The sequence below is a fragment of the Variovorax brevis genome, from assembly GCF_030317105.1.
Lineage (GTDB): Bacteria > Pseudomonadota > Gammaproteobacteria > Burkholderiales > Burkholderiaceae_C > Variovorax > Variovorax brevis.
In genome coordinates this window covers 565,565-621,998 of sequence record NZ_JASZYG010000002.1, presented here as the reverse complement: position 1 = coordinate 621,998, position 56,434 = coordinate 565,565, and the positions used below count along the sequence as shown (strand labels likewise).

Below are 56,434 nucleotides of genomic sequence, written 5' to 3'. Positions count from 1 at the left end.
TCGGGCGCCATGTTTGCAACGACCGCGCGCTCACCCGCGCTCAGCGTGGAAACGCCCGGGCCGAAAAATTCGACGAACTCGCCCGACACGCCGATGGCACGCAGGCGCTGCGTCACCGTCAAGGCCAGGTCGGTTGCCAGCGAGCCGGGCTTCAATGTCCCCTTGAGCCGCACGCCGATGACGTCCGGCACGCGCAGCATGGTCGGCATGCCGAACATCACGGTCTGCGCCTCCAGTCCGCCCACGCCCCAACCGAGCACGCCGATGCCGTTGATCATCGGCGTGTGGCTGTCGGTGCCGATCATCATGTCGGGCACCGCCCACAACATGCCATCGCGCTCCTGCGTGGTGACGATGGTCGCCAGCTGCTCCAGGTTGATGGTGTGCATGATGCCGGTCCCGGGCGGATTCACGTTCACGCCGCGCAGCGACTTCGATGCCCAGCGCAGGAAGCGATAGCGTTCCTGGTTGCGGCGGATTTCGTGTTCAAGGTTCAGCGCAGGCGCGTCGGGACGCGCAAAAACCTCGACCGCCAGCGAATGGTCCACCGACACCTCCACCGGCAGACCGGGGTTGAGCACGGACGGATCGACACCGGCTTCTTCGAGCGCATTGCGCATCGCGGCGATGTCCACGAGCGCGGGCGTGCTGGTGGTGTCGTGCATCAGCACGCGGCCGGGCTGGAAGGCGATCTCGGCATCGCTCGACCCTGTTTGAAGCCACTGGAAGATGGCCGCGACCGCTGCGCTGCGCTCGGCGCCTCGCATGTTGCGGACCACGTTCTCCAGCAGCAGGCGCAGCACGACCGGAAGGCGCTGGAGTTCGCTGCCGAACAGCGCCGGCATGTCGACCAGCGCGGCAGTGGTCCCGCCGATGTCGATGAGCCCGACCGGAAAGTCTTGTGTGTTGTTCATGATCAAAAGTGTTGGGCTCAAGCCGCGACCGGCCGGGCGAGGTCCGGCTGCTCATACTGGACGCGCATGAACAGGGTCATGAAAAAGGCGATCACCAGCAAGGCGCTGAGGAAGGCGAGCGCGCCGGTGGCGCTGCTCGACGTGCCCTTGACGACGCCGATCATGTAGGGGCCCACGAAGCCGCCCAGATTGCCGATCGAGTTGATCACCGCAATGGACACCGCGGCCGTCGAGCGCGACAGGAACAGTGTCGGCAATGCCCAGAACGGTGACTTGAAGGCGTAGAGCCCCGACAGCGCGATGCTGATCAGCCCCACCGCGACCACCATGTTGTGCGTGAAGCCGGCCGCCATCAGGGCCACCGCCGCGACGCCCAGCGGAATCGCCGAATGCAGCTTGCGTTCATCGCGCCGGTCCGAACTGCGGGACCACAACACCATCACGGCCGTTGCAAGGATGTAGGGCAACATGGCGATGAGGCCGATCTGCGTGTGCGTGAGCGAGCCCGACAATCCCTTGATGATCTGCGGCATCCAGTAGCCGACCCCCAGGCTGCCGCACTGGTACACGAAGTAGATGAACGACAGGTAGAGCACCTTCTTGTTCTTGATGGCCTCGAACACGCCCAGGTGCTTGACGTTCTTGCGTGCCTTGCGATCGCGTTCGAGCTCGGCGATGAGCCAGTCCTTCTCGCCCTGCGTCAGGAAGCGCGCGTCCTGTGGCTTGTCGGTGAGTCTGAAGAAGCACACCACGCCGAAGATGACGGCCGGGATGCCTTCGAGGAACAACATCCAGCGCCAGCCGCTCCAGTCGAGCCAGTGGATGTTGTCCATGATCCAGGTGCTCATCGGCGCGCCGATGATGTAGGACACCGGAATGGCCGCGGTGAACAGCGCCACCGTCGTGGCCAGTTCCTTCGAGCGAAACCAGTAGGTGAGGTAGACGATGATGCCGGGAAAGAAGCCCGCTTCCGCCACGCCCAACAGGAAGCGCAGGATGTAGAGCTGCGTGGCGTTCTGCACGAAGGCCGACAGCGTCGCCAACACGCCCCAGGAGACGAGGATGCGTGCAATCCACACACGCGCCCCGTACTTGTTCAGCATCACGTTGCTCGGCACCTCGAAGAGAAAGTAGCCGATGAAGAAGATGCCCGAGATGAAGCCGAAAGCCTCGCTGGTCAACGAGAGTTCGGCGTTCATCTGCAGGGCCGCATAGCCGATGTTGGCGCGGTCCAGGTACGAGATGATGTAGAGCAGGAAAACGAAAGGAATGATCCGCCACGTGATCTTGCGGACGATGGCCTTCTCGCCCTTCGCGTCGATGGGTTGCATGCTTGTCTCCGTGAGCCGGTCAGTGCCGGCAGGTTTTGGTAATGGGTTGCGCCCGAGGCTCGGCGCGCGTTGGCTTCTTGCAGGCGTCAGGTAGAGAACACCATGCACACCGGGCTGCCGCATTGCACCGACTGGCCTGTGGCATTCAGGCGGCCGGTGGAGGCATCGACGGAAAGGATCACGATCGAATGGCTTTCCTCGTTCAGCGCATACATCACGCGGCCGTCGGGTGACAGCGTGAAGAAGCGCGGCGTGCGGCCACCGGTGAGGTCGGCCCCGGCAAATTCGGGCAGCCCGCTCGCGGGATCGATGTGGAACACCGCGATGCTGTCATGGCCCCGGTTCGACGCGTAGAGCGTGCGGCCTGTCGGGTCGATCGCGATGCCTGCGGCACGGCTGTTGCCTGTGAACGTTGCGGGCAGCGCCGAGAGAATCTGCAGGGGCTCCAGCTTTCCCGTGCCCGCATCGAAGCGATAGGTCGTGACCGTCGAATCCAGTTCGTTGATGACGTAGGCAAAGGGCTTTTGCGGGTGGAATGCAAGGTGGCGCGGACCCGATCCCTCGCGCGTTGCCACGTCTGCCGCAGGCGCTGGCAACAGCACGCCGCCTTCGAAGCGGAAGCTGAACACCCGGTCCAGGCCCTTGTCCGGCACGACCACGAAGCGGCCCGAGGGATCGAAGGGGTTGAAGTGCGGCTTCGCCTGCTTCTGCTCGATGCGGTGCGGCCCGATGGTTCCGCTCAGGGGCACCAGTTGTGTCAGCGGTGCAAGGCTTCCGTCGTCGGCGACCGGAAGCACGGCAAGGCTTGAACCGATGTGGTTCGTCACCACCAGGAAGCGGCCCGTCGGGTCGAGCGCCAGATGGACGGGGTTCTTGCCCTGCGTGCCCTGCGTGTTCAGGAAGCGGAGTTGGCCGCTCGCCTTGTCGACCTTGAACGCGCTCACTTCCGCTTCGTCGCCATGCACGGTGTAGAGAAACTCACCGTTGCGGCTCAAGGCCAGGAAGGAAGGGTTGACCAGGTCCTTGACGAGTTGCACCAGCTCCAGTGCGCCGGAAGATTCGTCGATCTTGAAAACACTGATGCCATCGCCACGCGCATTGCGTTCACGTGTGGTGCGACTTCCGACATAGGCATGCATGGCTTGTGACCTTGAAAGTGTTGACGATGGGGTCCTCGCGCCGTCTTGTTTGACGCCTGGAGGACTTGTCTTTCCCGTGGATCCAATGCTATGGAACCCAACGCACTTTGAAAATTGAATGATTGCCAAGCGAGCGTTCTCCGATCGAGAACGCTGGGCGTCCTCCTCCGCGCATGAAGCTCCAACTGTGGGGGTGTGCCGAGGGCACTGGGTATCCCCCTCCGCGAATGTCCCCCGCCTTCGGCTCCTCCTTGATTTCGCTGCGGGGGACACCCAGTGCCCTCGGCACGGGACACGCCGCGTTGTGCAAGCGGATCAACCATTGCGCGTCCGGATCAGGTCGGAGGTGTGCTCCCCGCAGCGAAATCAAGGAGGGGCGGGCAGCCGCAGGCTGGCGGCGGGGGACATTCGCGGAGGGGAGTACACCGTCGGCGTGATCCCGCTCCGGACATGAGTCGTTTCAATTCGCTGGAACAGGCTCGCGCAGGTGCTCGATCATGGCGCGCGTCGTGAACGGCATGCTGTCCAGGTCCCGCACGACGATGACGATCTGGCGGTGCGCCCACCCGTCTTTCAGGCGGACAACGCTCAAGCGGCCCAGCTCTTCATGCGCCGCGAGGACGGGCTCAGGCAGCAAGGCGATTCCCAGGCCCGCTTCGACCAGCATGCACATGCATTCGAAGCTGCTGACCTGGATGCGCGGCTCGATGGTCTTGCCGGAGCTTTGTGCCGCCTGCGTCATGATCGACCACAGAGAACTCTCGGCATGCGGCCCGACGAAATCGAAGTCGAGCGCTTCGGCAAAGTGCATCGTCTTTCGCCGCGCGAGCGCATGTCCGCGAGGCACGCCCAAGGCAAGCTTGTCGCTGTGATAGGGCACCGATGCCAGCCCTTTCAAGGGCGTGTGATCGCCCAGGATGCCGATGTCGGCCGCCCCCTCGACCACCGCGCGAACGATGGCGGCGCCGGTGCGCTCTTCCACCTGCAGGCGGATCATCGGATAGCGCACCAGGAAGGACTGCAGCTCGCGCGGCAAGAACTCCACGAGCGCCGACGTGCTCGCATGCAGGCGGATCACGCCCTTGAGTCCGCCCGCGTATTCGCTCAGTTCCCCGCGCATGCGGTGCATCAACTGAAGCACCTGCCGCGCGTAGTGGAGCATCGACTGCCCTGCCGGCGTGAGGCTGACGCCGCGCGCATGGCGCTGCAGCAGCGACGCCCCGGCCAGTTCTTCAAGTTCGGTGATGCGCTTGCTGATGGCCGAGACCGCCAGGTGCTGCTGCTCGGCGGCACGCGTCAGGTTGGCCGCCTCCGCAACGGCGACGAAGATCTCCAGGCTCGTCAGGTCATAGCGCATGGTGTCCCCACCCGGTTCAGTTGGCCAGGCTGACAGTGTCCTTCCTCTGGCTCAAAAAATCCCGCGCCTCCGCATGCGACTCGATGATGCGCGCCGAGACATTGCGCGCTTCCAGGCGCGGGCCGAGCTTCGCGCGCATGAATGCGCTGGTGCTGTAGCGCCGGCCCGTGCTGTAGTACTTCGCCCGCAGCGCGGCCACCATCTCCTCGTAGGCCTCGCTCACCATGTCGTCGAGCTTGAAGCCGTCGTAGTTGACGATCACGTTCACCTTGCGGTCGAACTGGCTGCACAGCGCCTCGAACACCCGGCGCACGCTCTCGATGTCCTCCATGCTGCGGATCACCATGCCCTCGAAGTTGACGAAGAGCGTGTTGCGCCCGGCGTCGTAGGTGAGGCGGTCGGAAAGCTGGAGGTCTTGCAGCACCGCAGCCAGCCCCATCGAGCGGGTGCGGTAGATGCGTGCGTCCATGGTGGCCACGGTGCCGATCACCGGACGGAACGCCATGTGCGCGAGGATGTCGCGCTCCACGTCAATGCCCGGCGCCACCTCGATCAGTTGCAGGCCTTCCGGTTGCAGCCTGAACACGCAACGCTCCGTCACGTAGAGCACCGACTGGCCCTTGGCCGCCCCCTGCGCGCCGCTGAAGGTGATCTGCTCGACCGCATCGACAAACTTGCGCACCTTGCCTTCGGCATGGATGCGCACCTTGCCATCTTCCACCGACACCTCCAGCCCGCCCGCGGTGAACGTGCCCGCGAAGATCAGGCGGCGCGCGTTCTGGCTGATGTTGATGAAACCACCCGCGCCCGCCAGCCGCGGCCCGAAGCGGCTCACGTTGACGTTGCCGACGCGGTCGATCTCCGCCATGCCCAGGCATGCGAGGTCGAGCCCGCCGCCGTCATAGAAATCGAACTGCTGGTTCTGGTGCAGCAGCGCCTGCACGTTGACCGCCGCGCCGAAGTCCAGTCCACCCTGCGGCATGCCGCCGATCACGCCGGGCTCGGCCGTGAGCGTCAGGTCGTCCAGCACGCGCTCTTCGGCGGCAACGGCGGCCACCACCTCCGGCACGCCGATGCCCAGATTGATGACGCCGCCCAGCGGCAATTCGAAGGCGCAACGCCGCGCAATGAGCTTTCGCTCGTCCAGTGGCGGCGGTTCGATCTTGTCCGTCGGCACGCGGATCTCGCCGGAGAAGGCGGCGTTGTAGTCGGTGCCGTAGGTCTGCAGGTGCGATGACGCAGGCGCCAGCACGACGCAATCGACCAGCACGCCGGGCACCACCACGCTGCGCGCATCCAGCGAGCCCGTGGCGGCGATGCGTTCCACCTGCGCGATGACCAGGCCGTTGGCGTTGCGCGCAGCCATCGCGGCCGCCTGCGCGTCCAGCACCAGCGCCTCGCGTTCCATCGTGACGTTGCCGGACGCATCGGCGGTGGTGCCGCGGATGAGCGCTACGTTCACGGGGAAGGTCTTGTAGAACAGCCACTCCTCGCCGTCGATGTCCATCACGCGAACCAGGTCCTCAGTGGTGCGCGCGTTGATCTTGCCGCCGCCGTTGCGCGGGTCGACGAAGGTGCCCATGCCGACCTTGCTCAGGCTGCCCGCGCGGTGCGCCGCCACGTCGCGGTACAAGTGCGAGACGACGCCCAGCGGCAGGTTGTAGGCCTCGATGAGGTTGTCCGTGGCCAGCTTTGCGAGCTTGGGCACGAGCGACCAGTGGCCGCCAATGGCTCGCTTGACCAGACCCGCATGCGCCAGCCGGTTGAGCCCGCGCTCCTTGGCGTCGCCCGGTGCCGCTGCAAAGATCAGCGTGAGGTCGCGGGGGCCCTGCGTTTCGACAAAGCGCTTCTCCAGCGCCTCGATCAGCGCTTCAGGTGTGCCGATGCCCACGAAGCCCGAGCAGCTGACCGCATCGCCGTCGCGTATCAACGCAATCGCGGCATCAGCCGAGACGATCTTGTCTTTTTTCATCGTGCGCTCGCTGCAGTGGGATAGGCGGACCGGACGCGTGCGCCTGCGACACGGGCGTCTACCTCGAGGGGAAAGAGAAAGCTCTTGATGAGCGCGATCTGCGCATCGTCCATCAGGGCCGGCGCGTGGCCGCATCCGGGAACCTCGGCCAGCGTGACCTTGCCCGCCTTGGCGGCCGCACCGCGCCTGAGCATGTCGCGGGTCGTCGCCTCGGTCAGCAGGTCGGAGTTCTCGCCGCGCAGGATGAGCACGGGCATGTCGATCTTGTCCCAGAGCTGCCACAGCACCACGTCGAGGTAGATCGGAATGGCAAAGCGCATGCCGATGGCCGGATCGAAATGAAATCTGAAACCGCCAGAAGGGTCCGGCGTGGCGCTGTGCTGCGCAAGATGTCGCCACTGCGCGTCGGTCAGTTCGCCAAAAGGCGCGTGAATCTCGCGCAGATGGGTTTCCAGCTCATCGATGGATTGAAAGCGCCACTGCTTGCCCAGGTAGCCGCCGATGCGCCGCAGCGCCGACGCGGAGATGCGCGCGCCGAAGTCGTTGAGCACCAAGCGCCTGACGGGCGTGCCGCGCTCGGCCGCCATCAGCATCCCGATATGGCCACCCAGCGACGTGCCGACCCAATCCACTTCTTCGACGTCCAGCCGGGCGATCAGCGTGGACAGGGCCCGCATATACGCGCGGTCGGTGTAGTGCGCCGGCGACGCGAGCCATTCGCTGCGGCCGCGGCCCGGCAGGTCGGGCGCCACGACGCGGGCTCCTTCGGCTGCCAGCGAAGCCGCCAGCACATCGAAGTCCCGCCCCGTGCGCGACACGCCGTGCACGCAAACGATGGTGCGCTCCGCGCGTTCAGGCCCCCACTCCGCATACCCAAGGCTCCGAAAGCCGCCGCGCCCCACCACCGGGACTTCCTTGAGCCGGGGTTGCATCCCATTGCCTCGACGTGCCACGGGCTACCGATCGCGCTTCTTCAGCCAATCGAAGATGCCCTTGCCCAGCACCCCTTGCGACTTGCCGCTGACGAACACGCCCACATGGCCGCCGTCCAGGCCGATCTCCGAATAGTCCTTGCTACCGACGGCACCGCGTAGCGCCTGCGTTGTCTTCGGCGGGATGATGTGATCGTCCTTGGCGAACACGTTGAGGACCGGCATGCGGATGTCCGCCAGATCAACCTTGCGCCCGCCCAGTTCGAACTCGCCGTGGATGAGCTCGTTGTTCTTGTAGAGGTTCACGAGCAACTGTTTCGCCGCCTCGCCCGGATGGTGCGGCCGGTCGGCCAGCCACTTTTCCATGCGCAGGAAGTTGAGCAACTTCTTCTCGTCGTCGAAGGTGTCGAGCAGGCCCACGTTGTATTTTGAGAGGGTCGCGCCGGGCGTCATCTGCGCGAAAACGTAGCTCATCAATTCACCGGGCAGGTTGCCGTTGGCCTCGATCAGGCGATCAACGTCTTCCGCGCTCATGCCGCGGGTCCACAGGTTCATCAGTCCGTGGTTGAGTCGGCCCTCAGCCTGGTCTTGATGGAAGTCGACAGGCGTGATCGTGAGGATCAGATTCTTGATGCGCTCGGGGTACAAGGCCGCGTAGCACAGCGAGAAGATGCCGCCTTCGCAGATGCCCAGCAGGTTGATCGCCGGGATCTCGTGCTCGCGGCAGATGAACTCGATGCAGTCGTTCAGGTAGACGTCGACGTAGTCTTCAAAAGTGAGCCATCGGTCGCTGCGGGTGGGGCTGCCCCAGTCGACGGCGTAGACATCGACGCCCAAGGACAGCAGGTTGCGCAGCATCGAGCGGTCTTCCTGCAGGTCCGTCATCGTGTAGCGGCCGACCTGGCCGTAGGCGACGAGCACGGGAACGCCCAGCGTGTGCTTGGCGGTGGGCTTGTAGCGGTAGAGCGTGGTCTTGTCTTCGCGAAAGACCACTTCCTTGTCAGCCGTGGCGATCTCGACGTGTTCGTCCTTGATCTTGCCGAGCAGCATCTGGCCGCGCGCCATCTTCAGTGTGAAGTCGCTGAACTCGGCGAGCGCTGCGGCAGCGGGGGATTTCTTGAGGGCTGTCATGACGTGGCCCTTCAGGCTTTGGCTGTGCGGCGCGTCTTCTTGACGGCGGCAGTGCGGCGTTTCGGCGCAGGTTTGCCCACGGTGCGCGGTGTCGGAGACTTCGCGGCAAGCGTTGGCGCCTTCGCAGAAAGCGTTGCGCGCTTCGTGGCGGGCGCTTGAGGCTTCGCTGCGAGCGTCGACGTCGCCGAAGCGGCCAACTGGCGTCGTTGCAGTCGCTGCTCGCGTCGAAGCTGGGTGACCACGCGCTGCATCTCATCCATTTCGGTGCGCGTCGGGATGTGGCTCGCAGCGCACCAGGCTTCGGCGAGGTGACGCTCCTGCAGGCGGTAGTCCGACGCAGCGCGCAGCATGCGGCTCTGCGCTTGCACGAACTCGTCCGAGCGGTGCGCTTCGATCAGCGTTTCGTTGGCGATGGCCAGCCAACGATCGGTCAGGCCGCGCCAGGTTGACGGGACCTCACCCTTCCCCGCGAAAGATGCGGTGAATCGCTCGAATGCCTTGTTCCACGCCTTCTGCACGATGGCCTGGTAGACCCGCACCTGCTTGTCGCGCTCGGTCGCGCGCTGCTGTAGTTGCAGCAGTTCCCGGTCCATGTTCCACAAGGTGGCGTACTTCGGCCCTTCCAGCACGTCGCGCAGGCCGGAATCGAAGGCGTCCGAGCCGGGGCCGCTCCAGCGCGCCGGCGAAAAGAGCGAAAGCAAGGCTTCGGGCGTCAAGGCATCGGGGCGCGTGCCCTCCTTGGCCAGCGCGGCCCATTTCTGGATGGATTCCTTCCACGTGGCATGCAGCGCCGCGAACTGTTCCTCGACGGGCGACTTTCCGTCCTCGTTTGAGAGCGCATCCTGCGTCGCAGGAAACATCGCCTTCATGAAGGGCGGCACGCTGGCCGCCCAGGGGTTCATCCACGACGTCGTGGCATCGGTCGGCTCGCTCATTGGAACTCCACCACTTGCCGGATCGCCTTACCCTCGTGCAGCAGGTCGAAGCCGTGGTTGATGTCGTCGAGCTTCAGGCGCCCTGTGAGCAGCTTGTCTACCGGCAGGCGGCCCTGCTGGTAGAGCGAGATGTAGCGCGGAATGTCGCGCGACGGCACGCAGGTCCCGATGTAGCTGCCCTTGAGGGTGCGCTCCTCGGCTACCAGGTTCACTGCAGGCAAGGGGAACAGCGCGGCGGCCGGTGGAAGGCCCGCCGTCACGGTCATGCCGCCACGACGCGTGATCTTGTAGGCCAGTTCCAGTGCGCGCACCGAACCGGCGAACTCGAAGGCGAACTCGACGCCACCTGAACTCAGCGCGCGGATCTGCTCCAGCGCATCGCTTTGCCCGGCGTTGACGGTGTGCGTCGCACCGAGCATGCGCGCCTGCTCCAGCTTGTCGTCCGCCAGGTCGATGGCGATGATCTGCCGCGCACCGGCCGCATGCGCGCCAATGAGTGCGGCCAGGCCCACGCCTCCCAGACCAATGACCGCCACCGAAGCACCGACCTGCACCTTGGCCGTGTTGACCACTGCGCCCACGCCGGTGAGCACCGCGCAGCCGAACAACGCCGCTTCATGAAGAGGCACGCTGGGATCGATCTTGACAAGCGAGTGCCGCGACACCGTGGCGTACTCCGCGAACACCGAGCAGCCGAGTTGATGGTTCAGCGGCTCGTTGCCACGGCTCAGTCGCCGCGCCCCTGACAGCAAAGTGCCCGCGCCGTTGGCCGCTGCCCCCGGTTCGCACAACGCAGGCCGCCCTTCCGCGCAAGGCGCGCAGTGGCCGCAACTTGGCACGAACACGACGACGACGTGGTCGCCGACGGAAAGGTCCGTCACGCCCTCGCCCACTTCCTCGACGATGCCGGCGGCTTCATGCCCCAGCGCCATCGGCATCGGACGCGGACGGTCGCCATTGATCACCGACAGGTCGGAGTGGCACAGCCCGGCAGCCACGACCTTGATCATCACTTCACCGGGGCCCGGCGACGCCAGGTCCACGGTCATGATCGTGAGCGGCTTCGAATCGGCATAGGGGGGCGCCACGCCCATCTTTTCAAGTACGGCGGCTCTGATTTTCTTCATGTGAACGCACTCCGGTGATCAAAGGGGAGACTTCATTTCCTTGAGCTTGGCGGTGAGCTTCATGTTCTCCGCATAGTCCACAGGACAATCGATGATCACGACGGTGTCGTCCGCAATCGCCTGCTTCAGCGTCGGCACCAGGTCTTCCGCGCGTTCGACACGGTAGCCCTTGGCGCCAAAGCTCTCGGCGTACTTCACGAAGTCGGGGTTCTTGAACGCGATGTGGCTGGGCCGGCCGAAGTGGCGCAACTGATGCCAGGTGATGAGCCCGTATTCCGAGTCGTTCCAGATCAGGATGACGAAGGGCGTCTTCATGCGCAGCGCCGTTTCGATTTCCTGCGAATTCATCATGAAGCCGGCGTCGCCCGTCACCGCGACGACCTTGCGCTCCGGGTAGGCAAGCTTGGCGGCAATGGCGCCGGGCACCGCAATGCCCATGGCTGCAAAGCCGTTGGAGATGATGCAGGTGTTGGGACGCTCGGCCCGGTACATGCGGGACATCCACATCTTGTGCGCGCCCACGTCGGAGATGGCGATGTCGTCCGGGCCCAGCACCTCGCGCAGGTCCCACACGATCTTTTGCGGCTTGATCGGAAAGGCAGTGTCTTCCGAATATTCGGCGCGGTCGGCCACCACGGCCTTGCGGATCGCCTTGAACGGCGAGGCGGTCTGCGGCTTGGCCTTTGACGCAAGCGCGCCCAATGAATTCGTCAGGTCGCCGAGCACGCCCACGGAAACGATGTAGTGCTCGTCCACTTCCGCCGGCAAGGCATCGATGTGGATGATGATCTTGTCGCCGTTCGGATTCCACATGTCGGGGTGGTACTCGACCATGTCGTAGCCCACGCAGATGATGACGTCTGCATTCTCGAAGGCGAACCATTGCAGGTCGCGCGCCTTCATGCCGATGGTGCCGAGCGAGAGTTCGTTGGTGAAGGGCACGACGCCCTTTGCCATGAAGGTGTTGGCCACGGGAATGCGCAGCACTTCGGCGAAAGTCGTCAGCGCATCGGCCGCACCTTGGCGTATCACGCCATTGCCGGCCAGGATCACCGGTGCCTTGGCGGCGTTGATGAGCTTGGCGGCTTCCTCGATCTTGTGCGCGGGCGCTTCTGAGGTGTAGGCCGTCTGCACCTTGATCGGCTGCTTGTCGACCTTCATCTCGGCGACGTTTTCGGGAAAGTCGATGAAGGTCGCGCCGGGCTTTTCGGTCTGCGCCACCTTGAACGCCTTGCGCACGATCTCCGGCACGATGCCCGGCTCCAGGATCTGCGTCGAATACTTGGTGATGGGCTGGAACATGCTCACCAAGTCAAGAATCTGGTGGCTTTCCTTGTGCAGCCGCGTCGTCGCGCCCTGCCCTGCAATGGCCACGATGGGCGCGCGGTCCATGTTGGCATCCGCCACCCCGGTGATGAGGTTGGTGGCGCCGGGGCCGAGGGTGGACATGCAAACGCCGGCGCGCCCGGTGAGGCGTCCGTACACATCGGCCATGAAGGCGGCGCCTTGCTCATGGTGAGTGGTCACGAATTGGATGGGGCTGTCCAGCAGCGCGTCCATCACATCGATGTTCTCTTCGCCTGGTATGCCGAAGATGTATTCGACGTTCTCGTTCTCCAGGCATTTGACAAACAACTCGGCAGCTTTCATGGTACGTCCTTGGTTCGGTCTCGAAATGGGGGTGCTTCACCAGGCTGCCGGAGACGGGGACAGTCTCGCAATTGGCGCAGTATGGGTGAGAATGTTCTGGTCGGACCAGATGCTCCCGCATGGCTGCATGGAAGAATCAATGGCGACAGTTGGGAGATTCGGCATTTGTCTCTTGGGGTGCTCGAGCACGTTGACTCATCGAGCTCACGGGCCCGCTGGAGTCAATGCTAGGGACGCAGCGCCTCCTTGAAAATTGAAGGATTGCCAAACCAGCGTTCTTGAAGCGAGAACGCTGGCCCGCCAGTTTGTGGCACCAAGCCGCGTCCCGGCGTAAGACGTCAGCGCTTTTGGTTGAGCGCCGACTTCGGAAGTTGCACTTCCGAAAGGGACCCCAGCATCCCCTCTCAGTCAGGCTTGATCTTCGCCCGCGCAATCACCGGCTTCCAGCGCTGCTTTTCAGCGTCGATGAACTTCTGGAACTCGGCCGCCGTGCTGCCCACCGGAATCGCCGCCTCGGACTCGAAGAGCGCCAGCGCCGCCGGCTCCTTGACGGCACGCGCCGCGGCCGCCGAGAGCTTGTCGGCATGCGCCTGCGGCAGCGAAGCCGGCGCCAGCAGCCCATACCACTGCGTCATCTCGAAGCCGGGGTAGCCCTGCTCGGCCACGGTCGGCACGTCAGGCAGTTGCGCGAGCCGCTGGCTCGTGCCAGTGGCAATGCAACGCAGCTTGCCGGCCTTGATGAACGCCATCACCGCCGGTGCGCCGACTGCGGCCGCATCCACGCGACCGCCCATCAGGTCGGTGAGTTGCGGTCCGGTGCCGCGGTAGGCCACGTGAAGGATGTCGGTGTCGCTCACCATCTTGAGGTATTCAAATGCGAGGTGTCCTGCGCTGCCGTTGCCCGCGGAGCCGTAGTTCATCGCGCCCGGCTTGGACTTGGCCAGTGCAATGAACTCCTTGAGGTTTTTGGCCGGCAGGTCCGGGCGCACAACGTACAGGCTCGGCACCTTCGAAAGCAGCGAGATCGGCCTGAACGCCTTGTCCGGGTCATAAGGCAGCTTGGCAAAGATGAAGGGGTTGACCGCAATCGTGCCGATGTGCCCGAGCACGAGCGTGTGCTGGTCTTCGGCGCGAGACACTTCGACCATCGCCACGTTGCCTGCACCACCTGGCTTGTTGTCGACGTAGACGCTCTGGCCGAGCAGCTTGGTCAGCTCGGCTGCCGTGGCACGCGCCACGATCTCGGAGCTGCCGCCCGGTGCAAAAGGCACGACGAGGCGGACGGATCGGCTCGGCCAGGTGCCCTGGGCCCTTGCGATGAGCGGCAGCATGGATGCGGCAGGGAGTGCGGCGCCCAGGCACAGGGCGCTGCGGCGGGTCAGGCGAAAAGTGTTCATTGTGTTTCTCCTTGGTTGATCTCAGGCAATACGGGTCGGCACAACGACGGACGGCAGTGCAATGGCCAAGGCCGCTGCATCACGCGCCTGGCTGCGCCCCATCCAGACGACGATCACCGCGCCCATGGCTGTCAGCACGGCCAGCGGCAACAGTGCCAATGGGTAGCTTCCGGTCGCGTCCTTGATGGCCCCGAGCATCCATGTTGCGCCCGAAGTGCCGATGTGCGCCAGCGTGTTGATGGCCGCGATACCCGCTGCTGCTGAACTGGCCGAGAGCCACTCGGTCGACAGCGCCCAGAACGGCCCCTTGATCGAATACGTGCCGACGAGGATGAAGGTCAGCAGCAGCATCGTGGCGGCGAGCGATCCTGCGGTGAGCTGGGTCGCAAGAAGGCAGGTGGAGGTCAGCGCCAGCGGCAAGGCCGTGCTCCAGATGCGCTCGCCCGACTTGTCGGCGCGTCGGCCCCAAAGCACCATGACGACGGATGCGACGGCAAAGGGAATCCCGTTCATGAGGCCTGTCTCCATCGTGGTGAGGCCAAGCGACTTCAGGATCTGCGGCTGCCACAGCGAGAGCGCATTGCTCGTGGCCGAGCTGCCGGCATAGACGATGGCCAGCGCCAGCACATACTTGTTCTTCAGGATCTGCATGACCGACATGTGCGCGACCGGCTTGGCCTGTTGCGCTTCGGACGCCAGTCTTTCGTTGAGCCAGTCGCGTTGCTCGGGCTTGAGCCACTTCGCGTTGTCCGGGCGATTGGGCAGGATAAAGAACACCATCACGCCGAGCACCACCGCGGGAATCGCTTCGAGGATGAACAACCATTGCCAGCCGCGCAGGCCGAGCCAGCCATCGGTCCCCAGCAGCGCGGCCGAGATCGGCGAGCCCAGCAGGCTGGAGATGGGGATCGCCACCATGAAGGTCGCGACGATGCGGCCGCGGTATTCCCTGGGAAACCAGTAGGTCAGGTACAGGATGACGCCGGGGAAGAAGCCCGCCTCGGCCGCGCCAAGCAGGAAGCGCCCGAGGTAGTAGCTGTAGGGCCCGACGGCAAACGCCGCCAGCGCACCGACCACGCCCCACGTCACCATGATCCGCGCGATCCACAGGCGCGCACCGAGCTTTTGCAGCGCGAGGTTGCTGGGGATCTCGAAGAGGATGTACGCGATGAAGAAGAGGCTTCCGCCCAGCCCGAACATGGCTTGCGACAGGCCCAGGTCATGGTTCATCTGCAAGGCGGCGAAGCCGGCGTTCACGCGGTCCACGTAGGCGATGAAGTAGCACAGCATCAGGAAGGGCAAGGTGCGCCAGGCGACCTGCTTCATGGTGGCTTTTTCGAGCGCCGACTTTTCGGCCGGCTGCGGCGAGGTGATGGAAGGGGTGTTCATCGAGGTCTCCAGAAAATCAGGAATCGGTCACATCACGAAGGAACACGACGCCTCGGGCGTGCGCGTGTCCATGTTCCGGCCACGGTTCAGGTGGTCGTCGATCTCGGCGGCGGCGCCGATCATTCGGCCGTACAGGAAGACGGTGAAGGCCGCGGTTTCCAGGTCGCGCTCGGTCAGCGCGCCGGACTGGTAGTCTTTCCACAGCAGCGACAGCAAGAGCGCCGCGATGACCGCATCCACGTTCACGCAAAAGACATAGGGCGTGGCACCGCTGGCATAGAGCGCCTGCACCAGTTCGACGTAGTACGCGTGGAAGATGTTGTAGTCGCCGCGCTGTGCCATGTAGTTCGCGATGAAGCGCTCGCGCGGATCGTGGTTGACCGGCTTGCCCTTGAACACCGGGTGGTGCACGCCCGGCAAGGCGCGCATCTCGTTGCCCAGTTCCTTCGCGGAGCGCTTGTCGGCCTTGTAGGCCTTGGCAAATGCAGCCGCCATCGCCTTCAGGTCGATGCCGTGCGAGGCGTCGGTCGGATCGACCAGACCGCTCGACTTGAACTGCTCGAGCAGGAAGGCCATGCCTTCGAAGCCGTTGCCGCCATGGCTGTAGCCCGTGTGCGTGAGGAAGCCGGCCATCGCCTTGTTGATCTGAACGCGGCCCGGCGTCTGCGGGCCATCGGCCGCCACGGCTCCCTTGGCGCCTTGCGCTGAAATGGAACCCGGGCCGTTGGAGATCAGCAGGCCGATCAACATCTGCAGTGGCCGCGATTCGTCTTCGGTGGGCTTCTTGCCGGTGATGGCGAGGTAGCACAAGTCGGCCATGGTCCAGTGGCCGAAGCGCTCTTCGCGGGAGATGCCGCACAGCGACCCTGACTGGTGCTTCGCGCCCGGAATCGATGCGCCGACCATCACGCCGTACAGGCGCAAGTACCACGGCAGGCTTTCGGCCGTGAGGCGACTGATGCGCTTGCGCACCAAGGGGCCCCAGGCGATGGTCGTGGCGATGGCAGCCAGCAGGGCATCGCGCGAGGGCCGTCCGTCCAGCGCCTCCACGAAGCGCAGGAAGACGGACTTCGCACCCCGCCGGCGTACGGCTTGCAGCATCGCATCAGGACGCGGGTCGTCCATCTCTTCGGCCGTGGCCAGGAAGAGTTCGCGCACTGAAGGCTCGACCTTCAGGCGCCGGAAGTCAAAGCCTTCGTCTTGCGCGTCCTTCAGGCCCGAGCCTGCGAAGAGGTCGATCAGCGCGCGGCTGCATGCGAGTGCGCGTTCCACGCGCCGTGGCCCGACGATGGCCACCGCCGCGGCCATCACGGTGTTGGGCGAGTTGCCGGCATCGCGCGCCGCGTCGGCTGCCACCAGGATCGGATCGCCCACCAGATTGACTTCGGCGGCAACAGCGATGTCGAGCAGCGCCCGATCGTTCGGACCCGCAACCTCGTGCACCAGCGGCAACGCAAAGTTGGCCTGCAGCGGTTCCAGTGCGAGCTCCAGCACCGACTTGCCATGCACCGAGGTCACTTGCGTTTTCGCATCCATCACCGACGCGCCCGAGCGGTCCTTCATGTTCTGGCGCGCGATCACCGCGCCCACTTGCGCGCCCAGTTCGGCAATCTGCACGGCGTAGGGTTCAGGCGCCGCGACGGGCGCCAGCGCCAGCGATGCCGGCAGGTCGAGCCCTTGGTCGTTGGCCATCCACGGCTTGAGCACCAGGCTGCCGCGCGGCGCGAAGTCGGGCTGTGCGCCGTTGAGCTTCATCACGGCGGTCAGCGCGGCGGGGATGTGCGCGATGTTGGTCACCACCGCGCCCTTGCGCGAGACGATCGGGTTGTCCGGCGTGTAGAGGCCATCGACGCCGAAGGCATCCATGAACCAGCGTTCCTTGTCTTCCGCGCGGTCGCCCGATCCGGCCATGGCACCGGCGTGGCCCACGGCACGGCTGAGCTTGGACTTCCAGCGCCCGACCACACACGCAACCACCGGCTTGCCGAAATCGAGCTCGTGCTCGTAGTAGCCACCCGGCTCCGCATAGAGCACCGCGGCACGCGAGCGTCCGTCATTGCGAAAGCCCTGCGCGAAATCGCGTGCGGCGTAGTGGATGTAGACATCCTTGCCCGAGGAGACCAGCGTGGTCGTGCCCCAGCCTTCGGTGGAGAGGTATTGCGCGATCGTGCTGGTAAAGCCGCCTGAGTTCGAGAAGATGGCCACGGTGCCTTGCAGCAAGGTTTCGTCCGGATGATCGCCGCCGAGCGCACCGCCGATGCGCGTGCGGCTCCACGAGTCGGCCACGCCAAGGCAATTGCCGCCGATGATGTCCACGCCGCGCTGCTGCGCCATGGCGCGGATCTCGCGCGCATCGTGCACGGAAATCTTCTCGGTGATGATGACGATCTTCTTCAGCTCCGGGTTCACGCGGATGAGTTCGGCCACGCCGTCGCGCACGCCCGAAGGCGGCAGGTAGACCACGCCGGTGTTGAAGTTGTGGCCTGCGTCCAGCCCTTCGCGTACGTTGTTGAACACGGGGATGTCGCCGATGGCCGTCTTCAACGACTGGCCGCTGCGCCCCGGCGAGGTGCCGAAGACGACGTTGCCGCCCGAGAACGCATGGCTGGTGGGCGTCACCTGTCGCGACTCGCCGCCAAGGATGTTGAGCACGCAGACACGGTCGCCGCGCGTGGCGAGGTCGGCGAGCGACTGGACGCCGAGGTAGTACGGCGATGCGGTGCTGGTTTGGGTTTGCATGGTGTCCGTTCCCCTGGCTCAGTGGGTGGTGGCGTTGGCGACGCCGAGGTGTTTGGCGATCTGCGCGCGCCCGCCGGCGCGCATCCATTCGTCGACCTTCTTCGCGTAGTTCACGACCTCGGAGATCGCGCTGTCGAAGCCGAAGAAGCGGTAAGGCAAGCCCAGCGCATCGCAGGTCTCGGCCAATGCCCCGAAGCCACGCACCAGGTTGGGCCCGCCGCGTCCGACCACGACGTACAGCGGTGTCGCGCCGTGCTGCGAGAAGTGCTCGCGCAACGCGTCGCCCATGGCGCGCAGCGTCTCGTGGATGTCGGTGTTGTTCGACTTGCCGCCGATGATGAACAGCACGTTCGACTGCTTGAGGAAGTGGCGATAGCAGATGCGCGCCACCTCCTTCATCTTTTCGTAGGGCGGATTGCCACCGAAGTCCGAGGAGATGCTGGCCGCTTCGCCGAGCACTTCGGTCACCAGGCTGTTGGCACCGCCGCCGAAGGTGGGCGCGAGGATGGTGCCCTTCTCGTTGATGACGAACACATCCGACTGGCCCTGGTGCGTGCGCAGCTCGTTCACTTCCTGCTCGAAGGCGGAGACGTCGGCTGCGAAGAGATGGTCGGGCAGGTTCAGGCGTGCCACGCGCGGGTCGTCGCGGTCGAAGCCGCACTTGAAGTCGCAGGCCACCGGCGTGAGGCGGCCGTTCTTGTCGGCACGCATGCGAATCGGGTTGAGCTCCAGCGTGGTCATGCCGTAGTGGTGCATCAGCTCCCACAGCTTGGGCAGGTGCTGCACCAGCGGCGAGATGACTTCGCGCGGCGCGCCGATGTCTGTCAACGCGTTGGCGATGACAAAGGCCTTCAGACCCGTGAGCGCATCGAATGGCACGGTGCGGATCTCGTCCTTGCCGAGTTCCTCGATGTCGACGCCGCCCTTGTGCGTGATCGTGATCGTCGGTGCGCGAAAGCGCGTGTCGTCGGTGATGGAGAAATAGATCTCGTGCTCGGCCGGCACGCCGCCTTCGAAGGTCACGCCGTTGGCCTTGGCCACCGCGTTGCCGTGCTTGTGTTCCGCGAAGTACAGGCGCTCCTTCTCGGCCAGCGCCGTCTTCAGGTCGCCGGCCTTGCCGATCAGGCCCGACTTGCCCTTCTTGCCCACACCACCGCGAAACAGCGGCTTGATGAAGACCTGTCCGTGGCGCTTGATGAGGTCCTTGATCTCCCCTTCGGACGCATCGGGGCCGAGCACTTCGGAGGTGGGGAACTCCACGTGTTCGAGCAGTTTGGCGCCGTGCAGCATGCCGGTGAGTTGCATTGAAAAGCTCCTTTGAAGTTGAAAAAGACAAGGCTCCGCCCGGGCAGGTGCATCGCTGCACCTGCCAGTGGCAATCAGGGGTGGTGTGGGTGGGGGCCGCCCTTATCGGGGGGCGACCTTGAGGCCGAATTCCTCGGCCACCTTGCGGTAGCCGCTGACGCTGCGCTTCACGTAGGCATCGAGTTCGGCGCCGGTCATCGCGAAGGCGTACAGGCCGCGTTCGTTGCGCAATCGCTCGTAGTCCTTGCTGGCCAGCATGCGGGCGAACAGGTCGGACCACGCCTTGTAGTCCGCATCGCTCACCTTGGGCCCGACGTAGAAGCCGCGCACGATCGGCCACACGAGGTCGAAGCCCGCTTCGCGCGCCGTCGGCACTTGCGAGAGCCGGCCCGGCAGGCGCTGCTCCGACATCACGGCCAGCATGCGCAGCGGTGCCCCGGCAGCGATGCGCGCCGCCGTTTCGGAGGCATCGCCCGTGTAGACCTGCACATGACTGCCCTGCAAGGCGGTGAGCGCCTCGCCACCGCCTTCGAAGGCGACCAGCCGCATGTTGCGGTGATGCACGCCGGCCGCGCGTGCCGTCATCGCCGCCTTGATCCAGTCCTGACTGCCCACGGTGCCGCCGGCGCCGAACACGATCTTCGACGGGTCGGCCTTGATGGCGGCCATCAGGTCCTGCATCGACTTGAAGGGCGAAGCGGCGGGCACGACCACCACGCCGTAGTCGGCCGCGACGCCCGCGACCCAGCGCACGTCGGCTTCGTCGTGCGGGCCGAACTTGCCTTGCGCGATGTTCAGCAGCGAGCCGCTGGAGAAGGCCACCACCGTGCCCGCTTCGTCGGGCCGCTGCGTCGCGAAGGCGTTGTAGGCCAGCGCACCGATGCCGCCTGGCATGTAGGTGATGCGCATCGGCGCGGGAATGTACTTGCCTTCCAGCAAGCCTTCCTGCGCCAGCTTGCAGGTCAGGTCGAAGCCGCCGCCGGGCTTCGCACCGGCCACGCATTGGGTCTTGTCGAGTTCGAGTGCGTGGCCCGTCAGGTGGACGGCGCACAGCGCGAACAGCAGCGGCAGGTGTTGAAGGGCGTATCGCATCTTGGCGTTGTCTCTTGGTGTGGGCTCACTGTATCGAGACGTGGCTGTCAGGCCGCTTTCAGGAAAAGCGCCAAATTCTCAGGGAAAACCCGAATCAACCTGCCATGGGCAGTTGGATGGAAACGACCAGGCCGCGACCGCCCTTCCCTGCTGCGAGTTCCAGCCTTCCCCCGTGCCGCTGCGCAATCGAGCGAACGATTGCCAGCCCGAGGCCGGAGCCTGGCAGCGTCATGTTGCTGGCCCGGAAGAAGCGCTCGCCGGCGCGCGGCAGTTCATCGGCCGGGATGCCGGGGCCGGAGTCGATGACATCGACGATGGCGAGTGCTTCGCCGCGACGTACGCAAACGGTGACCTCCCCACCCCTCGGTGTGTAACGGATCGCGTTGTGCAAGAGGTTCGACAGCGCCTCGCGCAGCAGCGCTGCATGCGCCGGCAAGCCGAGTTGATCGCAGTCGGTGTCCATGCCGAGGTCGATGCCGGCCTCGCGGGCAGCGGGCCACCACTCGCGCGTGACCTGCCGCGCCAACGCCACCAGGTCGACCGGCTCCAGCGCCAGATCGACGGCATCCGTGCGCGCCAGCGACAGCATCTGGTTGGTCTGCCGCACGGCTTCGTCCAGCTGCGCCTTGACGGCTGACAGGGCGTCGCGCGTGCGCTGTGGATCGGGCTCGCGCAGCGCGTAGCCGACTTGCGTGGCCAGCGTGGCCAGCGGAGTGCGCAACTGATGCGAGGCATCGTCGATGAATCGGCGGCGTGCCTCGGTGAGCGCGCGGTTGCGCACGACGTGATGGTTGATCGCATCGACCAGCGGCCGCACGTCCGCCGGAATGCGCTCCGTGTCCAGCGGCGCGAGGTCTTGCGGGGCGCGCGACCGGACTTCGTCGTGCAGCCGCCGCAGCGGCTTCAAGGCCCAGCCGATGGCGGCCGCCAGCAGCACGCTGGCCAGGAGGATCAGCAACAGGTCGCGCTGCACCGATTGCCACACCAGGCTGCGCGTGAAAGTCTTGCGCGAGCCCAGCGTCTCGGCCACCTGGATGACCACGCGCTGCGCCTCCTTTTTGCCACCGATGGGGTCGTTGAGCATGCGCGCATAGGTGCCCACGCGCACTGGTTCGCCGAAGTAGCTCGCATCCGCGAACTGGGGCTGGCCCGTCAGCACGGGGCCCGTGGGCGCAGGCAGGTCCGCATTGCCGATCTCGACCAGCGCGTCGTCGGTGGCAACGCGGTAGTAAACCTGCCCGCTCGCCGTGAGCTCGAAGAACTCGAGCATCCGGTAAGGCAACTCGACCGACAGTCCGCCGCTTTCGGTGGAGATGTTGGCGTCGATGGCCTTGATGGCGCCGAGCAGCGAGCGGTCGTAGGCCGCATTGGCCGCATCGAGCGAGGTGCGCCACGTGAGCCAGAGTTCGGCCACCACCAGCAGCAGCATGCCGGGCAACAGCACCAGCAGCAGCGTGCGCCGCAGGCTGGCCCGGTGCAGGGCATCGAGCATCATGTGCCGGACTCGAGCACATAGCCCAGCCCACGTAGTGTGGTGATGCGCACAGTGCTTGCTTCCAGGCGCTTGCGCAGGCGGTACACCAGCACCTCGATGGCCTCGGGGCTCACGTCCTGCTCGTCGGAGAACACGCGCTCCAGGATCTCCTGCTTGGACATCGGCTGGCCGCTGTGCTGGATGAGCGTGCGCAGCACGGCATGCTCGCGCGGCGTCAACACCAGCGCTTCATGCCCCAGCACGAACTGCTTGGCGCCCGCGTCGTAGCTCAGGGGGCCGCAGGCGAAGCGTGGATGCTCGCTGCCGCGCGAGCGCCGGATCAGCGCGATGAGCCGGGCTTCCAGCTCTGCCAGTTCGAATGGCTTGGCCAGGAAGTCGTCGGCCCCTTCGGTCAGGCTGCTCACGCGTTCCATCAACGAATCGCGTGCGGTGAGGATCAGGATGGGCATGCGCTGGTCGGCGGCGCGAAGGTCCGCGAGCACCTCGTGTCCGCCCAGCCCCGGCAAGCCCAAGTCGAGGATCAAGGCGTCGTAGCGCGTTTCCTTGACCGCGCGGCGCACCATGCGGCCATCGGCGACCCAGTCGACGCGGAAGTCGCTTTGTTCCAGCGCGCGGGTCAGCCAGGTGGCGAGCCCGGTTTCGTCTTCGGCCAAGAGGATTCGCATGGCAATGCATCAGGATCGGAACGAGCGAGCATTGTGCAATGCGGTTCTGGAGCGCGTCTGCCCGAAGGTCCACGCAGTGAGCGCGCTCAAGTCCTTGCGGCTTCGCCGTGGATCCATTCCAGAAAAGCCTCGACGGAGGGCCGTTTGGCGTGCCGGGGTGGATACACGGCGAAGTGCGCCTTGATCCTGACGGCCTGATCGAGGCCGAACACCGGCTTGAGCTTGCGTTCGGCAATGTGCCTTGCCGCAATCGTCGTGCTTTCCAGCGCAACGCCGAGTCCCTGCGTGGCGGCATCGAGCGACATCTGGGCCCGATCGAAGCGCACGGCGAACCAGTCCGGCGCCCGCTTGTCGCTGAATTGCGAGAACCAGTCCGACCACTGCACGACGCTGACGTTGCTCTGGATCAACTTGACGTCGGAAAGCTGCTCGACGCGCTTCAAGCCATGCTGCCGGATGAACGCGGGACTGGCGAGCGGCACGATGCGTTCCTCGAACAGCGGCTCCACCACCAGGTCGGGCCAGTTCGGTATGCCGTAGCGGATGTCGACGTCGGACTGGCCGAGTGCGAAATCGCTGGGGGTGTGCGCCGCCGACAGGTTGAGCGAGATGTCCGGATAAGCCTGGGCGAAACCGCGCAGCCGCGACATCAACCAGAGGCTGGCAATGCTGGGCGCGGAGTGCACGTACAGGCTGTTGCTCACGCCCTGGCGCAAGTCCTCTGTCGCCGACGCAATGGCCAGCAGCGCACCGCCCACTTTCGACAGGTACATGTCGCCTGCTGCGCTGAGCCGCACGCCGTGCGCGCTGCGCTCGAACAGCCTCACGCCCAGATGCGATTCCAGCCGCGACACCTGATGGCTGATTGCCGAGGCGGTGAGGTGGAGCTCGGACGCCGCAAGCGCAAAGCTTCGTCGGCGCGCGACGGCTTCGAAGGCTTGCAGGTTGGTGACGGCGGGCAAAGCGGACATAGGGTCAACCCGGTCGTTGGATGATGAAACGTCATCTTAGGCTGAAAACACATCGCTTGTCGTCATGCACGCATGTCGCGACCATTCACTCCATGCAGCCAAACCTCTTCGTGCTGCAGCGGTCACTGGCAACAGTTGCATGTCGGGGCCGCACTCGGAAACCACCCACTCACTGGAGACAAAGCGATGCTTCTCAAGGACAAAATTGTCGTCATCACCGGCGGCGCCGGCCTCAACGGTCTCGGGTTCGCCACGGCGCGCCTGATGGCCTCTTACGGCGCCCGCGTCGCCGTGCTCGACCTGGAGCGCGCCGAGCCTGCCGCGGCGGCCGCGGAACTCGGGCCTGACCACCTCGGCATCGTTGCCGACGTGACCGACAAGGCCTCGTGCGACGCAGCGGCCGCGGCCGTGCTGAAAGCCTTCGGCCGCATCGATGCGCTGGTGAACAACGCGGGCATCACGCAGCCGGTCAAGACCCTGGCGATCAGCGGCGCGGACTACGACCGCGTGCTCGACGTCAGCCTGCGCGGCACCCTGTACATGTCGCAGGCGGTTCTGCCCGCCATGCAGGAGCAAGGCAGCGGATCGATCGTGTGCATCTCGTCGGTTTCGGCGCAGCGCGGCGGCGGCATTCTCGGCGGTCCGCACTACTCGGCGGCAAAGGCCGGCGTGCTGGGTCTTGCGCGTGCCATGGCGCGGGAGTTCGGGCCCGAGGGCATCCGCATCAACAGCATCACGCCGGGCCTGATCGGCACCGACATCATCAAAGGCAAGCTCACCGAAGAAAAGAAGGCCGAGATCGCCGAGACCATTCCGCTCGCCCGCCTGGGCCGCGCCGAAGACATCGCCGGCGCGTGCGTGTTTCTTGCCAGCGACCTCTCGCTGTATTGCACCGGCATCACGCTCGACGTGAACGGCGGCATGTTGATCCATTGAGTCATTCGCGTGCTTGCTTTCATTCCACGAACAGGAGACAGACATGACCGGGCCCAAGCTCACCCCCACCAAGTTCAATCGCCGCCAGTTGCTGGCCGCCAGTGCGGCACTGCCGCTGTTTTCGATCATTTCGCATCGCGCAGACGCTGCAGAATTCGAACTCAAGTACGCCACTGGACAAGACCCGACGCACCCCGTCAACGTGCGTGCCAAGGAAGCGCTGGACCGCATCCGCGAGGCCACGTCGGGACGGGTCAACATCAAGCTGTTCCCGGCCAATCAGCTGGGCAGCGACACCGACCTGCTGGCGCAGGTTCGCAACGGATCGGTGGAGTTCTTCAACCTCTCGTCGCTGATCCTGTCGACCTTCGTGCCTGTGTCGGGCATCACCAGCGTTGGCTTCGCTTTCAGGAACTACGACGACGTGTGGAAGGCCATGGACGGCGACCTGGGCAACCACATCCGCGCCGAGATCGCGAAGACGCCGATCTTCACCGTCTCGAAGATCTGGGACAACGGCTTCCGCCACGTGACCTCTTCCGGAAAAGAGATCAAGACCGCGGCCGACCTGAAGGGCTTCAAGGTGCGCGTGCCTGCCGCGCCGCCGCTGACCTCGCTGTTCAAGGCACTGGATGCGGCGCCCTCGCCCATCAACTTCAACGAGGTCTACACCGCCTTGCAGACGAAGGTGGTGGAAGGCCAGGAGAACCCGCTCGCCATCATCGCGACCGCGCGGCTCTATGAAGTGCAGAAGAGTTGCAGCCTGACCGGCCACGTGTGGGACGGCTACTGGGTGCTGGGCAACAAGCGCGCATTCGACAAGCTGCCGGCAGACGTCCAGCAGGTCATCAAGCGCGAGATCGACAAGTCCGCCACCGACCAGCGCGCGGATGTGGCCAAGCTCAACACCAGCCTGCAGACAGACCTGAAGGCCAAGGGCATCAACTTCGTCGATGTGCAGCAGGACGACTTCCGCAAGAAGCTGGCAAGCACGGGCTTCTATGGCGAGTGGAAGTCGAAGTACGGCGCAGCGCCCTGGGAACTGCTGGAAAAGGTCTCCGGCAAGCTTGGTTGACTGCCCGCCACCTCGCCGCGCGCTTGCGCGAGTCGTGGTGGCTCATTCCCTCTCCATATTTGATCGGCAAGCCGCGCGTCGCCGCGCAGGCCGGCGGCCGCCGTTCGCACGAAAGAAAGCTATGAACATTCCTCATGATGATCCCGGGCTTGTGCAGGACACAGGCCGCCGTGAGCCGATTGCCTGGCTCGAGACCGTGAACAAGGCGTTGGCCACGCTGGTTGAAATTCCGGCCGCGCTGCTGGTGCTGGCGGAAGTGGCCGTGCTTCTCGCGGGCGTGACAAGTCGCTACCTTTTTCATGAACCGCTCGTGTGGTCCGACGAACTGGCATCGATCCTGTTTCTCTGGCTGGCGATGCTGGGCTCGATCGTTGCGCTCCAGCGTGGCGAGCACATGCGCATGACCGCGATCGTCGGCAAGCTCGATCCGCGAAAACGCGCCTTCCTGGACCTGATCGCGATGGCTTCGGCCATTGCCTTCCTCTCGCTCGTCGTTCACCCGGCCTATGAATTTGCAGCAGACGAAGCGTTCGTCACCACGCCGGCGATGGGCATTCCGAACTCCTGGCGAGCCGCGGCGCTGCCGATCGGCATGGGGCTGATGTTGATCGTCGGCATCGTCCAGGTCTTCCGCGTTGCCCGACTCAAGGACGCGTTGCTGGCGCTGGGCGCCGTTGCCCTGGTCATTGGCGCCATGGCGCTGCTGGGGCCGCTGCTGAAGGGGCTCGGCAACTGGAATCTCCTGCTGTTCTTCGTGTTCGGCGTGGGCGCCATGGTGCTGCTCGGCTTGCCCATCGCATTCGCGTTCGGACTGGCGACCTTTGGCTACATCGCGCTGACGACCACCACGCCGACGGTCGTCGTCGTGGGCCGCATGGACGAAGGCATGAGCCATCTCATCCTGCTGGCCGTGCCGCTCTTCGTGCTGCTGGGCCTGCTCATCGAGATGACCGGCATTGCACGCGCCATGGTCAATTTCCTGGCGAACCTGCTGGGGCATGTGCGCGGTGGGCTGTCGTATGTGCTGATCGGTGCGATGTACCTGGTCTCGGGCATCTCGGGTTCCAAGGCGGCCGACATGGCAGCCGTGGCACCTGCGCTGTTTCCGGAGATGCGCAAGCGCGGTGCGAAGCCTGGTGATCTGGTGGCCCTGCTTTCCGCAACGGGTGCGCAGACTGAGACGATCCCGCCTTCGCTGGTGCTGATCACCATCGGCTCCGCGACGGGTGTCTCCATTGCGGCCCTGTTCACCGGCGGCTTGTTGCCCGGTGTGGTGGTGGGTGCGACGTTGGCCGCGCTCGTGTGGTGGCGCTATCGGGGCGAGAAGCTCGACGGCGTGCGCAAGGCGACCGGGCGCGAGATCGGCAAGTCGCTGCTGGTTGCGGTCCCCGCGCTTGCGCTGCCTGTTGTGATTCGCGCTGCGGTGGTCGAAGGCATTGCCACGGCCACCGAGGTGTCCACCATCGGCATCGTCTACGCCGTGCTCACCGGGCTGCTGGTGTACCGCCAGTTCGACTGGAAGCGGGTGTATCCGATGCTGGTCAGCACGGCATCGCTTTCGGGCTCGATCCTGTTCATCATCGGCGCCGCCACGGGCATGGCCTGGGCGTTGACCCAGTCTGGTTTCTCGACCGCACTGGCCGACGCGATGAAAGCGTTGCCGGGCGGTGCGATCACCTTCATGGCGGTCTCGGTGCTGGCTTTCATCATCCTCGGCTCGGTGCTTGAAGGCATCCCGGCAATCGTGCTGCTCGGCCCCCTGCTCTTTCCCATTGCACGCCAGGTCGGCATCCATGAAGTGCACTACGCGATGGTCGTGACGCTCGCCATGGGCATCGGCCTTTTCGCGCCGCCCTTCGGCGTCGGGTACTACGCGGCGTGCGCCATCAGCCGCATCCATCCGAACGAGGGCATGAAGCCGATCGTGGGCTACATGGTTGCCTTGTTCCTCGGAACGGTTCTGGTGGCTGCGATCCCGTGGATCTCCACTGGTTTCCTTTGACCCTTCACCTCCCATTTCCACTCAAGCAAGGAGATTTCAATGACTGACTTGTCGACACTTCAACAAAGCGCCTACCGCATTCGCCGCTACGCACTGCAGATGGGCGAAGTCCAGGGCCAGGGCTACATCGGCCAGGCGCTGGGCTGGGCCGATGTGCTCGCCGTGGCCTACAAGCACGCCATGACCTACCGGCCCGAGGATCCCGAATGGGAAGGCCGCGACCGCTTCCTGCTGTCCCACGGCCATTACGCGATCGCCGCGTACGCAGCGCTGATCGAGGCCGGGATCATTTCCGAAGAGGAACTCGAAACCTATGGCAGCGACGACAGCCGCTTGCCGATGTCGGGAATGGTCACCTATACGCCCGGCATGGAAATGTCCGGTGGCTCACTCGGCCAAGGGCTTCCCATTGCCGTCGGCATGGCCCTCGGACTGCGTTTGAAGAACAACCCCGCCTTCGTCTACAACTCGATGTCCGACGGCGAACTGGACGAAGGATCGACCTGGGAGGCCGCGATGGGCGCCGCCCACCACCGGCTGACGAACCTGATCTGCCTGATCGACATCAACAACCAGCAGGCAGACGGCCCGTCCGGAAAGATCATGGGCTTCGAGCCGCTGGCCGACAAATGGACGGCCTTCGGCTGGCACGTGCAGCGCGTCAATGGCAACGACATGCCGGCCGTCATCGCCGCCTTCGATGCGGCCCGCGCGCTCAAGGAAGAAAAGCCGCGCGTCATCCTGTTCGACACCTTGATGGGCAAGGGAGTCCCCTTCCTCGAGAGCCGCGACAAGAACCATTTCATCCGCGTGGATCCGCCCGAATGGCAACAGGCCATCGCCCACACCGACAGCACGCAAACCGAAGGAGCCAAATAATGAATGCCGTTACCGAAAAGAAGCCGCGTCTCAAGACCTCGGCCATGATTGCCTCCATCGCCGGCGAGGGCCAGCGCGTCAAGGCGGCGCCCTTCGGCAAGGCCCTGGTCGAGCTGGGACGCAATCGCCCGGAGATCGTCGGCATGACGGCCGACCTGGCCAAGTACACCGACCTGCACCTGTTCGCCAACGAGTACCCGGAGCGCTTCTTCCAGATGGGCATGGCCGAGCAATTGTTGATGGCCGCCGCGGGCGGCATGGCCAAGGAAGGCTTCATTCCTTTTGCGACGACGTACGCGGTCTTCGGCACCCGTCGGGCCTTCGACTTCGTGCACCAGGTCATTGCCGAAGAGAACCTCAACGTGAAGATGTGCTGCGCGCTGCCAGGCCTGACCACCGGCTATGGGCCGAGCCATCAGGCGACTGAAGACCTGGCGCTGATGCGCGGCATTCCGGGCCTGACGATCATCGATCCTTGCGATGCGCTGGACATCGAGCAGGCGGTTCCGCAGATGGCGGACCACCAAGGCCCGGTCTACATGCGCCTGCCGCGCGGCAACGTGCCGCTGGTGCTGGACGAGTACGACTACAAGTTCGAGCTCGGCAAGGCCAAGCTCATTCGTGACGGCAAGAGCGTGCTGGTGATTTCGAGCGGCTTCATGACGATGCGTTCGCTGGAAGTCGCGCAACAGTTGCAAGCCGATGGCATCGACGTCGCGGTGCTGCACGTGCCGACGATCAAGCCACTCGACGAGGCGACGATCCTCGCCGAGGTCCGGCGACTGGGCAGGCTCGTCGTGGTGGCGGAGAACCATTCGGTGATCGGCGGCTTGGGCGAAGCGGTCGCGTGTCTCCTGATGCGCTCGGGCGTGACGACGGCGTTTCGCCAGATCGCCTTGCCGGACGCCTTCCTCGACGCCGGGGCATTGCCGACGCTGCACGACCGCTACGGCATCTCGACGCTGGCGATGAGCCAGCAGATCAAGGGCTGGGTATAGGCCGCTGACGGGCGGCGGCGCCACTTCGATGGGAGCGCCGCCGTCGCCGTTCAAGCCGCCGAAGCATGCACCCCGCGATCCGCAATCAAGGCGATCAGTGCATGCGGCTGCAACGGCTTCGTGAGGTGTGCATCAAAGCCGGCTTCGAATGCCTTGCCCTGGTCTTGCGGACGCGAGAAAGCCGTCAGCGCAATCGCGAAGAACCTGTCGTAGCCGTTCGACTGCCCCAGGTGCCGCAGTTGGCGAATCAGGTCATAGCCGTCGCGCCCGGGCAGGCCAATGTCGCTCACCAGGATCCGGGGCCAGGCCTGCTCGGCCATCTGCAAGGCCGTCACGTAGTCAGCGGCGACGCGCACGGCGGCGCCTGCGTCGGAGAGCACCACGCGCAGGATCTCGCTGGCATCGACGTTGTCCTCGACGACCAGGATGTCCAGCCCCTGCAGGTGGCGGTCGCCGGGGTTCACGACGACCGCGCCTTCGCCCGCCGGGTTGAATTCCTCGTCGCCGGGGGGCGTCACCAACAGGAATACCTCGAAGGTGGCGCCCTGCCCTTCGCCCGCGCTGTAGGCAGTCGCCTGGCCTCCATGAAGTTCAGCGAGGTTGCGCACGATCGAAAGTCCCAGGCCAAGGCCGCCATGATGGCGGTTGTCCGGTGCATCACTCTGGGCAAAGCGGTCGAACAGATGATCCTGGAACTCCCGTGAGAAGCCGCGACCCTCGTCCCGGATGGACAGGTGCAACCGGTCCGCCTGGCGCCGCAGCTTGATCTGGATCACGCCCGCCTCGCCCGAAAACTTGATCGCGTTCGACAGCAAGTTCCACACGATCTGCTGGAAGCGCGTCGGGTCCAGCCAGGCTGGCTCCTGAATGCCTTCGTGCACGAACTGCACCTGCAGTTGCCGTGCAGCCGCGGAGCTGGAAAGCGCATCGATCGAAGCCGACACCAGGCCGCCCGGCTCGATCCACTCGCGATGCAGGCGCAACTTGCCCGAGCTGATGCGCGAGACGTCCAGGATGTCGGAGATGAGCAGGGCTTGCGCCTTGACGCTGCGGTCGATCGACACCAGTCCCTTTTCCAGCAACTCGGGCGTTCGCGGCCGCGTGTTGAGCAGGTGCACCCAGCCCGCGATGGCGTTGAGCGGGTTTCGCAACTCGTGCGACAGCACGGCCACGAAGTCGTCCTTGGTGCGGCTGTGCCGTTCCGCTGCCAGCCGGGCCGCCGTCTCGCGCTCGAGCACGTCGAGGCGGCGCTGTTCCAGCTCGAAGCGCTCCGACACGTCCAGTGCGATGCCGATGCGCAGCCCCGGCTCGATGGCGCTGGACATCGTCCACTCCAGGCGCACCTCGCCGCCGTCGGGACGCAGCAACGGAAACTCGCCATGCCACACGCTTTCATCCGTCAGCGAATGGGCCGTCTTGCCTTGCACGAAAGTCACCCAGTCGTCCGGCGCGAAAGAAGCCACGGGCTGGCCCATCAGGTCGGACTGCGTGCGGTCCAGCATCCGCATGAGCGCGGGATTGACGTCTGCAAAGCGCCCTTCGCCGTCGATCAAGGCCATGCCCGTCGGCGCCTGGTTGTAGATCGCCCGAAAGCGCGCCTCGCTGTCGCGCAGCCGGTCTTCCGCCATGCGCGCGCGAATAAGCGCCTGCAAGGTCGCGATCAGCACCGGCGGCTCGACGGGGTGGATCAGGTATGCATCCGCCCCGGCATCCAGACCCGCCACCTTGTCCTCGTTGCGGATGAAGGTGGCCGACAGATGGATGACCGGCAGCGTCGCGGTGGAATGCACCGAACGAATGGAGCGGCACACGTCGAAGCCGTTGATGTCGGGCAGGTGCACATCCAGCACCACCGCAGAGATGCGCTCGGCCGAGAGATCGATGGCCTCGCGTCCCGTGCTGGCCTCGGCGGTCTGGAAGCCGGCCGCGCGGATGACGCGCTCCGTGGCATATCGCGTGGTGGGGTTGTCGTCCACCACCAGCACGCGATGCCGTGCGCGGTCGATGGTGCTGTTGATGACGGCCGTGACCATCGCTATGGCTCCTGCGGCGGTGCCGCGGCCTTGTCCAGTTGCACCGGCACGATGACCGAGAACACCGAGCCCTTGCCCAGTTCACTGGCGATCGTGACCCTGCCGCCCAACAGTTGCGCCAGGTGCTTGCTCAGGGCCAGACCCAGCCCGGTGCCGCGCAGGCGCTTTTGCACCGGCGAGTCCACTTGGGAATAATCGTCGAACACAGCCGCATGATGCTCCGGCGCGATGCCGATGCCCGTGTCTGACACGGAAAATTGCACCTGGTCGTCGCCGAAGCGCGTGGCCGCCACCCGCACTTCGCCGCGCGCCGTGAACTTCAGCGCGTTGGAGATGAAGTTGCGCAGGATCTGCGAGAGCCGGCGGTCGTCGGTGTACAGGCGCGGCAACTGCGATGGCTCCTCGAAGATCAGCGCCGTGTCGGGGTTGCTCAGCACCGGCTTGAACATGCCGCGCAAGGCCGAGAACAAGTCCACCATCTCGAACCAGGCCGGCGAGATCTCGACGCGGCCCGCTTCGATCTTGGCCAGGTCGAGCAGGTCGTCGACCATCTCCGCGAATTCAGTGGCCGATGTCTCGATGAAGCGGATCTGCTTTTGCTGCTCCTCGTTGAGCGGGCCGTCCATACCGTCGTTCAGCAGGCGCGTGATGCTCCGAATGGCGCTGATGGGCGTGCGGAACTCGTGGCTCATGTACGCCAGGAAGCGGCTCTTGAGTTCGGTGGCCTGGCGCAGCTGCTCGGCCTGCGCGTCCAGTTCGGCATAGAGCGCGACCACGCCGCGGTTGGTCTCTTCCAGTTCAATGCGCAGGTCGTCCGCCTCTTGGCGGCTGACGGCCAGTTGCGCAGCGAGCGCTTCGGCGGATGGTTCTTCGGCGTGTTTGCCGGGGGTTGCGGGCGCGGTCATGCATCGCTCCTTCGGCGCAGCACCACCACCGTGGCGTCGTCGCGCTGGCGGGTGTGGTCGCGCAGCAGCAGCGCCGCCACCAGTGCGGGGTCGCGCGTCAACAAGGGTGCGATGCCTTGCGCCTTCCAGCGCGTGTCGATGCCGTCGCTGTGCAGCACCACCAGCGCGTGCTCGGGCCATTCGAGTGTTGTCTCTTCGGGCCGGCGAATCTGCATGCCAGCCGTGCCATGCTGCGTGACCAGCGATTTGTCGAACACGCCCGACACCACGCGGCCCACCACGTTGCCGGCGCCTGAATACGACAGTGACGACGCGTCGGCGTCGAGGGCCGCCGCGCAAACGGCTGCTCCTCGGGTTGTCTGCAAAGCCACGTGCGCAGTCTGGATGGTTTCGCGCAAGGCGGCAAACGGCTGGCGCGAGAAGGCGGCCGTTGCGGCGCGCGAGGCCTTGGCCGCCTCCGGGCCGTGGCCCAAGCCGTCGGCGACGATCACGCGTGCGGCTGATCCTTCGAAGGCGGCGGCCCAGCCATCGCCGGATTCGATTTCGCCCGTGACTGGCAGACACACCGCGCCGATCGCGAAGGCACTCCCGTTCTTCTCGCGCGGAGTCCCCTCTGCAGGCGGCTTCCCGACGCGGGCGACGCACACGGTGCCCTCGGGCACCGCGGTATGCATGTCGAACTGCGTGGCCAGCCGGCGGACGGCGCCCAGGCCCGTGCCAGGCGTGCTGCCCGACGAATGGCCATCCCGCATGGCGAGCGGCAGGTCCGCGATGCCCGGTCCTTCGTCAATGGAGAGCACTTCGACGTCGTTCATGGACGGTCGCGCCGCGATGAGCAGGCGGCCCTTGCGCGCATGTCTCAGGAGATTCGTGCCCAATTCGGTCACGATCAACGCCAGCCGTCCTGCCTCGATTTCGGGCAGCGCCAGCGCCTGCGCCAAATGGGCGGCATGGCGCCGCGCTTCGCCCACCCGGCTCGGGTCGTCGATGGGGAACGCCCTGTGCGTCCAGCCGGCGATCACTTCCACTTGGTGATGCTCACGCGAGTGCCCCGCCCCGGCGCGGAGTCGATGTCGAAATCGTTGACCAGCCGCTTGCTGCCCGGCAGGCCCAGGCCCATGCCGCTGCCGCTGGTCCAGCCGTCGGACATGGCCAGGCTCAGGTCGTCAATGCCGGGCCCCTCGTCTTCGAAATGCAGTTGCAGGCCGCGCCGGCCATTGCGCTCCACGAGTTCCCATCGCATGCGGCCCCCGCCGCCATGGATGAGCGCATTGCGCGACAACTCGCTGGCGGCCGTGATCATCTTGGTCTGGTCGACCAGGCTGAACTTGAGCGATTGGCAAAGGGTACGGACCATCTGCCGGCTGGCCACGATGTTCTGCTCCGAGAGCAGGGGCATGCTGCCGGTAGGGTCAGCTTCCAACTCGGGCCTCCTCGCGGGCCCGGTCGAGCAGGGCCATGCCCCGTTCGACGTTGAGCGCCGTGCGGACGCCTTCAAGCGACAGTCCCAGTTCCACGAGGGTGATGGCCACGGCTGGCTGCATGCCCACGACCACCGTGGTGGCCGAGAGGATGCGCGCAATGCCTGAAATGGTGCTGAGCATGCGGCCCACGAAGGAGTCAACGATTTCCAGCGCCGAGATGTCGATCATCACGCCGTTGGCGCCGGTCCTGGCGATCTGTCCGGCGAGGTCGTCCTGGAGCGTGAGGGCAGTCTGGTCCTGCATGTCCACCTGGATGGTGACCAGCAGCGTCTTGCCCATGCGCAGGATGGGAATGCGGTCCATGGATCAGGCCGCCTTGGCGACGCGCCAGCCCGTGCGTAGCAGGGCCAGGGACAGCGCATCGGCCAGGGTGGCCTTGGTGCTCACGCCTTGCAGGTCGATGCCCAGGTGCACGATGGTCTGGGCGATCTGGGGACGGATGCCGCTGATGATGCAATCCGCGCCCATCAACCGGATGGCGCTCACCGTCTTGAGCAGATGCTGGGCGACGAGGGTGTCGACCGTCGGCACGCCCGTGATGTCGATGATCGCGAGTTCGGAGCCCGTCTCGACGATCTTTTGCAGCAGGGCCTCCATCACCATCTGGGTTCGGCTGCTGTCCAGCACGCCGATCATGGGAACGGCCAGAACGCCTTCCCACAGCTTGACCACCGGCGTGGAAAGCTCCAGCAGTTCTTCCTGCTGGCGACGGATGATGTTCTCGCGCGCCTCCTGGAAGGTGGTCACGGTGTGCTGGGCCAGCTTGTCGACCGTTCTGGAAACGAGCCACAGCGCCGGCGCGAGCCCCTCGCCGCCCTTCGCGCCCACGGCCCCGAACAACGGCTTCTTGAGCGCCAGCACGAAGTCACTCGTATCGCCCGCCGACTGCCCCTGCGCCGCACGCGATGCGGACAGATCCGACAGGGCGGAGCGCAGGCCAGCCCATTCGGGCGCTTCCAGCCGGTTCGAATCTGCCTTTGAAGCCAGTGCCTCGCGCAACAGCCGAAGGATCTCGACGGCTTCGATTCGCTGGCGTGCATCCTTGACTTTGGCCTCGGCCAACCAGGCGTCGATGATGGCACCTTCGTCGCCCTTGAGTGCGTTCAAAAGCAGGTCGTCCTCGGTGTGCATGTGTTCCTTGTGGGGTGGATGGGGGTCGGCAAGGCGAAACAAAGCCCGCAGTTTGCGGGCCGGCTGATCCTAGCCCCCTTCCATCGCACGGGCTGTCAGCCAGCGCCTACGCTTCATGCGCGAGATGGGCGCGCATTCGTCGTTGCAACTCGCAAGGGCCGAAGACAAGGAACGCGATGATCTGAAAGACAAAACGCTGCCCGCGATCGTTCGGCAGGCAGCGTTCAGCTGACGGGCTTACCGGGCCGCGACCAGGCTCTTCGATGCGGCCTGCTTGATGAGATCGGCAACGGCTTGCGGCCTGGACACGTAGACCGCGTGGCTGCCACCGGTTTCCACCACGGTGGCACCTGCGCGCTTAAACATCAGCCGCTGCGCAGGCGTCGGGATCATGCGGTCGTCGGTGGCCACGAGGTACCAACCCGGCTTTGACTGACATGCCCCGCGTCACGTTGCGGATCTGAGGCGCACTTCGATATAGTTGCTTCGAAGTGTCAAAACGCATTCTCTTTGTATCGCAGCGCAACTCGCTTCGCAGCGTGCTGGCGCAGGCTTGCCTGATGCACATCGGGGGGCATTTGTTCGTGGCCGAGTCCTGCGGCCAGCCTGGCCACGTCAGCCGAGCCCCGCATCCGGCTGCCATCGCCGCACTGAAGAGCGCACGGATTGCGGTGCCGGCATCGCCGCCGCGGCCGTGGACCGACATATCGCGCATGAGTTCTCCGAAGCTCGATTTTGTGGTCACGCTCGACGAACGCACCCTGGCCAGCCAGCCCGCATGGCCCGGGCAACCGATCTGCGCGCTGTGGTCATTTGAAGATGCGGCAGCGCTGGACGACGCCCAACTCGCCACCCAGGTTGCGGTTCGGACCCTTTTTGCGTTGCAGCGCCGCCTCGAGCTCCTCGTCAACCTTGCGCTTCACGAAGCGGATTCGGCTGCGATTCAATCCGACTTGCGGGACCTGGGTCATATGGCCTAGGCGCCACGGCCAGCGCTTTTGTGCATGCGCTGCGTGAGCTGCGGTTTCTTGCACGAGGCGCAGGCCTTCGGCGCCGCCGCGTCATTCATACAAGGCCTGCAAGCCAGCAGAAGGTCGCCTGTGTTCACGCCCCTGTAAGACGCGCAGTCCAGAATACGAAGGGACAGCCCGCTGGTGATGGTAGAGGTTGCTTCGGCGCCGACCCAATGAAGGTCGGATCCTCGAGCCGGCGGCTGTCACTTGCCTCTGGGGGTGCCCGGCATCAACGGCGTCATTGAAACGTCCGGGACGTCGCTGTCTTGCGAATCGACCTCATGGGGCGATGTCCGGGTTGTCAAGGTATTTGCGCAGCCTCGGCTGTGGACTTTTGACGATTGGCTTGGTGTTGGCTGGATGCTAATCTCCGTTGCAACCCGCCCGCGCCGGGCGTCCCGCAAATGCTTGCGGACAGGAGGCAAGACCATGACCGATGCGGAAGCTCTACAGTTTGTGCGCGATGTGATCTCGGGAACGAGACCGCTCGTGTCGCAGGAGCAGAAGGCTTTGAGCAGCGACCCGAACCCCGAATGGTTCTGCGCCTATGGCGGGGTGATGGTCAAGATGCACACGGGTGCCCGCCGAGAGACCATTTCCGGGGTCAAGTTCAAGGACGTCGACCCCGAACGCAGCTTCTTCAACATCGGGATGACGCAAGCGCTCAAGGGCGGCGTGGGGCCATCGCGGGCCGTCAACGAATACGGATGGGCCTTCGCGTCCTGGACCGCCCCGATGACCTGGGACGACGCGAAAGCTTTTCTGGCGAAGCTGCTGTCCAACAGCCTGGCGATGACGCCGAACCCGAAGCGCAGTTGAGGCGGCGCGGGCCGTCGTTGGCCTGAGCGGCGTCGCGGCCCCACGGCCCACGTGCTGCCACTGGGGGCGTGGGAAGGACTGAATGGGTGGGTTAGTCAAAGAACCCACCATTTGCCAAACCCAAAGAAAAACGGGTCAGGACGATTGGCCCTGACCCGTTGATCTATCTAACGATTTTGGTCGGTGTGAAAGGATTCGAACCTTCGACCCCTTGCACCCCATGCAAGTGCGCTACCAGGCTGCGCCACACACCGAAGCCTTTGATTATAGCCTGACGAATTAACGATTGAAGGTCAGCAGCTCGCGAATTTCAAAGAGTTCGCGGCGAAGCTGTTGAAGCTGCGACAGCGCCACGGGTTGAGCGGCCGCTTCGGCGAACTCTTCCTCGTGCACCGCGGCGTCAAACTCTTCCTGGTCGATCTCGATGGCTTCCACGCCCTCGAGCGGCATGTCACCGGTCTTGCGCTTGTCGCGCTCGCTTTGCGCCAGCTCTTGCAACTTGTTGCGCGCGCCGCTGATGGTGAAGCCCTGGTCATACAGCAGGTCGCGGATGCGGCGGATCATCAGCACTTCGTGGTGCTGGTAGTAACGGCGGTTGCCGCGCCGCTTCATCGGGCGAAGCTGCGTGAACTCTTGCTCCCAGTAGCGCAGCACATGCGGCTTCACGCCGCAAAGCTCGCCCACCTCACCAATCGTGAAGTAGCGTTTGACCGGGATCGGTGGGAGCGTTTTCTCCATTGAAATCAAGACCGTGCAGAGGAAACCTCAAGGTTACTCCACGCGCACAAGGCGCGCAAAGAATCTTATTCAGATCCAAGGCTCCATTCGACTTCTTCGGAGATGCTTCCCTGGATTTGTTCCTTGAGCTTGGCGCTCGCATGGAAGGTCGCGACGCGTCGCGCGCCGATGGGAATCGCCTCGCCGGTGCGCGGGTTGCGGCCCGGACGCGGCGCCTTGGTGCGGATCTGGAAGTTGCCGAAACCCGAGATTTTCACGTCCTGGCCGTCGATGAGGCTTGTGGAAATGAGCTCGAAAAAGGCCTCCACCATGTCCTTGGACTCGCGCTTGTTCAAGCCGATCTGCTCGAACAGCAAGTCGGCCAGGTGCGCCTTGGTGAGCGCCGGCGTTTCGGTGGCTTCGATCGTGATTTCCATGGCCTCTTTCGTCGTCTCTTTTTTTATCCGCGCAGGCGCGCACCGAGTTTCTGGCTCAGCGAATCGATCACGGCGCGCACCGCCGGCTCGACCTGCTCGTCGGTGAGGGTAGCGCTTGCGCCGTTGAAGGTCATGCGCACGGCCATGCTCTTTTCGCCCTGCGCCACGGCGGCGCTCGACGCGCCGGCTTGCGGACGGTAGATGTCGAACAGCGTGGCCTGTTGCAACAGGCCATTGGTCGATGCGGCATGGATGGCCTGCATCAGCGCAGCGTGCGTCACCGATTCGGCGACCACCACGGCAATGTCGCGCTCCACGGCCTGGTGCTTGGGCACGGGCTGCGCGACGGGCACAGGACGCGCTTCGACCGCATCGAGGTCGAGTTCGAACAGCATGGGCGCGTGTGGCAACTCCCACTTCTGGCGCCAGCGTGGGTGCAACTCGCCCACCACGCCGATGTCGCGCCCGTCCAGCAACACGCGTGCAGCGCGGCCGGGGTGCAGGGCGGGATGCTCAACCGCTTCGAAGGTGGGCACCAGTGGCGCCAGCAACGCTTCCACATCACCCTTGGCGTCGAAGAAGTCGGTGCGGAGCGGCTTGCCATCCCAGCGCGATTCCTCGGCGTCGCCCCAAGAAAGGCCGGCGAGACGCATCGGTTGGCGAATGCCCTTGACGGTGCTGTCCGTCGTCTCGACGCTCGCATCGCGCATGAACACGCGGCCCGCTTCGAACACGCGCACGCGCGCGGCCTTGCGGTCGAGGTTGAACTTCAGCACTTGCAGCAGCGAGCCGAGCAGCGACGAGCGCATCACGCTCATCTGGCTGGCGATGGGGTTGAGCAGCTTGACCGGGTCGGCATTGCCCGCCAGTTCAGCCTCCCAATGCGCTTCGACAAAGCTGAAGTTGATCGTTTCCTGATAGCCCAGTGCCGCCGCGCGATGGCGAATGGCAAAGCGGCTTCGTTGCGCTTCCGGACGGATGCGCGCGGTGATGGGCGCCAGCGGCGCCGTTGTTGGCAGGTTGTTGTACCCGATGAGACGCGCGACTTCTTCGATCAGGTCTTCTTCGATCGTGATGTCGAAGCGATGCGGCGGCGGCGTGACGACCAGCGTGCCCTCGCCTTCCCGGATCGCGAGGCCAAGGCGGCGCAATGCATCGACGCACTGCGACTGGGTCAGCGGCATGCCGATCACTCGGGCGGCGCGCGCCACGCGCAGCGTCACCGGCTTGGCTTCGGGCAACTTCAGCGTCTGGTCGTCGATGGGGCCGGGCTGGCCGCCGCAGATCTCGAGAATCAGTTGCGTGATGCGCTCGATGATCTCGACGGTGCGGCTCGGATCGACGCCGCGCTCGAAACGGTGGCCCGCATCGGTGTTGAAATTGAAGCGGCGCGAACGGCCCTGGATCGATTCCGGCCACCAGAAGGCGGCCTCGACGTAGATGTTGCGCGTCGAATCGGACACGGCGGTGGCGTCGCCGCCCATGATGCCGGCGAGGGACTCGACTTCGCGCTCATCGGCGATCACGCCGACTTTTTCATCGACCGTGACCGTGTTGCCGTTCAGCAGCTTGAGCTGCTCGCCCGGCTTCCCCCAGCGCACCGTGAGGCCGCCATGGATCTTGTCCGCGTCGAAGATGTGCGAAGGCTGGCCGTATTCAAACATCACGTAGTTCGACACGTCCACCAGTGGCGACACGCTGCGCTGGCCGCAACGCGCGAGGCGATCGACCATCCATGCGGGCGTTTGCACCTGCGTGTTCACGCCCTGGATCACGCGGCCGGAGAAGCGGCCGCACAGATCCGGCGCTTCGACCTTCACTGCCAGCTTGGCCGCGTGCGTCACCTCCGCGTTGCGGACCCTGGGCAGGTTCAACGGCGCGCCGGTGATCGCCGACAGCTCGCGCGCAATGCCATAGACGCTCAGGCCATGCGCCAGGTTCGGCGTGAGCTTGAGGGTAAGCAGCATGTCGTCGAGCTTGAGCACGTCGCGGATGTCGGCGCCAACGGGCGTGTCGCCCGCGAGTTCCAGCAGGCCGCCATGGTCTTCACTCAGCTTGAGTTCGCGCGCCGAGCACAGCATGCCCTGGCTCTCGACGCCGCGCAGCTTGCCGAGCTTGATCTCGAAAGGCTTGCCGTCTTCACCGGGCGGCAGTTCGGCGCCCACCAGCGCGCAAGGCACCTTGATGCCCACGCGTGCGTTCGGCGCACCGCAGACGATGTTCAGCAGCGCGCCCTGACCCACGTCGACCTGGCACACGCGCAGGCGATCGGCATTGGGATGCTGGGCGGCTTCCTTGATTTCACCAACAACGATCCTGGTGAACGGCGGCGCGGCAAGACGGCGCTCTTCGACCTCGAAGCCGCCCATGGTGAGCGTTTCGGCCAGTTGTTCACTCGTGAGCGGCGGGTTGCAGAACTCGCGCAACCAGGACTCGGGGAATTGCATTTCAAAAATCCAGAACGTTGGGATGCGGCTGACTTCTTCCCTCTCCCTGCGGGAGAGGATTGGAATGAGGCCAGCGGGCGATTGGGTAAGTCTGCGCTTGTTTGAAGGCAGTTGCCCTCACCCCTGCCCTGTCCCGGAGGGAGAGGGAGTGAAGATCGGGGCAAGGGGCAAGCTTCATCGCTTTATTGAAACTGGCTGAGGAACCGCAGGTCGCCGTCGAAGAAAAGACGGAGGTCGTTCACGCCATAGCGCAGCATCGTCAGGCGGTCCGGGCCCATGCCGAAGGCAAAGCCGATGTAGCGCTCGGGGTCCAGCCCCATGTTGCGCACGACTTGCGGGTGCACCTGCCCCGAACCCGCGACTTCGAGCCAGCGCCCGGCCAACGGGCCGCTCTGGAACTGGATGTCGATCTCGGCGCTCGGCTCCGTGAACGGGAAGAAGCTGGGCCGGAAGCGCAGCACCAGGTCGTCCGTCTCGAAGAAGGTGCGGCAGAAGTCGGTGAAGACGACCTTCAGGTCCTTGAAGCTCACGTTCGCGCCGAGCCACAGGCCTTCGCACTGGTGGAACATGGGCGAGTGCGTGGCGTCGCTGTCCACGCGGTAGGTGCGGCCAGGCGCGATCACGCGGATCTCGGGCGCCTGCGCCGTGCCCGTTGGGTCGCCCGCCGCTGCTTCGAACTGCGCGGCGTGCTTCTTGATCTGCTGGTGCGCATAGCGAACCTGCATCGGGCTCGTGTGCGGGCGCAGGTTGTACGGAATGCCGTCTTCACCGTCGATGTCGACGTAGAAGGTGTCCTGCATCGAGCGTGCAGGATGGTTCGGCGGGTTGTTGAGCGAGGTGAAGCTGTGCCAGTCGCTCTCGATTTCGGGGCCGTCGGCCACGTCGAAACCCATGCTGGAGAAGATGGCCTCGATGCGCTCCATGGTGCGGCTCACCGGGTGCAGGCCGCCCGCCACGCGGCGGCGTCCAGGCAGGGTGACGTCCAGCGCTTCAGCGCGCAGTTGGACGTTGAGTTCTTCGTCGGCCAGCTGCTGGCGGCGCTCGGTCAGTGCGGCCTCGATGGCCTGCTTGGCCACGTTGATGGCTGCACCGCGCGACTTCTTCTCATCGACCGACAACTGGGCCATGCCCTTCATCATTTCGGTGATGCGGCCGGATTTGCCGAGAAACAGCGCCTTGGCGTTCTCGAGGTCCGCGGGAGCCTTCGCGTTGGCGAATGCTTCGCGTGCGTTGTCGACCAGGGTGTCCAACTCGTTCATGGAATTCTTCAGGAGCGGGATATGAGGAAAAACAAAAAAGGGCTGGAGCTTTTTCAAGCGCCAGCCCTGTTACCGTGGGCGCAGGCCGTTGCCACGAATGGCAGCGGCCCGACGTGCAGGGATCAAGCAGCCAGCTTGGCCTTGACCTGCTCCACGATGCCGGCAAAAGCGGCCTTGTCGTGCACGGCGATATCGGCCAGGACCTTGCGGTCGATCTCGATACCAGCCTTGCGGATGCCATTGGCGAACTGGCTGTAGGTCAGGCCCAGTTCACGCGAGGCGGCGTTGATACGCGCGATCCACAATTGACGGAACACACGCTTCTTGGTGCGGCGATCACGGTAGGCGTATTGGCCTGCCTTCATCACCGCCTGCTTGGCGATGCGGAAGACATTGCCGCGACGACCGCGGAAACCCTTGGCGAGTGCGAGAACCTTCTTGTGGCGGGCGCGAGCCGTTACACCACGTTTGACGCGAGGCATGTGAGTACTCCTTGTTCGTCTTGATTAAATGCCCATGCCGGGCAACATGGCGGCCATCGAAACCATGTTGGTTTCATGCACCGTCACGGAGCCACGCAGGTGGCGCTTGTTCTTGGTGGTCTTCTTGGTCAGGATGTGACGCTTGAAGGCTTGACCGCGCTTGACGGTGCCACCGGGACGAACGCGGAAACGTTTTTTCGCGCTGCTCTTGGTCTTCATTTTGGGCATTGAATGCTCCTTTAATTTGTGCTCGTGAGGCGCCGAGGATTTCTTCCTTGGACTTGTTGGCCCCGAGACACTTCTTCATCCCGCCCCCGCCTTTGCAGGCCGGGGCGAAATCCCTTCGAATCGCTTGCTGGCGAACTCAGGCCGTTGCCGGCTGCTCGGCGGCTGCCGGCTTGGCAGCCCCGGGCTTCTTGCGGCCCGGCGCGATCATCATGATCATCTGCCGACCCTCAAGCTTCGGGAATTGCTCTACCATGATGGTGTCGCCGAGCTCATCGCGAATGCGCTGCAAGAGCGCCAGACCGAGTTCCTGGTGCGTGATTTCGCGGCCGCGGAAACGGAGCGTGATCTTGCACTTGTCGCCGTCATCAAGAAAACGCCGGATGTTGCGCATCTTGATGTTGTAGTCGCCATCGTCGGTACCGGGCCGGAACTTGATTTCCTTGACCTCGATGACCTTCTGCTTGGACTTCGCTTCGGCCGCCTTTTTCTGCTCGTGGTACTTGAACTTTCCGTACTCGATCAGCCGGCAGACAGGCGGTGTAGCTGCCGCAACAACTTCCACCAGGTCCACGTCGGCCTCGCCGGCGAGGCGCAGAGCCTCAGCCAAGCTCACAACGCCCAATTGCTCGTTGTCAGGCCCGATCAATCGGACTTCCGGGGCCATGATTTCCCGGTTCAGGCGGTGTTGCCGTTCCTCGCGGTGGCGGCGGTCGCGAAATGCAGTAGCGATGGTCTCAATCCTTTAATAACTTTGCTACAAAATTTGTAGCGAACGCCGTAGAGCCCGCGCCCACAAGCCAATAGATTGATTCACCAGCGCTATGGCGCATAACGGGAATCAACGCTTGTGTTCAATGTCCCCGGCGATCTTTTGGGAGAAAGCTTCAAGGGACATCGCACCGAGGTCAAGATTGCCCCGGGCGCGCACTGCGACGGCACCTGCTTCCTTTTCCTTGTCTCCGACGACGAGGATGTAAGGGAGCTTTTGCAACGAATGCTTCCGTATTTTATACGTAATCTTCTCGTTGTGCAGGTCAAGCTGGACTCTAAGCCCTTGATTCTGCAACGCTTTTGTTACCTGGGCGGCATATTCGGCCTGTCCCTCGCTGATATTGAGCACCGCGACCTGAATTGGGGCGAGCCAGGCGGGCATGGCGCCGGCATGGTGCTCGATCAGCATCCCGATGAAGCGCTCCAGGCTGCCGACGATGGCGCGGTGAAGCATCACGGGGTAGGCGCGGCCGCTCGTTTCCGTGACGTATTCGCCGTCCAGCCGCTCGGCCATGTTGAAGTCGACCTGCATCGTGCCGCACTGCCACTGGCGGCCGATCGCGTCTTTCAGCGTGTATTCGATCTTGGGACCGTAGAAGGCGCCGTCGCCGGGGGCAATGACGAAATCGACGCCGGAGCGGCGCAGCGCCTCCATGACGGCGAATTCCGCCTTGTCCCAGAGATCGTCGGAGCCGACACGATTGTCCGGGCGCGTCGCGACCTTGTAGAGAATGTCCGTGAAGCCGAAGTCGGCGTAGACCTTCTGCAACTGCGCCGTGTAGTTGACGCACTCTTCCAGGATCTGGTCTTCCGTGCAGAAGATGTGGCCATCGTCCTGCGTGAAGCCGCGCACGCGCATGATGCCGTGCAGGCCGCCGCTCGGCTCGTTGCGATGGCACTGGCCGAACTCGCCGTAGCGGATCGGCAGGTCGCGGTAGCTGCGCAGGTCGCTCTTGAAAATCATGATGTGGCCGGGGCAGTTCATCGGCTTGAGCGCGTATTCGCGCTTTTCCGACTCCGTCACGAACATGTTCTCGCGGTAGTTCTGCCAGTGGCCCGTTTTCTCCCACAGGCTCTTGTCGAGGATCTGGGGGCCCTTCACTTCCTGGTAGCCCGTGTCGCGGTAGACCTTGCGCATGTACTGCTCGACCTGCTGCCACAGCGCCCAGCCCTTGGGGTGCCAGAACACCACGCCGGGCGCGACTTCGTCGATGTGGAACAGGTCCAGTTCGCGGCCGAGCTTGCGGTGGTCGCGCTTTTCAGCCTCTTCGATGCGCTGGATGTACTGGTCGAGCTGCTTCTTGTCAGCCCAGGCCGTGCCGTAGATGCGCTGCAACTGCTCGTTCTTCGCGTCGCCGCGCCAGTACGCGCCGGCCAGCTTCGTCAGCTTGAAAACCTTCAGGAAGCGCGTGTTCGGCACGTGCGGGCCGCGGCACATGTCGACGTATTCCTGGTGGTAGTAAAGGCCCATGGCCTTTTCGTCGGGCATGTCTTCGACCAGGCGCAGCTTGTAGTCCTCGCCGCGGGACTTGAAGACCTCGATGACTTCGGCGCGCGGCGTCATCTTCTTGACGACGTCGTAGTCCTGCGCAATCAGCTCGCGCATGCGCGCCTCGATGGCCGCCATGTCCTCGGGATGGAAAGGGCGCTCGTACGAGATGTCGTAATAGAAGCCTTCGTCGATCACCGGGCCGATGACCATCTTGGCCGTCGGAAAGAGCTGCTTGACGGCGTGGCCGACCAGGTGAGCCGTCGAGTGGCGGATGATTTCCAGGCCCTCGTCGTCCTTGGGCGTGATGATCTGCAGCTTGGCGCTGTGCTCGATGATGTCGCTGGCATCGACCAGCTTGCCGTCGACCTTGCCGGCCAACGTCATCTTGGCCAGGCCGGGGCCGATGGACTGGGCCACTTGGGCCACGGAAACCGGGCCGGGAAACTCGCGCTGCGAGTTGTCGGGAAGCGTGATCTGGATCATGGAAAACCTCTGGAGATAAAAAGCAAAAAGCGCGGTGGGAGCCGCGCTTTCTCGGGTTCTGAGTGCTGGCGAAAACCAGCGTGCGCGGGCTACCGGCCGCTTTCCTGAAAGAAAGAGCCGTTGAAAACGGTTGCCGTAGTTCGCGGTGTCATAACCAGATTGCCTTTCTCGCCCTTGTTGAGAGTAGAGGCCTGCATTCTAGCCGCGCGCCTCGAAAGCCGGCCGAAACGGTGGTAACCGGTCTTGGCACGACGGCAGGGGCAAAAAAAAGCCCGGCACGCGGCCGGGCTTGAATGTGACAGCTGGAATGCGATCAGTGGAACTGTTCTTCCTCGGTCGAGCCGGTCAGCGCCTTGACGCTGGACGAACCGCCCTGGATCACGGTGGTCACGTCGTCGAAGTAGCCAGCGCCGACTTCCTGCTGGTGCGACACGAAGGTGTAGCCCTTGTCGCGTGCAGCGAATTCCGGCTCTTGCACCATGTTGACGTAGTGCTTCATGCCTTCGCCGTTGGCGTATGCGTGGGCGAACTGGAAGGTGTTGAACCAGTTGATGTGGATGCCGGCCAGCGTGATGAACTGGTACTTGTAGCCCAGTTCCGACAGGTCTTCCTGGAACGAGGCGATCTGGCTGTCGTTGAGGTTCTTCTTCCAGTTGAACGATGGCGAGCAGTTGTACGACAGCAGCTTGCCCGGGCAGGCGGCGTGCACGGCTTGCGCGAACTCACGGGCGAAGCCGATGTCCGGCACGCCGGTTTCGCACCAGACCAGGTCCGAATACGGTGCGTAGGCAACGCCGCGGCTGATGGCTTGTTCCAGGCCGTTCTTGACGCGGTAGAAGCCTTCTTGCGTGCGCTCGCCCGTCAGGAAGGGCTTGTCGTTGGCGTCGTGGTCTGACGTGATCAGGTTGGCGGCTTCCGCGTCGGTGCGGGCCAGAACGATGGTGGGCACGCCCATGACGTCGGCAGCGAAACGGGCCGAGATCAGCTTTTCGCAAGCTTCATGCGTCGGCACGAGCACCTTGCCACCCATGTGGCCGCACTTCTTGACGGCAGCCAACTGGTCTTCGAAGTGCACGCCCGCAGCGCCAGCGGCGATCATGTTCTTCATGAGTTCGAAGGCGTTGAGCACGCCGCCGAAACCGGCTTCTGCGTCAGCAACGATGGGCAGGAAGTAGTCGATGAATTCCTTGTCGCCCGGGTTGATGTTGCGGCCCCACTGAATTTCGTCAGCGCGCTTGAAGGTGTTGTTGATACGGCGAACCATGGTGGGCACCGAGTCGTACGCGTAGAGCGACTGGTCGGGGTACATGGTTTCGGAGGTGTTGCCGTCAGCGGCGACTTGCCAGCCCGACAGGTACACGGCTTCGAGGCCGGCCTTGGCTTGCTGCATGGCCTGGCCAGCACTGATGGCGCCGAACGAGTTGACGTAGCCCTTCTTGGCGCCGCCGTTGACCTTTTCCCAGAGCTTTTCAGCGCCGCGCTTGGCAAGCGTGTACTCGATGGGCAGCGAGCCGCGCAGGCGCACGACGTCGGCGGCGCTGTAGCCGCGCTTGACGCCCTTCCAGCGGGGGTTGGTCGCCCAGTCTTTTTCGAGGGCGGCGATCTGCTGTTCGCGGCTCAGTTGTTCCGTGATGGTTTGGGGCATGTTCACTCCGAGTGTTGATTGATCGTTCGGCCGCGTGGCCTTGGACGTAAATGTACCCGCGACTTCAACTCTTATGTCTTATAGAAGACATATTTTTCGCTGAGCAAAATCAACGACTTACGAGCGCTTTTCTCAATGCGAAATTATTTTTCTTGTATTGAGAAATTTATTGCGCTGCAACAGAGTGTGTTTTCGCAATATGGAATGTCGTTTGCAGACATGAAACGAGCGGGAGTTCAGCCGCGTTGGAACCAGTCACCGCTCTTGATCACGCGCTTTCCGGCGCAGCGGTCGAGCTGGATCTCGTAAACGAGGCAGTTCAGGGACTCATGGCCCACGTCGATGCGAAGCTCGCGCTTGCGGTACTCGCCTTCGTCATTGGGCAAGACTTCTTCGAGCCGATCCAGTTGCACTTCAAGGGCGGGCACGATGCGGTAGATCTCGCCGCGCACGCGCCCTGCCCCATCCAGCCTCGCACCCGGATAGGCGCCCAAGTCATACAGCGTGCCTGCAATCTCGCCCTCCCCGATCCGTTCAGGAGCGGGGCTGAAGCGGGCGATGTCGTTGCTGCCGCCCGCGCGCAAGGTGCCGTAGACGAACACGTAGCGTGGTGCAGGCGCATGGGATGCGGGGTCGCAAGGGGCTTGGAGCATCATCGGCCGAGTTTCGCTCACATGCCCGCATCGCATTGAACCCCTCTCACCACCACCCCCCACGCATCGTTGCCTACGCCTGCCTTGCACTCAGCATGTCGCTGGTCGGCAGCTATGTGGCCCTGTCCAAGCCGCTGGTGGCGGCGATGCCTGTGCTGCTGCTCGCGTGGCTGCGCTTCGGCATCGCGGCGCTGGCCATGCCCCACTGGCTGCGCAAGCCGCCTGATGAGCCGGCCATGACGCGCCGCACGCGCGGGCTCGTATTCCTTGAGTCCTTCCTCGGCAACTTCATGTTCTCGATCTGCATGCTGTTCGGCGTGAGCATGACGAGTGCCGTGTCGGCCGGGGTCATCATGGCGGCGATTCCGGCGGTGGTCGCGCTCATCAGCTGGATCTTCCTGCGCGAGCGCATCACGGTGCGGGTGATGCTGGCCATTGCCTGCGCGGCGCTGGGCATCGGACTGCTCGCCCTTGCACCGGCGCACACGGCGGAGTCTTCAGGCGGCGGCTCGCACGCGCCGATACCGTGGCTGGGCAATACGCTGGTGTTCTGCGCGGTGCTATGCGAGGCCTCCTATGCAGTGATCGGCAAGTCGCTCACGGGGCGCCTGGGGCCCAAGCGCATCTCTTCGCTCATCAACCTGTGGGGCTTCGTGCTGTCGACGCCCTTTGGCATCTGGTACGCGCTGCACTTCGACTTCGGCTCGGTGCGAACGGGCCTGTGGCTCTTCCTCATCGTCTATGCATTGGCCGCAAGCATCTGGACCGTGTGGCTCTGGATGACGGGCCTGCGCAGCGTGCCGGCATCGCAAGCTGGGGTTTTCACGGTGATGCTTCCGGTCAGCGCGGCCCTCGTGGGCGTGCTCTTCCTGGGCGAAAAACTGGCCATGGCGCAGTTGCTCGCGTTCGCTGCAGCGCTGCTTGGCGTGGTGCTGGCGACATGGCCATCGCGCCGCGTCTCAAAAAGCACTGTTGCTTCCCTCTAGAAAAACAACAACTCCCAATGAAAAAGTGCCCGTTTCCCTTGGAAACGCGTTTCTTCTCCTTTAGCATCCGCAATGCCAGTGGAAGAGAGCGTTTTTCATTGGTGAATCTCTAATCCAAAAAAGGAAATCAACCATGGCAACTGCAAAGAAGGCTCCGGCCAAGAAAGCGCCGGCAAAGAAGGCCGCTCCCGCAAAGAAGGCTGCTCCTGCAAAGAAGGCCGCACCGGCCAAGAAGGCTGCTCCTGCGAAGAAGGCTGCTGCTCCTGCAAAGAAGGCTCCCGCCAAGAAGGCCGCCGCCAAGAAGCGCACCCCCAACGCTGCGTTCATGAAGGCCTTGACCCCCAGCCCCGCACTGGCTGCCGTCGTCGGCTCCACGCCGCTGCCGCGCACCGCTGTGGTCAGCAAGCTGTGGGACTACATCAAGAAGAACAACCTTCAGGACAAGGCCAACAAGCGCAACATCAACGCCGACGCAAAGCTGAAGGAAATCTTCGGCAAGCCGCAAGTGTCGATGTTCGAACTGGCTGCCCTCATCGGCAAGCACGTCAAGTAAGACGAAAGCCTTCGCTCTCCTTCAGGGGTGCGAATCAAAAAGCCGGCGCAAGCCGGCTTTTTTTCGTCTGCAGAGGGCGTGTCGGGCCGGTCAGGAACCCAGCCGCTTTTGAGCAGCCTGCGTGATCGACGCCAGCGTGCCGCGCGTGGTGATGATCTCGGGGTCGAGCGGAATCTCGATCAGCGTGCCCGTATCGGCGGCCAGGGCGCGCAGCAAGGCGGCCTCGAATTGCGAGGTCTCGGTGACCTGCTCCGCCGCGTAGCCATAGGCCCTCGCCAGCGCACAGAAGTCCGGATTGCGCAGCGCCGTGCCGCTCACGTTCAACGGATACTCGCGCTCCTGGTGCATGCGGATGGTGCCGAACATGCCGTTGTTGAGCAGCACGATGATGCTCTTGCCGCCATGCTGCACGGCCGTGGCCAACTCCTGTCCGTTCATGAGGAAGTCGCCGTCGCCGGCGATGGTGAAGGCGATGCGTCCGCTGACCAGGTTCGCCGCGATGCCCGCCGGCACGCCGTAGCCCATTGCCCCGCTGGTGGGCGCCAGTTGCGTTTTGTGTCCCTTGGCGAGGCCGTGATAGCGGAAGAACCGGTGCACCCAGCTCGCGAAGTTGCCGGCGCCATTGGTGATGGCGGCGTCGTGCGGCAGGTGCTTCTGAAGCATCGCCACCACGGCCGCCATGTCTACGGCGCCTCGCGGCGCATCTGCGGGAAGGCCGGCCAAGGGCTGGGGTTCCAGGTTGGCGAGGTAGTCGGCGTGCGCCGCCTGGGTCCACGCCTCCCACGGCAACTCGGTCGGCGCCGTCAGCACCTCCAGGCTGCGCGCCGCGGCGCTCATGCCGGCGTTGATGGCCAGGTCGGCCTGGTAGACGCGATTGAGTTCCTCGGCGCTGGCGTGGATATGAACCAGCTTCTGCCTGGCCTTGGGCACCTCGAGCAGCGTGTAGCCACTGGTCGTCATCTCGCCCAGGCGCGGGCCGATGGCGATGACGAGGTCGCTGTCCTTCACGCGCTGCGCCAGCTTCGGGTTGATGGCGATGCCCACGTCGCCCGCATACAGGGGGTGGTGGTTGTCGAACGTATCCTGGTAGCGGAAGGCGTTGCCCACCGGCAGCTGCCAGTTCTCCGCAAAGCGCTGCAGCGCCTGCGCGGCCTGCGGCGTCCATCCACTGCCACCGGCGATGACGAAGGGTTGCCTGGCCGCGAGCAGCATCTCGCGCAGCGTGCGCAAGGCGCCGGGGTCGCTCCAGGGTTGCACGGCCTCCACGCGCGGCAAGGGCTTTGCCGACGCGGTGGCACGCAGCATGTCCTCGGGCAGCACCAGGACCACGGGGCCAGGACGGCCATTCATGGCCGTGGCAAAGGCGCGGGCGATGTACTCCGGGATGCGCTCCGCGTCGTCGATGCGCTCCACCCGCTTGGCAAAGCCCTTGGTGCTCGGGCCCAGAAAGCTGCCATAGTCGACCTCCTGGAAGGCCTCGCGATCGCGGAAGTCGCTGCCGACGTCGCCGATGAACAGCACCAGCGGCGTCGAATCCTGGAAGGCGTTGTGCACGCCGATGGAGGCGTTGGTGGCCCCCGGCCCGCGGGTGACGAAGCAGATGCCGGGCCGCCCGGTGATGCGCGCATGGGCGTCGGCCATGAAGGCCGCGCCGCCTTCCTGCCGATTGACGATGAAGCGGATGTGCTCGCGCTGGGCATGAAAGCCGTCCAGCACCGCCAGAAAGCTTTCGCCGGGCACGCCGAACACGGTGTCGACGCCTTGTTCTACCAGGCACTGAACAATCAAATGGCCTGCAGGTGTTCCGTTCATGGAGGTTGCCAGTGAAGTGAAGCGATCCATTATGGTGTCGCACTTTTCCTGGCGCTCGACGCACAATGCGGGCAGGACGAAAATAATTCACTCGCTGGTTACAAAAACATGGCAGCCACCTCGCCGACCCCTCGCCTTCGCGACGCCGACAAATCGCAACTGGTCATCCTCAGTGCCGCCATGGACGAGTTTGCGCAATACGGCTACGCCGGAGCGCGCGTCGACCGCATCGCCGAGCGCGCGGAGATCAACAAGCGCCTGATCTACTACTACTTCGGCAACAAGGACGACCTGTTCCTGGCTGTGCTGGAGCGCACCTACGCCGACATTCGCGCCGCCGAGCAGGCGCTGCACCTGGACGAGATGGACCCGGTGGAGGCCATCCGGCAACTGGTGTCCTTTACCTGGCATTACTACCTGGAGCATCCGGAGTTCATCACCCTGCTCAACAGCGAAAACCTGCACCAGGCCTCTCACCTGAAGCAGTCCGACCGCATCCAGGAAATGAACTCGCCGCTCGTCGCGATGCTGGCCAGCGTGCTGGAGCGAGGGCGCAACCAGGGGCTGTTTCGCGACGGCGTGGATCCGATCCAGCTCTATATCTCGATCGCCTCGATCTGCTACTTCTACCTGTCGAACAACTTCACGCTCTCGGCCATCTTCGGGCGCGACCTGCGAACGCCCAAGGCACTGGCGCAGCGCCTGTCGCACATGAAGGAACTGGTGCTGGGCTACGTCATGAAGTGAGACGGCGGCGAGTGCCCGTGCTTACCCCAGGAGCCGTTGACAGTTGCTGACAGCCCCCAAACAATTCACCGTTTGGTGACTTCGACGTTTTGCCGGAGGTGCCTTGCACGCCATCCGGAGAATTTGATCGATGCTTCGCAGACTGCTGCTATTCCCCGCGCTACGGCCGTTCCTGCTGATCGTCGTCTTGCTGGTGCTGTGGGATCTGGCGATTCGCGTCTTCAAGATTCCGGCCTACCTGATTCCGCCGCCGCTTCAGGTGGTCAAGCAACTCATCGCGGAATGGCCGCGGCTGCTGGCTGAAAGCTGGAAGACGACGCTCGCCACGCTGGGCGGCTTCGCCCTCACCATCGTGATCGGCATTCCCATTGCGATGTGCATCGCCTATTCGCGGCTGGTCGAGTCGTATGTGTACCCGCTGCTGGTGTTTTCGCAGAGCATTCCGAAGGTGGCGATTGCCCCGCTTTTCGTCGTGTGGTTCGGCTTCGGCATCTTCCCCAAGGTCATCTCGGCCTTCCTGCTCGGCTTCTTTCCGGTGGTGGTGTCGACGGTGATGGGCTTCAAGTCGGTCGAGCCCGACATGCTCGACCTCGCCCGCTCGATGGGAGCGAGCCGCCTGCAGACCTTCTTCAAGATCAGCCTGCCGCAAGCGATGCCGGCCATCTTCAGCGGCCTCAAGGTGTCGATCACGCTGGCGGTGGTGGGGGCGGTAGTCGGCGAGTTCGTCGGTTCCAACTCCGGCATCGGCTACGTGCTGCAGGTGGCCAATGGCAATTTCGACCTGCCGCTGATGTTCGCCGCGCTGGTGGTGCTGTCGAGCATCGGCGTGCTCCTGTTCGTCGTCGTCGACCTGGTCGAACGGCTGATGATTCCCTGGCATGCCTCGCAGCGCCAGGTGTTCTGAGTTCGTGTTCCCTTCACTCTCACGGAGACAAACCATGAAGAAGCTGCTCCCCTCCCTCCTCGCCAGCGCTGCGGCCGCCCTGATGGCGATCGCCCCCGCGCAGGCCCAGACCAAGCCGGCCGACAAGGTCACGCTGATGCTCAACTGGTACCTCTACAGCGAGCACGCACCCTTCTTCCTCGGCAGGGAGCTGAACTACTACAAGGATGAAGGCATCGAACTGGAAATCCAGGAAGGCCGCGGTTCGGCGGTGACGGCGCAGGCGGTGGCGGCCAAGTCGGCCACCTTCGGCTACATCGACGTCACGACCATGATCAAGGCGGCCGCCAAGGGCGCGCCGCTGAAGTCCACGGGCGTGCTGTTCCAGGTGAGCCCGATGTCGGTGATGGGCTTCACCGAAAAGAACATCAAGACGCCGAAGGACATCATCGGCAAGACGGTGGCCGTGACGCCTGGCGACTCGATGTCGCAGATGTGGCCGCTGTTCCTCAAGGCCAACAACATCACGGCGGACCAGGTGAAGATCGTCTCGGGCGACGCGCAGACCAAGCTCAACGCGGTGATGAACGGCCAGGCCGACCTGCTGCTCGGCTACGTGATGGATCAGGCCATCAAGCTGCAGGACGCGACCGGCAAGCCGGTGACACCGATCCGCTTTGCCGACTCGGGCGTGAACCAGATCAGTTCCGGGATCATCGCCAACAAGGAACTGCTGACTTCGAATCCGGACCTGGTGAAGCGCTTCATGCGTGCCTCGACGCGTGCTGCGCAAGCCGCCGAGAAGAGCCCCGAAGCGGCCGTCGACGCGATGCTGAAGGCCAACCCGAAGGCCGGCGTGCGTGACACGCTCATCGTCGGCATGAAGCAGAGCGTGGCGCTGTATCACACACCCGACACGGCCAACCAGCCGCCCTTCCACGTCGCCATGAAGAACGTCAACGACTCGCTCGACCTGCTCGTGCAATACGGCGGCATGGAAGCCTCCACGCGCGGAAAGCCCGAAGACTACGTGACGCTCGAATATCTCCCGGCCAAGTAAACGCTCTCAGCAACAGCCTCATGTCCCCAGACGTCCTGATCGAAGCCCGCGGTGTCACCAAGGTCTACCAGACCAGGGACGGGCCGGTCGAGTCGCTCAAGCCGCTCGATTTCTCGATTCGCCGCGGTGAGTTCGTGTCGGTGGTGGGGCCCTCGGGCTGCGGCAAGAGCACGCTGCTGAAGATGGTCGCGGGGCTGCTGCCGATCACCGAAGGCACGCTGACGCTGTCGGGCCATCCCATCAAGGGGCCGCAGAAGGACGTGGGCATCGTGTTCCAGAGCGCAGTGCTGCTGGCCTGGCGCAGCGTGATCGACAACATCCTGCTGCAAGCGGAGATCCGCCGCATGCCGATGGCCGCGGCGCGCGCGCGGGCGGCCGAACTGATTGCAATGGCCGGCCTCAAGGGCTTCGAGGGCAAGTACCCGTGGCAGCTTTCGGGCGGCATGCAGCAACGCGCGTCAATCTGCCGAGCCTTGCTGCACGACCCCTCGGTGCTGCTGATGGACGAACCCTTCGGCGCGCTCGACGCCATGACGCGCGAGAAGATGAACCTGGAACTGCGCCGCATCTGGAGCGCGTCGAAGAAGACGGTGATGCTGATCACGCACAGCATCCCCGAGGCGATCTTCCTGTCGGACCGCGTGATTGTGATGAGCGAGCGGCCGGGTTCGATCGCCGCGGTCTACGACATCGACCTGCCAGCCGAGCGCACGCTCGACCTCATGGGCTCGACGGCCTTCGGCGAGTACTCGAAGACCATCCGCGCGCACTTCTTTTCCCAGGGCATCCTGGACCACTGATGACTTCCCACGCACTGCGTTTCGCCATCGAGGAGATCCGCTTCTCGGAGCGCGACGTGGTGCTGCGGCTGCCCTTCCGCTTCGGCGCGGCGACGGTCACTTCCTGCCCGCAGGTCTACGTGCGGGCGCGCATCCGCTTTGCGGACGGCCGCACCAGCGAAGGCTGCGCGGCCGAGATGATGATTCCCAAGTGGTTCGACAAGAACCCGGCGCTCAGCAACGAACAGAACTTCGAGCAACTGCGCAAGGCATTGAAGCTGGCGCGCGAGGCCTGCGTCGACAAGTCGGCGCAGACCGCGTGGGGGCACTTTGCGAGTCACTACGCCGATGTGCTGGGCGCAGGCTGCGCTGCCGGCCTGAACGCGCTCGTGGCCAGCTACGGCCCTGCCCTCGTCGACCGTGCGGTGCTCGATGCGCTGTGCCTGCACCTGGGCTGCAGCTTTGCACAGGCGATGTCGGCGGATGCCTGCGGCATCGAGGCCGCATCGCTCGCGCCCGAACTCGCCGGCTTCGACATGCCAGCCTTCCTGCGTGCGCACACACCGCGCCAGCGCATCGCCGCCCGCCATACGGTCGGCCTGGCCGACGCGATCCGCGACGGCGACATCACCGGCATGCCCGACGACGGCCTGCCGACCTCGCTGGAGGCGGCCATCGCGCGCTACGGCCATCGGCATTTCAAGCTCAAGCTGTGCGGCGACACCGCGAGCGACCTCGAGCGCCTGACGCAGATTGCCAGTGTGATCGACCCGGTGGCCGAACTTGTGACGCTCGACGGCAACGAGCAGTACGCCAAGGCATCGGCCTTCTCTGACTTCCTCGATGCCATGCTCTCCACGCCCGCGCTGCGCAGGCTGGCAAGCCGCACCGCCTTCATCGAACAACCGATCCAGCGCGCCACGGCCTTGCAGCACGACATGCGCGCGGTCGCGGCGCGCATGCCCCTGCTGGTCGACGAATCCGACAGCACGCTGGGCAGCTTCGTGCAGGCCCAGGCGCTGGGCTACACGGGCGTGTCGAGCAAGAGCTGCAAGGGCTTCTACAAATCGGTGATCAATGCGGCGCGTTGCGCGCGGGCGCAGGCCGACGGTGGCCAGAAACTGTTCCTCTCCGGCGAAGACCTCACCATGCAGGCCGGTGTCGGCGTGCAGCAGGACCTGGCGCTGGTCGCGTGGCTGGGCTTGATGCACGTGGAGCGCAACGGCCATCACTACGTCGATGGCATGGCCGCGCTGCCTGCGGAAGAACAGGCGGCGTTTCTTGCCGGGCATCCTTTGCTCTACGAATCCAACGATGGCGCAACGCGGCTGCGCATCGTTCAGGGTGAACTCGACCTCAGCTCGCTCCAGCAAGCGGGCTTTGCGACCGGCGGCGCCGGCGCCGGCATCCAATGGGATGCCATGCGAACCAACTGGTGAATTGTAAAGACGCTGGAACGCGTCTCGAATTCAAGGGTTTTCACCAATCCACGAGGGACAAGCAGCGATTGACCCTGGGACGCCGCGCGTCCTAGAATTCCTCCATATTCACCATCCAGTGAATTAAAGCCAAAAGCAAACGGCCCCAAGGAGACTCCATGATTCAAATCGCCCGCCTCGCAGCGGCCACCACCATCGCCTGCATGGCGACCTTTGCCACCGCCACCGCCTTTGCGCAGGGCGGCTACCCGAACAAGCCCATTCGCGTGATCGTGCCTTTCGCGGCCGGCAGCACCACGGACATCATTGCCCGCGCCATCGCCGACAAGATGGGCGCCAGCATGGGCCAGCCGCTGGTCATCGACAACCGCGGCGGCGCGAGCGGCACCATCGGCCAGCAGGCGGTGGCGACGGCGGCGCCGGACGGCTACACGATCATGATCCACTCGTCGTCGCACACGGTGAGCCCGTCGACCTTTGCCAAGCTGCCCTTCGACACGGTGGCCGACTTCGCGGGCGTCACGCCGATCTCCAGCCTGCCGAACGCGCTGGTGATCTCGCCCGCCAAGAACATCAAGACGCTGCAGGAGTTGCTGGCCGCTGCGCGCGCCAAGCCGGGCAGCATCAACTACGCATCGGCCGGCCAGGGCAGCGCCACGCACCTGAACGCCGAGAAGTTCAAGATGGCCGCGAAGATCGAAGCGACCAACATCCCCTTCAAGGGATCGGGCGAGGCCGTGACGGA

At 64.5% G+C, this 56,434-nt stretch carries 50 protein-coding genes, 1 tRNA gene and 1 pseudogene (2 of these 52 cut by a window edge); 15 read left to right on the top strand and 37 right to left on the bottom strand.

Features of this window, described 5'->3' with window-relative positions; translation table 11 throughout:
* The 18 genes from acnA to QTI66_RS07485 form a co-directional block, all read right to left on the bottom strand.
* Positions 1 to 914 carry the beginning of an aconitate hydratase AcnA gene (gene acnA / locus QTI66_RS07570; RefSeq protein ID WP_286558595.1) on the bottom strand. 1,738 nt of this gene lie to the left of the window's left edge, so 914 of the gene's 2,652 nt are visible here — the first part of the coding sequence; its start codon is at positions 912 to 914; the stop codon falls past the left edge of the window.
* A 17-nt stretch (positions 915 to 931) separates the two neighbouring features.
* The gene (locus tag QTI66_RS07565) at positions 932 to 2,245 is read right to left on the bottom strand and encodes an MFS transporter (RefSeq protein ID WP_286558594.1); all 1,314 of its coding nucleotides are present in this window, start codon (positions 2,243 to 2,245) and stop codon (positions 932 to 934) included.
* A gap of 86 nt (positions 2,246 to 2,331) precedes the next feature.
* Positions 2,332 to 3,384: a lactonase family protein gene (locus QTI66_RS07560; RefSeq protein ID WP_286558593.1), complete on the bottom strand. Its 1,053-nt coding sequence runs from the start codon at positions 3,382 to 3,384 to the stop codon at positions 2,332 to 2,334.
* A 460-nt stretch (positions 3,385 to 3,844) separates the two neighbouring features.
* The gene (locus tag QTI66_RS07555) at positions 3,845 to 4,741 is read right to left on the bottom strand and encodes a LysR family transcriptional regulator (RefSeq protein ID WP_286558591.1); all 897 of its coding nucleotides are present in this window, start codon (positions 4,739 to 4,741) and stop codon (positions 3,845 to 3,847) included.
* A gap of 16 nt (positions 4,742 to 4,757) precedes the next feature.
* Positions 4,758 to 6,713, bottom strand: coding sequence for an acyl CoA:acetate/3-ketoacid CoA transferase (locus QTI66_RS07550; RefSeq protein WP_286558589.1), 1,956 nt, complete (start codon positions 6,711 to 6,713; stop codon positions 4,758 to 4,760).
* Positions 6,710 to 7,645, bottom strand: a complete 936-nt coding sequence (locus tag QTI66_RS07545; protein WP_286558588.1) for an alpha/beta fold hydrolase — start codon at positions 7,643 to 7,645, stop codon at positions 6,710 to 6,712. The genes QTI66_RS07550 and QTI66_RS07545 overlap by 4 nt, the downstream gene beginning before the upstream one ends.
* A 24-nt stretch (positions 7,646 to 7,669) precedes the next feature.
* Positions 7,670 to 8,776: a class III poly(R)-hydroxyalkanoic acid synthase subunit PhaC gene (gene phaC / locus QTI66_RS07540; RefSeq protein ID WP_286558587.1), complete on the bottom strand. Its 1,107-nt coding sequence runs from the start codon at positions 8,774 to 8,776 to the stop codon at positions 7,670 to 7,672.
* Positions 8,777 to 8,787: 11 nt separating this feature from the next.
* Entirely contained in the window at positions 8,788 to 9,711 is a 924-nt protein-coding gene (locus tag QTI66_RS07535; RefSeq protein WP_286558585.1) for a poly(R)-hydroxyalkanoic acid synthase subunit PhaE, read from the bottom strand.
* Positions 9,708 to 10,838 carry a zinc-dependent alcohol dehydrogenase family protein gene (locus tag QTI66_RS07530; protein ID WP_286558583.1) on the bottom strand — a complete coding sequence of 377 codons (1,131 nt, stop codon included), beginning with the start codon at positions 10,836 to 10,838 and terminating at the stop codon, positions 9,708 to 9,710. The genes QTI66_RS07535 and QTI66_RS07530 overlap by 4 nt, the downstream gene beginning before the upstream one ends.
* An 18-nt stretch (positions 10,839 to 10,856) precedes the next feature.
* Positions 10,857 to 12,488 carry an acetolactate synthase large subunit gene (locus tag QTI66_RS07525; RefSeq protein WP_286558582.1) on the bottom strand — a complete coding sequence of 544 codons (1,632 nt, stop codon included), beginning with the start codon at positions 12,486 to 12,488 and terminating at the stop codon, positions 10,857 to 10,859.
* Between the two features lie 404 nt (positions 12,489 to 12,892).
* On the bottom strand, positions 12,893 to 13,885 hold the full coding sequence (locus QTI66_RS07520) for a Bug family tripartite tricarboxylate transporter substrate binding protein (protein WP_286558581.1): 993 nt from the start codon (positions 13,883 to 13,885) through the stop codon (positions 12,893 to 12,895).
* 21 nt (positions 13,886 to 13,906) lie between these two features.
* Complete coding sequence (locus tag QTI66_RS07515) at positions 13,907 to 15,274, bottom strand: MFS transporter (protein ID WP_286558579.1); 1,368 nt, start codon at positions 15,272 to 15,274, stop codon at positions 13,907 to 13,909.
* 27 nt (positions 15,275 to 15,301) lie between these two features.
* Positions 15,302 to 18,013 (bottom strand): CoA-binding protein, encoded by a 2,712-nt coding sequence (locus QTI66_RS07510; protein WP_286558578.1) that lies wholly within the window; start codon positions 18,011 to 18,013, stop codon positions 15,302 to 15,304.
* Between the two features lie 18 nt (positions 18,014 to 18,031).
* Positions 18,032 to 19,318, bottom strand: a complete 1,287-nt coding sequence (locus QTI66_RS07505) for an ATP citrate lyase citrate-binding domain-containing protein (RefSeq protein WP_286558577.1) — start codon at positions 19,316 to 19,318, stop codon at positions 18,032 to 18,034.
* Between the two features lie 102 nt (positions 19,319 to 19,420).
* A complete protein-coding gene (locus tag QTI66_RS07500; RefSeq protein ID WP_286558575.1) occupies positions 19,421 to 20,410 on the bottom strand; it encodes a Bug family tripartite tricarboxylate transporter substrate binding protein in 990 nt (329 codons plus the stop codon).
* A 94-nt stretch (positions 20,411 to 20,504) separates the two neighbouring features.
* Positions 20,505 to 21,905 (bottom strand): sensor histidine kinase, encoded by a 1,401-nt coding sequence (locus QTI66_RS07495; RefSeq protein ID WP_286558574.1) that lies wholly within the window; start codon positions 21,903 to 21,905, stop codon positions 20,505 to 20,507.
* Positions 21,902 to 22,570 carry a response regulator gene (locus QTI66_RS07490; RefSeq protein ID WP_286558573.1) on the bottom strand — a complete coding sequence of 223 codons (669 nt, stop codon included), beginning with the start codon at positions 22,568 to 22,570 and terminating at the stop codon, positions 21,902 to 21,904. Before QTI66_RS07490 ends, QTI66_RS07495 begins: the two co-directional genes overlap by 4 nt.
* Positions 22,571 to 22,656: 86 nt before the next feature.
* Positions 22,657 to 23,541: a LysR substrate-binding domain-containing protein gene (locus QTI66_RS07485; protein WP_286558572.1), complete on the bottom strand. Its 885-nt coding sequence runs from the start codon at positions 23,539 to 23,541 to the stop codon at positions 22,657 to 22,659.
* Between the two features lie 186 nt (positions 23,542 to 23,727).
* Between QTI66_RS07485 and QTI66_RS07480 the strand changes: the two genes are divergently transcribed.
* The 5 genes from QTI66_RS07480 to QTI66_RS07460 all read left to right on the top strand — a co-directional run bounded on the left by QTI66_RS07480 (position 23,728) and on the right by QTI66_RS07460 (position 29,431).
* Positions 23,728 to 24,477, top strand: a complete 750-nt coding sequence (locus tag QTI66_RS07480; protein WP_286558571.1) for an SDR family NAD(P)-dependent oxidoreductase — start codon at positions 23,728 to 23,730, stop codon at positions 24,475 to 24,477.
* A gap of 43 nt (positions 24,478 to 24,520) precedes the next feature.
* The gene (locus QTI66_RS07475) at positions 24,521 to 25,552 is read left to right on the top strand and encodes a TRAP transporter substrate-binding protein (protein ID WP_286558569.1); all 1,032 of its coding nucleotides are present in this window, start codon (positions 24,521 to 24,523) and stop codon (positions 25,550 to 25,552) included.
* Between the two features lie 121 nt (positions 25,553 to 25,673).
* Positions 25,674 to 27,554, top strand: a complete 1,881-nt coding sequence (locus QTI66_RS07470) for a TRAP transporter large permease (RefSeq protein WP_286558568.1) — start codon at positions 25,674 to 25,676, stop codon at positions 27,552 to 27,554.
* 39 nt (positions 27,555 to 27,593) lie between these two features.
* Complete coding sequence (locus tag QTI66_RS07465; RefSeq protein ID WP_286558566.1) at positions 27,594 to 28,433, top strand: transketolase; 840 nt, start codon at positions 27,594 to 27,596, stop codon at positions 28,431 to 28,433.
* Positions 28,433 to 29,431, top strand: coding sequence for a transketolase family protein (locus QTI66_RS07460; protein WP_286558565.1), 999 nt, complete (start codon positions 28,433 to 28,435; stop codon positions 29,429 to 29,431). Before QTI66_RS07465 ends, QTI66_RS07460 begins: the two co-directional genes overlap by 1 nt.
* A 50-nt stretch (positions 29,432 to 29,481) precedes the next feature.
* Here the strand turns inward: QTI66_RS07460 and QTI66_RS07455 are convergent, their stop codons facing one another.
* From QTI66_RS07455 to QTI66_RS07425, 7 genes and pseudogenes are all read right to left on the bottom strand, one after another.
* Entirely contained in the window at positions 29,482 to 31,464 is a 1,983-nt protein-coding gene (locus tag QTI66_RS07455) for a hybrid sensor histidine kinase/response regulator (RefSeq protein ID WP_286558563.1), read from the bottom strand.
* A 2-nt stretch (positions 31,465 to 31,466) separates the two neighbouring features.
* Positions 31,467 to 32,369, bottom strand: a complete 903-nt coding sequence (locus QTI66_RS07450; RefSeq protein WP_286558562.1) for a sensor histidine kinase — start codon at positions 32,367 to 32,369, stop codon at positions 31,467 to 31,469.
* The gene (locus QTI66_RS07445) at positions 32,366 to 33,397 is read right to left on the bottom strand and encodes an ATP-binding protein (RefSeq protein WP_286558560.1); all 1,032 of its coding nucleotides are present in this window, start codon (positions 33,395 to 33,397) and stop codon (positions 32,366 to 32,368) included. Before QTI66_RS07445 ends, QTI66_RS07450 begins: the two co-directional genes overlap by 4 nt.
* A complete protein-coding gene (locus QTI66_RS07440) occupies positions 33,388 to 33,768 on the bottom strand; it encodes an anti-sigma regulatory factor (protein ID WP_444814973.1) in 381 nt (126 codons plus the stop codon). Before QTI66_RS07440 ends, QTI66_RS07445 begins: the two co-directional genes overlap by 10 nt.
* Before the next feature lie 13 nt (positions 33,769 to 33,781).
* Entirely contained in the window at positions 33,782 to 34,156 is a 375-nt protein-coding gene (locus QTI66_RS07435; RefSeq protein WP_286558557.1) for an STAS domain-containing protein, read from the bottom strand.
* A gap of 3 nt (positions 34,157 to 34,159) precedes the next feature.
* Positions 34,160 to 34,984, bottom strand: coding sequence for an STAS domain-containing protein (locus QTI66_RS07430; protein ID WP_286558556.1), 825 nt, complete (start codon positions 34,982 to 34,984; stop codon positions 34,160 to 34,162).
* A gap of 237 nt (positions 34,985 to 35,221) precedes the next feature.
* Positions 35,222 to 35,401, bottom strand: a pseudogene (locus tag QTI66_RS07425) (hypothetical protein); the annotation flags it as partial.
* 74 nt (positions 35,402 to 35,475) lie between these two features.
* On the opposite strand from QTI66_RS07425, the gene QTI66_RS07420 reads away from it, so the two are divergent.
* Complete coding sequence (locus QTI66_RS07420) at positions 35,476 to 35,964, top strand: arsenate-mycothiol transferase ArsC (RefSeq protein ID WP_286558553.1); 489 nt, start codon at positions 35,476 to 35,478, stop codon at positions 35,962 to 35,964.
* Between the two features lie 252 nt (positions 35,965 to 36,216).
* Entirely contained in the window at positions 36,217 to 36,816 is a 600-nt protein-coding gene (locus tag QTI66_RS07415; RefSeq protein WP_286558552.1) for a hypothetical protein, read from the top strand.
* A gap of 177 nt (positions 36,817 to 36,993) precedes the next feature.
* Here the strand turns inward: QTI66_RS07415 and QTI66_RS07410 are convergent.
* The 11 genes from QTI66_RS07410 to QTI66_RS07360 all read right to left on the bottom strand — a co-directional run bounded on the left by QTI66_RS07410 (position 36,994) and on the right by QTI66_RS07360 (position 47,433).
* Positions 36,994 to 37,070, bottom strand: a tRNA-Pro gene (locus QTI66_RS07410).
* A gap of 25 nt (positions 37,071 to 37,095) precedes the next feature.
* Positions 37,096 to 37,554: a MerR family transcriptional regulator gene (locus QTI66_RS07405; protein ID WP_286558551.1), complete on the bottom strand. Its 459-nt coding sequence runs from the start codon at positions 37,552 to 37,554 to the stop codon at positions 37,096 to 37,098.
* A gap of 65 nt (positions 37,555 to 37,619) precedes the next feature.
* On the bottom strand, positions 37,620 to 37,970 hold the full coding sequence (locus QTI66_RS07400) for an integration host factor subunit alpha (protein ID WP_286558549.1): 351 nt from the start codon (positions 37,968 to 37,970) through the stop codon (positions 37,620 to 37,622).
* 23 nt (positions 37,971 to 37,993) lie between these two features.
* Positions 37,994 to 40,417 (bottom strand): phenylalanine--tRNA ligase subunit beta, encoded by a 2,424-nt coding sequence (gene pheT, locus QTI66_RS07395; protein WP_286558547.1) that lies wholly within the window; start codon positions 40,415 to 40,417, stop codon positions 37,994 to 37,996.
* Positions 40,418 to 40,599: 182 nt separating this feature from the next.
* Positions 40,600 to 41,676, bottom strand: a complete 1,077-nt coding sequence (pheS, locus tag QTI66_RS07390; RefSeq protein WP_286558546.1) for a phenylalanine--tRNA ligase subunit alpha — start codon at positions 41,674 to 41,676, stop codon at positions 40,600 to 40,602.
* Between the two features lie 122 nt (positions 41,677 to 41,798).
* Complete coding sequence (gene rplT, locus QTI66_RS07385) at positions 41,799 to 42,158, bottom strand: 50S ribosomal protein L20 (protein ID WP_028253492.1); 360 nt, start codon at positions 42,156 to 42,158, stop codon at positions 41,799 to 41,801.
* A 24-nt stretch (positions 42,159 to 42,182) separates the two neighbouring features.
* The gene (gene rpmI / locus QTI66_RS07380) at positions 42,183 to 42,386 is read right to left on the bottom strand and encodes a 50S ribosomal protein L35 (RefSeq protein ID WP_286558543.1); all 204 of its coding nucleotides are present in this window, start codon (positions 42,384 to 42,386) and stop codon (positions 42,183 to 42,185) included.
* A 136-nt stretch (positions 42,387 to 42,522) separates the two neighbouring features.
* Positions 42,523 to 43,125, bottom strand: a complete 603-nt coding sequence (infC, locus tag QTI66_RS07375; protein ID WP_286559048.1) for a translation initiation factor IF-3 — start codon at positions 43,123 to 43,125, stop codon at positions 42,523 to 42,525.
* Positions 43,126 to 43,224: 99 nt separating this feature from the next.
* Positions 43,225 to 45,132 (bottom strand): threonine--tRNA ligase, encoded by a 1,908-nt coding sequence (gene thrS, locus QTI66_RS07370; RefSeq protein ID WP_286558540.1) that lies wholly within the window; start codon positions 45,130 to 45,132, stop codon positions 43,225 to 43,227.
* Positions 45,133 to 45,445: 313 nt separating this feature from the next.
* Positions 45,446 to 46,777, bottom strand: a complete 1,332-nt coding sequence (gene aceA, locus QTI66_RS07365) for an isocitrate lyase (protein WP_286558538.1) — start codon at positions 46,775 to 46,777, stop codon at positions 45,446 to 45,448.
* Between the two features lie 236 nt (positions 46,778 to 47,013).
* Positions 47,014 to 47,433 carry a gamma-glutamylcyclotransferase family protein gene (locus tag QTI66_RS07360; protein WP_286558535.1) on the bottom strand — a complete coding sequence of 140 codons (420 nt, stop codon included), beginning with the start codon at positions 47,431 to 47,433 and terminating at the stop codon, positions 47,014 to 47,016.
* Positions 47,434 to 47,525: 92 nt separating this feature from the next.
* Here QTI66_RS07360 and QTI66_RS07355 point away from each other — a divergent pair, with 92 nt between their 5' ends.
* On the top strand, positions 47,526 to 48,416 hold the full coding sequence (locus tag QTI66_RS07355) for a DMT family transporter (RefSeq protein ID WP_444814972.1): 891 nt from the start codon (positions 47,526 to 47,528) through the stop codon (positions 48,414 to 48,416).
* A gap of 133 nt (positions 48,417 to 48,549) precedes the next feature.
* Complete coding sequence (locus tag QTI66_RS07350; RefSeq protein WP_286558530.1) at positions 48,550 to 48,969, top strand: SWIB/MDM2 domain-containing protein; 420 nt, start codon at positions 48,550 to 48,552, stop codon at positions 48,967 to 48,969.
* A 90-nt stretch (positions 48,970 to 49,059) separates the two neighbouring features.
* Here QTI66_RS07350 and QTI66_RS07345 read toward each other — a convergent pair whose 3' ends face one another.
* The gene (locus QTI66_RS07345; RefSeq protein ID WP_286558529.1) at positions 49,060 to 50,781 is read right to left on the bottom strand and encodes a thiamine pyrophosphate-binding protein; all 1,722 of its coding nucleotides are present in this window, start codon (positions 50,779 to 50,781) and stop codon (positions 49,060 to 49,062) included.
* Between the two features lie 108 nt (positions 50,782 to 50,889).
* On the opposite strand from QTI66_RS07345, the gene QTI66_RS07340 reads away from it, so the two are divergent.
* From QTI66_RS07340 to QTI66_RS07315, 6 genes are all read left to right on the top strand, one after another.
* Entirely contained in the window at positions 50,890 to 51,528 is a 639-nt protein-coding gene (locus QTI66_RS07340) for a TetR/AcrR family transcriptional regulator (RefSeq protein ID WP_286558527.1), read from the top strand.
* Between the two features lie 130 nt (positions 51,529 to 51,658).
* Positions 51,659 to 52,432 carry an ABC transporter permease gene (locus tag QTI66_RS07335; RefSeq protein WP_286558526.1) on the top strand — a complete coding sequence of 258 codons (774 nt, stop codon included), beginning with the start codon at positions 51,659 to 51,661 and terminating at the stop codon, positions 52,430 to 52,432.
* Positions 52,433 to 52,466: 34 nt separating this feature from the next.
* Complete coding sequence (locus QTI66_RS07330) at positions 52,467 to 53,471, top strand: ABC transporter substrate-binding protein (RefSeq protein WP_286558525.1); 1,005 nt, start codon at positions 52,467 to 52,469, stop codon at positions 53,469 to 53,471.
* Between the two features lie 20 nt (positions 53,472 to 53,491).
* Complete coding sequence (locus QTI66_RS07325) at positions 53,492 to 54,271, top strand: ABC transporter ATP-binding protein (RefSeq protein ID WP_286558524.1); 780 nt, start codon at positions 53,492 to 53,494, stop codon at positions 54,269 to 54,271.
* Entirely contained in the window at positions 54,271 to 55,689 is a 1,419-nt protein-coding gene (locus QTI66_RS07320; RefSeq protein ID WP_286558522.1) for an enolase C-terminal domain-like protein, read from the top strand. The genes QTI66_RS07325 and QTI66_RS07320 overlap by 1 nt, the downstream gene beginning before the upstream one ends.
* Before the next feature lie 158 nt (positions 55,690 to 55,847).
* Positions 55,848 to 56,434 carry the 5' portion of a tripartite tricarboxylate transporter substrate binding protein gene (locus QTI66_RS07315; RefSeq protein ID WP_444814960.1) on the top strand. 397 nt of this gene lie beyond the right edge of the window, so the window shows 587 of its 984 coding nt (coding positions 1-587); its start codon is at positions 55,848 to 55,850; its stop codon lies beyond the right edge, outside the window.

What these genes read in the sequence shown, in the direction of transcription:
- pheT (WP_286558547.1), bottom strand. Translation starts at nt 40,417, where the DNA reads ATGCAATTCCCCGAGTCCTGGTTGCGCGAGTTCTGCAACCCGCCGCTC.
- thrS (WP_286558540.1), bottom strand. Translation starts at nt 45,132, where the DNA reads ATGATCCAGATCACGCTTCCCGACAACTCGCAGCGCGAGTTTCCCGGC.
- QTI66_RS07530 (WP_286558583.1), bottom strand. Translation starts at nt 10,838, where the DNA reads ATGAAGAAAATCAGAGCCGCCGTACTTGAAAAGATGGGCGTGGCGCCC.
- pheS (WP_286558546.1), bottom strand. Translation starts at nt 41,676, where the DNA reads ATGAACGAGTTGGACACCCTGGTCGACAACGCACGCGAAGCATTCGCC.
- rplT (WP_028253492.1), bottom strand. Translation starts at nt 42,158, where the DNA reads ATGCCTCGCGTCAAACGTGGTGTAACGGCTCGCGCCCGCCACAAGAAG.
- QTI66_RS07500 (WP_286558575.1), bottom strand. Translation starts at nt 20,410, where the DNA reads ATGCGATACGCCCTTCAACACCTGCCGCTGCTGTTCGCGCTGTGCGCC.
- phaC (WP_286558587.1), bottom strand. Translation starts at nt 8,776, where the DNA reads ATGACAGCCCTCAAGAAATCCCCCGCTGCCGCAGCGCTCGCCGAGTTC.
- QTI66_RS07340 (WP_286558527.1), top strand. Translation starts at nt 50,890, where the DNA reads ATGGCAGCCACCTCGCCGACCCCTCGCCTTCGCGACGCCGACAAATCG.
- QTI66_RS07515 (WP_286558579.1), bottom strand. Translation starts at nt 15,274, where the DNA reads ATGAACACCCCTTCCATCACCTCGCCGCAGCCGGCCGAAAAGTCGGCG.
- QTI66_RS07360 (WP_286558535.1), bottom strand. Translation starts at nt 47,433, where the DNA reads ATGATGCTCCAAGCCCCTTGCGACCCCGCATCCCATGCGCCTGCACCA.
- QTI66_RS07330 (WP_286558525.1), top strand. Translation starts at nt 52,467, where the DNA reads ATGAAGAAGCTGCTCCCCTCCCTCCTCGCCAGCGCTGCGGCCGCCCTG.
- QTI66_RS07525 (WP_286558582.1), bottom strand. Translation starts at nt 12,488, where the DNA reads ATGAAAGCTGCCGAGTTGTTTGTCAAATGCCTGGAGAACGAGAACGTC.
- QTI66_RS07345 (WP_286558529.1), bottom strand. Translation starts at nt 50,781, where the DNA reads ATGAACGGAACACCTGCAGGCCATTTGATTGTTCAGTGCCTGGTAGAA.
- QTI66_RS07335 (WP_286558526.1), top strand. Translation starts at nt 51,659, where the DNA reads ATGCTTCGCAGACTGCTGCTATTCCCCGCGCTACGGCCGTTCCTGCTG.
- QTI66_RS07565 (WP_286558594.1), bottom strand. Translation starts at nt 2,245, where the DNA reads ATGCAACCCATCGACGCGAAGGGCGAGAAGGCCATCGTCCGCAAGATC.
- QTI66_RS07485 (WP_286558572.1), bottom strand. Translation starts at nt 23,541, where the DNA reads ATGTCCGCTTTGCCCGCCGTCACCAACCTGCAAGCCTTCGAAGCCGTC.
- QTI66_RS07520 (WP_286558581.1), bottom strand. Translation starts at nt 13,885, where the DNA reads ATGAACACTTTTCGCCTGACCCGCCGCAGCGCCCTGTGCCTGGGCGCC.
- QTI66_RS07555 (WP_286558591.1), bottom strand. Translation starts at nt 4,741, where the DNA reads ATGCGCTATGACCTGACGAGCCTGGAGATCTTCGTCGCCGTTGCGGAG.
- QTI66_RS07475 (WP_286558569.1), top strand. Translation starts at nt 24,521, where the DNA reads ATGACCGGGCCCAAGCTCACCCCCACCAAGTTCAATCGCCGCCAGTTG.
- QTI66_RS07440 (WP_444814973.1), bottom strand. Translation starts at nt 33,768, where the DNA reads ATGCCCCTGCTCTCGGAGCAGAACATCGTGGCCAGCCGGCAGATGGTC.
- QTI66_RS07465 (WP_286558566.1), top strand. Translation starts at nt 27,594, where the DNA reads ATGACTGACTTGTCGACACTTCAACAAAGCGCCTACCGCATTCGCCGC.
- QTI66_RS07535 (WP_286558585.1), bottom strand. Translation starts at nt 9,711, where the DNA reads ATGAGCGAGCCGACCGATGCCACGACGTCGTGGATGAACCCCTGGGCG.
- QTI66_RS07495 (WP_286558574.1), bottom strand. Translation starts at nt 21,905, where the DNA reads ATGATGCTCGATGCCCTGCACCGGGCCAGCCTGCGGCGCACGCTGCTG.
- QTI66_RS07400 (WP_286558549.1), bottom strand. Translation starts at nt 37,970, where the DNA reads ATGGAAATCACGATCGAAGCCACCGAAACGCCGGCGCTCACCAAGGCG.
- QTI66_RS07405 (WP_286558551.1), bottom strand. Translation starts at nt 37,554, where the DNA reads ATGGAGAAAACGCTCCCACCGATCCCGGTCAAACGCTACTTCACGATT.
- QTI66_RS07510 (WP_286558578.1), bottom strand. Translation starts at nt 18,013, where the DNA reads ATGCAAACCCAAACCAGCACCGCATCGCCGTACTACCTCGGCGTCCAG.
- QTI66_RS07320 (WP_286558522.1), top strand. Translation starts at nt 54,271, where the DNA reads ATGACTTCCCACGCACTGCGTTTCGCCATCGAGGAGATCCGCTTCTCG.
- QTI66_RS07505 (WP_286558577.1), bottom strand. Translation starts at nt 19,318, where the DNA reads ATGCAACTCACCGGCATGCTGCACGGCGCCAAACTGCTCGAACACGTG.
- QTI66_RS07470 (WP_286558568.1), top strand. Translation starts at nt 25,674, where the DNA reads ATGAACATTCCTCATGATGATCCCGGGCTTGTGCAGGACACAGGCCGC.
- QTI66_RS07490 (WP_286558573.1), bottom strand. Translation starts at nt 22,570, where the DNA reads ATGCGAATCCTCTTGGCCGAAGACGAAACCGGGCTCGCCACCTGGCTG.
- QTI66_RS07460 (WP_286558565.1), top strand. Translation starts at nt 28,433, where the DNA reads ATGAATGCCGTTACCGAAAAGAAGCCGCGTCTCAAGACCTCGGCCATG.
- QTI66_RS07550 (WP_286558589.1), bottom strand. Translation starts at nt 6,713, where the DNA reads ATGAAAAAAGACAAGATCGTCTCGGCTGATGCCGCGATTGCGTTGATA.
- QTI66_RS07450 (WP_286558562.1), bottom strand. Translation starts at nt 32,369, where the DNA reads ATGACCGCGCCCGCAACCCCCGGCAAACACGCCGAAGAACCATCCGCC.
- QTI66_RS07455 (WP_286558563.1), bottom strand. Translation starts at nt 31,464, where the DNA reads ATGGTCACGGCCGTCATCAACAGCACCATCGACCGCGCACGGCATCGC.
- QTI66_RS07435 (WP_286558557.1), bottom strand. Translation starts at nt 34,156, where the DNA reads ATGGACCGCATTCCCATCCTGCGCATGGGCAAGACGCTGCTGGTCACC.
- QTI66_RS07430 (WP_286558556.1), bottom strand. Translation starts at nt 34,984, where the DNA reads ATGCACACCGAGGACGACCTGCTTTTGAACGCACTCAAGGGCGACGAA.
- QTI66_RS07545 (WP_286558588.1), bottom strand. Translation starts at nt 7,645, where the DNA reads ATGCAACCCCGGCTCAAGGAAGTCCCGGTGGTGGGGCGCGGCGGCTTT.
- aceA (WP_286558538.1), bottom strand. Translation starts at nt 46,777, where the DNA reads ATGCCCCAAACCATCACGGAACAACTGAGCCGCGAACAGCAGATCGCC.
- QTI66_RS07325 (WP_286558524.1), top strand. Translation starts at nt 53,492, where the DNA reads ATGTCCCCAGACGTCCTGATCGAAGCCCGCGGTGTCACCAAGGTCTAC.
- QTI66_RS07355 (WP_444814972.1), top strand. Translation starts at nt 47,526, where the DNA reads ATGTCGCTGGTCGGCAGCTATGTGGCCCTGTCCAAGCCGCTGGTGGCG.
- QTI66_RS07350 (WP_286558530.1), top strand. Translation starts at nt 48,550, where the DNA reads ATGGCAACTGCAAAGAAGGCTCCGGCCAAGAAAGCGCCGGCAAAGAAG.
- QTI66_RS07560 (WP_286558593.1), bottom strand. Translation starts at nt 3,384, where the DNA reads ATGCATGCCTATGTCGGAAGTCGCACCACACGTGAACGCAATGCGCGT.
- rpmI (WP_286558543.1), bottom strand. Translation starts at nt 42,386, where the DNA reads ATGCCCAAAATGAAGACCAAGAGCAGCGCGAAAAAACGTTTCCGCGTT.
- QTI66_RS07480 (WP_286558571.1), top strand. Translation starts at nt 23,728, where the DNA reads ATGCTTCTCAAGGACAAAATTGTCGTCATCACCGGCGGCGCCGGCCTC.